The sequence below is a fragment of the Buttiauxella gaviniae ATCC 51604 genome (genome assembly GCF_001654835.1).
GTDB lineage: Bacteria > Pseudomonadota > Gammaproteobacteria > Enterobacterales > Enterobacteriaceae > Buttiauxella > Buttiauxella gaviniae.
Genome location: NZ_LXEP01000015.1, coordinates 1 through 57,671, shown reverse-complemented (window position 1 = coordinate 57,671; position 57,671 = coordinate 1). Strand labels below are relative to the sequence as shown.

Annotated in this window: 52 protein-coding genes, 1 tRNA gene and 1 other RNA gene (1 of these 54 running past the window's edge); 31 read left to right on the top strand and 23 right to left on the bottom strand. The window is 48.7% G+C overall.

Going from position 1 to position 57,671, the window contains the following annotated elements; genetic code table 11:
- Positions 1–46 carry the final stretch of a DUF2238 domain-containing protein gene (locus M977_RS07390; RefSeq protein WP_064513630.1) on the top strand. It extends 566 nt beyond the left edge of the window, so the window shows 46 of its 612 coding nt (coding positions 567–612); its start codon lies off the left edge, out of view; its stop codon occupies positions 44–46.
- Between the two features lie 2 nt (positions 47–48).
- Here the strand turns inward: M977_RS07390 and M977_RS07385 are convergent, their stop codons facing one another.
- The 3 genes from M977_RS07385 to zapA form a co-directional block, all read right to left on the bottom strand.
- Entirely contained in the window at positions 49–645 is a 597-nt protein-coding gene (locus M977_RS07385; RefSeq protein WP_064513628.1) for a 5-formyltetrahydrofolate cyclo-ligase, read from the bottom strand.
- Between the two features lie 26 nt (positions 646–671).
- Positions 672–855, bottom strand: a non-coding RNA gene (gene ssrS / locus M977_RS07380) — 6S RNA.
- Positions 856–896: 41 nt separating this feature from the next.
- Complete coding sequence (gene zapA / locus M977_RS07375; protein ID WP_034457736.1) at positions 897–1,226, bottom strand: cell division protein ZapA; 330 nt, start codon at positions 1,224–1,226, stop codon at positions 897–899.
- A gap of 168 nt (positions 1,227–1,394) precedes the next feature.
- On the opposite strand from zapA, the gene M977_RS07370 reads away from it, so the two are divergent.
- From M977_RS07370 to M977_RS07335, 8 genes are all read left to right on the top strand, one after another.
- Positions 1,395–1,973 (top strand): YecA/YgfB family protein, encoded by a 579-nt coding sequence (locus M977_RS07370; RefSeq protein WP_134184585.1) that lies wholly within the window; start codon positions 1,395–1,397, stop codon positions 1,971–1,973.
- 24 nt (positions 1,974–1,997) lie between these two features.
- Positions 1,998–3,314, top strand: coding sequence for a Xaa-Pro aminopeptidase (gene pepP, locus M977_RS07365; RefSeq protein ID WP_064513624.1), 1,317 nt, complete (start codon positions 1,998–2,000; stop codon positions 3,312–3,314).
- A complete protein-coding gene (gene ubiH, locus M977_RS07360) occupies positions 3,311–4,489 on the top strand; it encodes a 2-octaprenyl-6-methoxyphenyl hydroxylase (protein ID WP_064513622.1) in 1,179 nt (392 codons plus the stop codon). Before pepP ends, ubiH begins: the two co-directional genes overlap by 4 nt.
- Positions 4,490–4,513: 24 nt before the next feature.
- Positions 4,514–5,716 (top strand): FAD-dependent 2-octaprenylphenol hydroxylase, encoded by a 1,203-nt coding sequence (ubiI, locus tag M977_RS07355; protein ID WP_064513620.1) that lies wholly within the window; start codon positions 4,514–4,516, stop codon positions 5,714–5,716.
- 524 nt (positions 5,717–6,240) lie between these two features.
- The gene (gcvT, locus tag M977_RS07350) at positions 6,241–7,338 is read left to right on the top strand and encodes a glycine cleavage system aminomethyltransferase GcvT (RefSeq protein WP_064514197.1); all 1,098 of its coding nucleotides are present in this window, start codon (positions 6,241–6,243) and stop codon (positions 7,336–7,338) included.
- 22 nt (positions 7,339–7,360) lie between these two features.
- Complete coding sequence (gene gcvH / locus M977_RS07345) at positions 7,361–7,750, top strand: glycine cleavage system protein GcvH (RefSeq protein WP_064513618.1); 390 nt, start codon at positions 7,361–7,363, stop codon at positions 7,748–7,750.
- A 225-nt stretch (positions 7,751–7,975) separates the two neighbouring features.
- Positions 7,976–10,849 (top strand): aminomethyl-transferring glycine dehydrogenase, encoded by a 2,874-nt coding sequence (gene gcvP, locus M977_RS07340; RefSeq protein ID WP_064513616.1) that lies wholly within the window; start codon positions 7,976–7,978, stop codon positions 10,847–10,849.
- Between the two features lie 70 nt (positions 10,850–10,919).
- Complete coding sequence (locus M977_RS07335; protein ID WP_064513614.1) at positions 10,920–11,663, top strand: SDR family oxidoreductase; 744 nt, start codon at positions 10,920–10,922, stop codon at positions 11,661–11,663.
- Positions 11,664–11,714: 51 nt separating this feature from the next.
- Here the strand turns inward: M977_RS07335 and M977_RS07330 are convergent, their stop codons facing one another.
- The 3 genes from M977_RS07330 to M977_RS07320 form a co-directional block, all read right to left on the bottom strand.
- Positions 11,715–11,990: a pentapeptide MXKDX repeat protein gene (locus tag M977_RS07330; RefSeq protein WP_064513612.1), complete on the bottom strand. Its 276-nt coding sequence runs from the start codon at positions 11,988–11,990 to the stop codon at positions 11,715–11,717.
- 98 nt (positions 11,991–12,088) lie between these two features.
- The gene (locus tag M977_RS07325; RefSeq protein ID WP_064513610.1) at positions 12,089–12,877 is read right to left on the bottom strand and encodes a molybdopterin-dependent oxidoreductase; all 789 of its coding nucleotides are present in this window, start codon (positions 12,875–12,877) and stop codon (positions 12,089–12,091) included.
- 9 nt (positions 12,878–12,886) lie between these two features.
- Positions 12,887–13,498: a cytochrome b/b6 domain-containing protein gene (locus M977_RS07320; protein ID WP_064513608.1), complete on the bottom strand. Its 612-nt coding sequence runs from the start codon at positions 13,496–13,498 to the stop codon at positions 12,887–12,889.
- A gap of 140 nt (positions 13,499–13,638) precedes the next feature.
- Between M977_RS07320 and M977_RS07315 the strand changes: the two genes are divergently transcribed.
- Both M977_RS07315 and M977_RS07310 read left to right on the top strand, forming a co-directional pair.
- Complete coding sequence (locus M977_RS07315) at positions 13,639–14,352, top strand: response regulator transcription factor (protein WP_064513606.1); 714 nt, start codon at positions 13,639–13,641, stop codon at positions 14,350–14,352.
- A 3-nt stretch (positions 14,353–14,355) separates the two neighbouring features.
- On the top strand, positions 14,356–15,822 hold the full coding sequence (locus tag M977_RS07310) for a sensor histidine kinase (protein WP_064513604.1): 1,467 nt from the start codon (positions 14,356–14,358) through the stop codon (positions 15,820–15,822).
- Between the two features lie 43 nt (positions 15,823–15,865).
- Here M977_RS07310 and M977_RS07305 read toward each other — a convergent pair whose 3' ends face one another.
- The 4 genes from M977_RS07305 to M977_RS07290 all read right to left on the bottom strand — a co-directional run bounded on the left by M977_RS07305 (position 15,866) and on the right by M977_RS07290 (position 20,399).
- Positions 15,866–17,257 carry a cytochrome-c peroxidase gene (locus tag M977_RS07305; RefSeq protein ID WP_064513602.1) on the bottom strand — a complete coding sequence of 464 codons (1,392 nt, stop codon included), beginning with the start codon at positions 17,255–17,257 and terminating at the stop codon, positions 15,866–15,868.
- Positions 17,258–17,459: 202 nt separating this feature from the next.
- Positions 17,460–18,893, bottom strand: coding sequence for a 6-phospho-beta-glucosidase (locus tag M977_RS07300; RefSeq protein ID WP_064513600.1), 1,434 nt, complete (start codon positions 18,891–18,893; stop codon positions 17,460–17,462).
- Positions 18,894–19,058: 165 nt separating this feature from the next.
- The gene (locus M977_RS07295) at positions 19,059–19,787 is read right to left on the bottom strand and encodes a MurR/RpiR family transcriptional regulator (RefSeq protein ID WP_064513598.1); all 729 of its coding nucleotides are present in this window, start codon (positions 19,785–19,787) and stop codon (positions 19,059–19,061) included.
- Between the two features lie 15 nt (positions 19,788–19,802).
- Complete coding sequence (locus M977_RS07290; protein WP_064513596.1) at positions 19,803–20,399, bottom strand: HD domain-containing protein; 597 nt, start codon at positions 20,397–20,399, stop codon at positions 19,803–19,805.
- Positions 20,400–20,582: 183 nt separating this feature from the next.
- Here M977_RS07290 and trhA point away from each other — a divergent pair, with 183 nt between their 5' ends.
- Positions 20,583–21,236, top strand: a complete 654-nt coding sequence (gene trhA, locus M977_RS07285) for a PAQR family membrane homeostasis protein TrhA (RefSeq protein WP_064513594.1) — start codon at positions 20,583–20,585, stop codon at positions 21,234–21,236.
- A gap of 145 nt (positions 21,237–21,381) precedes the next feature.
- On the opposite strand, the gene ygfZ is transcribed toward trhA, so the two are convergent.
- Complete coding sequence (gene ygfZ / locus M977_RS07280; protein WP_064513592.1) at positions 21,382–22,368, bottom strand: tRNA-modifying protein YgfZ; 987 nt, start codon at positions 22,366–22,368, stop codon at positions 21,382–21,384.
- A gap of 247 nt (positions 22,369–22,615) precedes the next feature.
- On the opposite strand from ygfZ, the gene sdhE reads away from it, so the two are divergent.
- Complete coding sequence (sdhE, locus tag M977_RS07275; protein ID WP_064513590.1) at positions 22,616–22,882, top strand: FAD assembly factor SdhE; 267 nt, start codon at positions 22,616–22,618, stop codon at positions 22,880–22,882.
- Complete coding sequence (locus M977_RS07270) at positions 22,863–23,285, top strand: protein YgfX (protein ID WP_064513587.1); 423 nt, start codon at positions 22,863–22,865, stop codon at positions 23,283–23,285. The genes sdhE and M977_RS07270 overlap by 20 nt, the downstream gene beginning before the upstream one ends.
- A gap of 7 nt (positions 23,286–23,292) precedes the next feature.
- On the opposite strand, the gene fldB is transcribed toward M977_RS07270, so the two are convergent.
- The gene (gene fldB, locus M977_RS07265; protein WP_064514195.1) at positions 23,293–23,814 is read right to left on the bottom strand and encodes a flavodoxin FldB; all 522 of its coding nucleotides are present in this window, start codon (positions 23,812–23,814) and stop codon (positions 23,293–23,295) included.
- Between the two features lie 100 nt (positions 23,815–23,914).
- On the opposite strand from fldB, the gene xerD reads away from it, so the two are divergent.
- The 8 genes from xerD (at position 23,915) to M977_RS07225 (ending at position 33,537) form a co-directional block, all read left to right on the top strand.
- Complete coding sequence (xerD, locus tag M977_RS07260; protein WP_064513586.1) at positions 23,915–24,811, top strand: site-specific tyrosine recombinase XerD; 897 nt, start codon at positions 23,915–23,917, stop codon at positions 24,809–24,811.
- Between the two features lie 23 nt (positions 24,812–24,834).
- Positions 24,835–25,551 carry a bifunctional protein-disulfide isomerase/oxidoreductase DsbC gene (gene dsbC, locus M977_RS07255; protein WP_034457702.1) on the top strand — a complete coding sequence of 239 codons (717 nt, stop codon included), beginning with the start codon at positions 24,835–24,837 and terminating at the stop codon, positions 25,549–25,551.
- Between the two features lie 7 nt (positions 25,552–25,558).
- A complete protein-coding gene (gene recJ, locus M977_RS07250; RefSeq protein ID WP_064513585.1) occupies positions 25,559–27,292 on the top strand; it encodes a single-stranded-DNA-specific exonuclease RecJ in 1,734 nt (577 codons plus the stop codon).
- 117 nt (positions 27,293–27,409) lie between these two features.
- Positions 27,410–28,508, top strand: a protein-coding gene (gene prfB / locus M977_RS07245) for a peptide chain release factor 2 (protein ID WP_134184552.1) whose coding sequence is annotated in 2 segments (ribosomal slippage) — positions 27,410–27,484 and positions 27,486–28,508 — 1,098 coding nt in all. Because the reading frame shifts where the segments join, the coding sequence is not laid out codon by codon here.
- 9 nt (positions 28,509–28,517) lie between these two features.
- The gene (lysS, locus tag M977_RS07240) at positions 28,518–30,032 is read left to right on the top strand and encodes a lysine--tRNA ligase (protein ID WP_064513582.1); all 1,515 of its coding nucleotides are present in this window, start codon (positions 28,518–28,520) and stop codon (positions 30,030–30,032) included.
- 52 nt (positions 30,033–30,084) lie between these two features.
- A complete protein-coding gene (actS, locus tag M977_RS07235; RefSeq protein ID WP_064513580.1) occupies positions 30,085–30,870 on the top strand; it encodes an amidase activator ActS in 786 nt (261 codons plus the stop codon).
- 223 nt (positions 30,871–31,093) lie between these two features.
- Entirely contained in the window at positions 31,094–32,341 is a 1,248-nt protein-coding gene (gene pepT, locus M977_RS07230) for a peptidase T (RefSeq protein ID WP_064513578.1), read from the top strand.
- The gene (locus M977_RS07225; protein ID WP_064513577.1) at positions 32,338–33,537 is read left to right on the top strand and encodes an MFS transporter; all 1,200 of its coding nucleotides are present in this window, start codon (positions 32,338–32,340) and stop codon (positions 33,535–33,537) included. Before pepT ends, M977_RS07225 begins: the two co-directional genes overlap by 4 nt.
- A 38-nt stretch (positions 33,538–33,575) precedes the next feature.
- Here the strand turns inward: M977_RS07225 and M977_RS07220 are convergent, their stop codons facing one another.
- The 3 genes from M977_RS07220 to M977_RS07210 form a co-directional block, all read right to left on the bottom strand.
- Entirely contained in the window at positions 33,576–34,754 is a 1,179-nt protein-coding gene (locus tag M977_RS07220) for an MFS transporter (RefSeq protein WP_064513575.1), read from the bottom strand.
- A complete protein-coding gene (locus tag M977_RS07215; RefSeq protein ID WP_064513573.1) occupies positions 34,755–35,156 on the bottom strand; it encodes a GlcG/HbpS family heme-binding protein in 402 nt (133 codons plus the stop codon).
- A gap of 110 nt (positions 35,157–35,266) precedes the next feature.
- A complete protein-coding gene (locus M977_RS07210) occupies positions 35,267–35,959 on the bottom strand; it encodes an IclR family transcriptional regulator (protein WP_064514192.1) in 693 nt (230 codons plus the stop codon).
- 211 nt (positions 35,960–36,170) lie between these two features.
- On the opposite strand from M977_RS07210, the gene M977_RS07205 reads away from it, so the two are divergent.
- From M977_RS07205 to M977_RS24300, 5 genes are all read left to right on the top strand, one after another.
- Positions 36,171–36,244: transfer RNA gene (locus M977_RS07205), tRNA-Gly, on the top strand.
- 134 nt (positions 36,245–36,378) lie between these two features.
- Complete coding sequence (locus tag M977_RS07200) at positions 36,379–37,980, top strand: site-specific integrase (RefSeq protein ID WP_064513571.1); 1,602 nt, start codon at positions 36,379–36,381, stop codon at positions 37,978–37,980.
- Positions 37,973–38,617, top strand: coding sequence for a DUF4145 domain-containing protein (locus tag M977_RS07195; RefSeq protein WP_064513569.1), 645 nt, complete (start codon positions 37,973–37,975; stop codon positions 38,615–38,617). The genes M977_RS07200 and M977_RS07195 overlap by 8 nt, the downstream gene beginning before the upstream one ends.
- Before the next feature lie 784 nt (positions 38,618–39,401).
- Positions 39,402–39,887 carry a hypothetical protein gene (locus tag M977_RS07190; protein WP_064513567.1) on the top strand — a complete coding sequence of 162 codons (486 nt, stop codon included), beginning with the start codon at positions 39,402–39,404 and terminating at the stop codon, positions 39,885–39,887.
- 2 nt (positions 39,888–39,889) lie between these two features.
- The gene (locus M977_RS24300; protein WP_074143632.1) at positions 39,890–40,081 is read left to right on the top strand and encodes a hypothetical protein; all 192 of its coding nucleotides are present in this window, start codon (positions 39,890–39,892) and stop codon (positions 40,079–40,081) included.
- Here M977_RS24300 and M977_RS07185 read toward each other — a convergent pair.
- Positions 40,062–40,370, bottom strand: a complete 309-nt coding sequence (locus M977_RS07185; RefSeq protein ID WP_063216582.1) for a hypothetical protein — start codon at positions 40,368–40,370, stop codon at positions 40,062–40,064. The genes M977_RS24300 and M977_RS07185 overlap by 20 nt on opposite strands.
- 334 nt (positions 40,371–40,704) lie before the next feature.
- Here M977_RS07185 and M977_RS07180 point away from each other — a divergent pair, with 334 nt between their 5' ends.
- Positions 40,705–41,097: a hypothetical protein gene (locus M977_RS07180; RefSeq protein ID WP_157092054.1), complete on the top strand. Its 393-nt coding sequence runs from the start codon at positions 40,705–40,707 to the stop codon at positions 41,095–41,097.
- A gap of 86 nt (positions 41,098–41,183) precedes the next feature.
- Positions 41,184–42,248 (top strand): hypothetical protein, encoded by a 1,065-nt coding sequence (locus tag M977_RS07175; RefSeq protein ID WP_083962917.1) that lies wholly within the window; start codon positions 41,184–41,186, stop codon positions 42,246–42,248.
- A 547-nt stretch (positions 42,249–42,795) separates the two neighbouring features.
- On the opposite strand, the gene M977_RS07170 is transcribed toward M977_RS07175, so the two are convergent.
- The 4 genes from M977_RS07170 to M977_RS07155 form a co-directional block, all read right to left on the bottom strand.
- Positions 42,796–45,021: a sensor domain-containing phosphodiesterase gene (locus M977_RS07170; protein WP_167351088.1), complete on the bottom strand. Its 2,226-nt coding sequence runs from the start codon at positions 45,019–45,021 to the stop codon at positions 42,796–42,798.
- Between the two features lie 124 nt (positions 45,022–45,145).
- Positions 45,146–46,462 (bottom strand): sensor domain-containing diguanylate cyclase, encoded by a 1,317-nt coding sequence (locus tag M977_RS07165; protein WP_157092053.1) that lies wholly within the window; start codon positions 46,460–46,462, stop codon positions 45,146–45,148.
- Between the two features lie 206 nt (positions 46,463–46,668).
- The gene (locus M977_RS07160; protein WP_064513561.1) at positions 46,669–47,187 is read right to left on the bottom strand and encodes a hypothetical protein; all 519 of its coding nucleotides are present in this window, start codon (positions 47,185–47,187) and stop codon (positions 46,669–46,671) included.
- Complete coding sequence (locus M977_RS07155) at positions 47,184–47,966, bottom strand: winged helix-turn-helix domain-containing protein (protein ID WP_064513558.1); 783 nt, start codon at positions 47,964–47,966, stop codon at positions 47,184–47,186. The genes M977_RS07160 and M977_RS07155 overlap by 4 nt, the downstream gene beginning before the upstream one ends.
- A gap of 978 nt (positions 47,967–48,944) precedes the next feature.
- On the opposite strand from M977_RS07155, the gene M977_RS07150 reads away from it, so the two are divergent.
- Positions 48,945–49,550, top strand: coding sequence for a helix-turn-helix domain-containing protein (locus M977_RS07150; RefSeq protein ID WP_064513556.1), 606 nt, complete (start codon positions 48,945–48,947; stop codon positions 49,548–49,550).
- A gap of 96 nt (positions 49,551–49,646) precedes the next feature.
- Here M977_RS07150 and M977_RS07145 read toward each other — a convergent pair whose 3' ends face one another.
- From M977_RS07145 to M977_RS07135, 3 genes are all read right to left on the bottom strand, one after another.
- A complete protein-coding gene (locus M977_RS07145; RefSeq protein ID WP_064513554.1) occupies positions 49,647–51,020 on the bottom strand; it encodes an HlyD family type I secretion periplasmic adaptor subunit in 1,374 nt (457 codons plus the stop codon).
- Positions 51,007–53,178, bottom strand: a complete 2,172-nt coding sequence (locus M977_RS07140) for a type I secretion system permease/ATPase (RefSeq protein WP_064514186.1) — start codon at positions 53,176–53,178, stop codon at positions 51,007–51,009. Before M977_RS07140 ends, M977_RS07145 begins: the two co-directional genes overlap by 14 nt.
- 115 nt (positions 53,179–53,293) lie before the next feature.
- Positions 53,294–54,637, bottom strand: coding sequence for a TolC family outer membrane protein (locus tag M977_RS07135; RefSeq protein ID WP_064513552.1), 1,344 nt, complete (start codon positions 54,635–54,637; stop codon positions 53,294–53,296).
- Positions 54,638–55,042: 405 nt separating this feature from the next.
- Between M977_RS07135 and M977_RS07130 the strand changes: the two genes are divergently transcribed.
- Positions 55,043–57,671 (top strand): retention module-containing protein (locus M977_RS07130; RefSeq protein ID WP_157092052.1); only part of this gene is annotated, 2,629 nt, incomplete at its 3' end.

Here is a 57,671-nt window from a genome sequence, read left to right as displayed (position 1 = left end):
GCAATACTGGCACACAAAGCAGTTACTGAAACTGCGTGTAGCCTGAGTTTACCACTGCCAGATACACGATGGCGTGACCACCGCAGGCAGCGGGATATCCCACTCTTGCGCAGGTAACGCCGGAACGTGCTGGCAATCGTGTGCCAGCCCAACCGGCCACAAGCCATGGTGCTGCCAGTTCTGCAACGTACGGTCGTAAAAGCCGCCACCCATTCCCAGCCTCTGCCCTTGTTCGTCGAACGCGACCAGCGGCGTAATCAGCACATCCAGTTTATCTAGCGGCAGCACGTCACGCACATTAAGTTTAGGCTCAAGGATTTTCAGACGATTCATCACCAGATGGCTATCCTCGGCATAACGCAGGAACAGCAAATTGCCTTTACTAAAGGGATGCAGGACGGGCAGGTAAACGGTTTTTCCCGCGAGCCATAAGGCGCGTATCAGTGGCGTGGTATCCAGCTCACCGTCAAACGACAAAAACACCGCGACCGTCGCAGCTTTCGCAATGGGCTCATAAGCAAGCATGCGCACAGCGGCAAGTTCAGCAAAATGGTGTTGTTCAGTTGGCGTGAGTGCACGGCGTCGTTGCCGAATGTGTTGTCGGATTTCTGAGCGAAGCGATGGGATTAGCTGAATTTTCGTCATGGTGATGACTAATTTGGTAGAAAGAGGGAATCTCCGAGATGCCGCCGCAGGCTGTAACCCTTGAACCCTTGGTTCAAGGTGAGTGCAGCGTCAGAATCATCAGGCTTCTCGGACGGACCGAGCATGCTCACAGAATCTGGATCACCACACTCTTGTGGTATGAAATATCGGCTCAGGGGACTGGCCCGCATGCAAACATCTCAGAGAAATTTGGTCTTCAAAGTCACTCTACCATAGGTAACTGTGAAGTGTTATTCAAAATTTGGACCCTGTCTTTCTGTTATGCGACCTTGCTCAAGCAACGCTTGTTCGATGGTCTGCTGTAACATCCGAATACGTTCTTCCATATTGGAAGCGTAGTCGCGGGTTTTCGATTTTTCCTGAGCCAGTTCGTAGCAAATGTTCAGTGCTGCGATGAAAACTAACTGCTCAGTATTTGTGACTCTAGTGCGAACTTTTAAATCTTGCAACCGCTGATTAAGCTCTTCGGCTGCAAGATTCAGTGCATCCTGTTGTTCAGGCGGACAATTCACGCGCAATGAACGACCGAAAATTTGGATATCGACTGGTTGTGCAGACATGCCACCTTCCTGCTGTTAACTCGCCTGCCTCTCGCTAACCTGTGCCAGGCTACGAAAGGGGCGTCACTATAGCTATCCCGAAATGAAGATACAAGCCCTTTTCTGGTGCCTTGGGGTCCCTGGTGGTAGCATAACATGAACTATCCCTGCCAACGATGGCGAATGCGCATGTCTATACAGAACACTATGCCTGACTACGACTTAGTCGGCCAACTATTGAACCAACAAGGTGTGGGCCTGACGGCCTCTGAAATGCACGGCTTGATTAGCGGTATGCTGTGCGGTGGCAACAAAGATACCAGCTGGCAGCCACAGCTACACGACCTGACAAACGAAGGGCTGGCCTTTGGTCAAAACCTTGCCGACACATTGCGCCAGATGCACGGTGCAACGAGCGATTCGCTGGAAGATGACGGTTTCCTGTTCCAGCTTTACCTGCCCGATGGCGACGACGTTACCGTATTCCAGCGTGCCGACGAACTGGCGGGTTGGGTAAACCACTTCCTGCTGGGCCTTGGCGTAACGCAGCCTAAGCTCGATAAAGTCACCGGCGAAACCGGGGAAGCTATCGACGATCTGCGCAACATTGCGCAATTGGGCTACGACGAGGATGAAGATCAAGAAGAGTTGGAAATGTCACTCGAAGAGATTATCGAGTATGTGCGCGTTGCGGCATTGTTGTGCCACGACACCTTCACGCGCCAGGTTCCGACCGCGCCAGAAGTGCAAAAACCCACTCTGCATTAATCATTATTAGCTTCAGGAGGTGTGATGAATCAGCACGAATTTCTCCGGCGCCGTCAGGCGTTGTTAGCCAAAATGGTACCGGCAAGCGCCGCGCTCATCTTTGCCGCTCCCGAGGTAACACGCAGTGCCGACAGTGAGTACCCGTATCGCCAGAATAGCGATTTCTGGTACTTCACGGGTTTCAATGAACCGGAAGCGGTATTGGTGCTGATTAAAAGCGACGAAACCCATAATCACAGCGTGCTGTTCAATCGCCTGCGCGATAAAACCGCAGAAATTTGGTTTGGGCGTCGCCTTGGCCAGGAAGCGGCACCCGAGAAACTGGGCGTTGACCGTGCGCTGGCATTTTCCGAAATTGATGAGCAACTGCAGCAGTTGCTCAATGGTCTCGATGTTGTCTATCACGCGCAGGGCGAACACGCTTACGCTGACACCATCGTTTTTGCCGCCCTTGATATACTGCGCCGTGGCTCGCGCCAGAATCTTGCCGCCCCCGCGACATTGACCGACTGGCGTCCGTGGGTTCACGAGCAGCGCCTGTTTAAGTCGGAAGAAGAGATAGTCGCCATGCGCCGCGCCGGGGAAATCACGGCACTCGGGCACACCCGTGCGATGGAAAAATGCCGTCCGGGGATGTTTGAATACCAGCTCGAAGGCGAAATTCTTCACGAATTTAACCGCCACGGTGCGCGCTTCCCGTCTTACAACACCATTGTTGGCAGCGGCGAAAACGGCTGCATTTTGCATTACACCGAAAATGAAAGCCAAATGCGTGATGGCGATTTGGTGCTGATCGACGCCGGTTGCGAATACAAAGGTTATGCCGGTGACATTACCCGCACCTTCCCGGTGAACGGTAAATTTAGCGCACCTCAACGGGCGATTTACGACATCGTTCTTGAGTCACTGGAAACCGCTCTCCAGCTCTACCGCCCGGGCACCTCAATGCAAGAAGTCACCACGCAGGTGGTACGCATTATGGTTAACGGCCTGGTCAACCTTGGGATTCTCAAAGGCGATGTTGACCAGCTGATTACTGATAACGCCCATCGTCCATTCTTTATGCATGGCCTGAGCCATTGGCTGGGACTGGATGTGCATGACGTCGGTCATTACGGTAAAGACCGCTCACGCTTGCTTGAACCTGGCATGGTGATTACCGTTGAACCTGGTTTGTATATTGCGCCAGATGCCGATGTGCCCGCTGAGTACCGTGGTATCGGTATTCGTATCGAAGACGATATTCTCATCACCGCTGACGGTAACGAAAACCTGACGGCAAGCGTGGTGAAATCGGCGGATGACATTGAAGCGTTAATGGCGGCGGCACGGCACTCATGAGCGTGATTATTGTCGGTGGCGGTATGGCGGGTGCGACGCTCGCGCTAGCTATATCGCATTTGACCCACGGAAAGTTGCCGGTTCATCTGATTGAAGCGGCAGCACCTAACTGTGCGGCGCATCCTGGTTTTGATGCGCGAGCCATCGCCATTGCGCAAGGGACGTGCCAGCAATTAACACGCATCGGGGTGTGGCCTGCCATTCAGGACTGCGCGACGGCGATTACAACTGTTCATGTCAGCGATCGCGGGCATGCCGGTTTTGTTACGCTGGAAGCGCAGGATTATCAGATTCCTGCACTGGGGCAAGTGGTCGAACTGCATGATGTTGGGCTGCGGTTATTTGCGTTGTTACGCAAAGCGCCTGGCGTGACGTTGCATTGCCCGCAGCGTGTCGCGTCCTTTACTCGTGAAACCGATAAAGTGAGCGTTAAGCTCGATAATGGCGAATGCATTGAAGGCCAATTGTTGGTGGCTGCAGATGGTTCTCGCTCCCAGCTTGGTGCGCAGTGTGGCATGACCTGGCAGCAGCAGGCTTATCAGCAAGTGGCGGTTATTGCCAACATCACCACATCGCAGCCCCATAATGGTCGTGCTTTTGAGCGTTTTACCGAGCATGGGCCGCTGGCAATGTTACCGATGTCTGATGGGCGCTGTTCGCTGGTCTGGTGCCATCCTCTGGCGGCTCAGGCTGGCATTGCGCAGTGGGATGACGAGCGGTTCTGCAATGAACTGCAACGCGCATTTGGCTGGCGGCTTGGGCGCATCACCCATGCAGGTGCGCGTGCGCAATATCCTCTGGTATTAACCACGGCCACGCAGTCGGTTTCTCACCGTGTTGTGCTGGTGGGCAATGCTGCGCAAACGCTGCATCCGATTGCCGGGCAGGGCTTTAACCTGGGTTTGCGCGATGTGATGTCGCTGGCTGAAAACCTGGCGGTGGCACATGAAGCATCTCAGGATATTGGCGGCTATGGCGTTTTGGCTGAATATCAGCAGCGCCGCCATGAAGACAAAATTGCCACCATTGGTGTGACCGATGGCCTGGTGCAGCTGTTTGCTAACCATTGGGCTCCGCTTGTCGTGGGGCGCAATCTCGGGCTGATGGCGATGGAACATTTTACTCCGGCACGTGATTTGCTGGCTATGCGTACCCTCGGTTTGGTTGCACGTTAAAACAGGTTTTTAAGGAGAGTCAATTTGCAAAGCGTTGATGTGGCGATTGTTGGTGGTGGCATGGTTGGACTGGCGGTTGCCTGTGGTCTGCAAGGCAGTGGCTTGCGTGTTGCGGTGCTGGAGAACCATCTCCCACAGCCGCTGGTACCTGAATCTGCACCCGCTTTGCGCGTTTCGGCCATCAATGCCGCCAGCGAAAAACTGCTGACTCACCTTGGCGCCTGGCCGAAAATTATTTCCCAGCGTGCCAGTTGCTATCACGGCATGGAAGTGTGGGATCAAGACAGCTTCGGGCATATCGCGTTTGATGATAAATCCTTTGGTTTCAGCCATCTTGGCCACATTATCGAAAATGCGGTGATTCACCATGCATTGTGGCAACGCGCCGAACAGTGCAGTGATATCACTTTGATGTCCCCGGTTGAATTGCAGCAAGTTGCCTGGGGCGAAAACGAAGCATTCATTACCCTTAAAGATGGTGCCATGCTGACCGCACGGCTGGTCGTCGGGGCTGATGGTGCCAACTCCTGGCTGCGCAACCAGGCCGATATCCCGCTCACTTTTTGGGATTATAAACACCATGCGCTGGTGGCAACTATTCGCACCGCTGAACCCCATCAAGCGGTGGCTCGCCAGGTGTTTCATGGCGACGGGATCCTGGCTTTCTTGCCATTAAGCGACCCGCATTTGTGCTCCATTGTCTGGTCATTACCGCCGCTTGAAGCAGAGCGTTTGCAGCAGGCGACAGCCGAAGAATTTAACCAGGCGCTCAGCGTGGCCTTCAATATGCGCCTGGGTTTGTGCAGCGTTGCAAGTGAGCGTCAGGTTTTCCCGCTGACTGGCCGCTATGCCCGCAATTTTGCCGCCCACCGTCTGGCATTGGTTGGCGATGCGGCACACACTATCCATCCGCTTGCCGGACAGGGCGTGAACCTGGGCTTTATGGACGCCGCTGAACTGATTGATGAAGTGCGTCGTCTGCATCGCCAGGGCAAAGACATCGGGCAGCATATGTATTTACGCCGCTACGAGCGCAGCCGTAAGCACAGTGCGGCAATGATGCTTGCTAGCATGCAGGGCTTCCGTGATTTGTTTGCCGGAAGCAATCCGGCGAAGAAACTGCTGCGCGATATTGGCCTGAAACTGGCCGATACCCTTCCAGGCGTGAAACCGCAATTAGTTCGTCAGGCGATGGGTCTACACGATCTTCCAGACTGGTTAAGATAAATGTTCGTCATACTTCAAGCTGCAACGGCGTTGTCTGCACTCAGTTACCCCAGTCACTTACTTTAGTAAGCTTCCGGGGATAGCCAAGTTGGCCGCCTTGCTGCAGCTCGAATTATTTAGAGCATTCGGTGTGATAACGATCACCTTCTCTCATTTGAAAAATTCTAATCTCACCTGTTATTTCGGATTACTTTTTCTCATCCCACGTTTTTGGCGTTGTAGTGAATTTGTTTCTGAAATGGTCGTAAATGTTAGCTAACGCTAAATTCTGACTTAAACACTTCTTATTTATGCGTAGCGTCTCGCATTTTTCCAGTCGAATACTCTGCATGCTGCGCCTTCTATTTTGGTCATAAGCTAATGCTATAACGGTTTTAGCCTTATGGTTTACTCCCCCATTCAGTGGTAACTTCAGACAAAAGGTAACGTTTGCGTCGCCCTCGGGATCGAAGGCGGTGCTGGGTTTCGTCTGAAGAAAAGAAAAGCGAAATGCGCTTTTCAACCAGATGGTTAAAGAGGAAAAAATGACTCAAAAGACCCCTTTGTTTGAACAGCACAATCTCTGCGGTGCGCGCATGGTGGACTTCCACGGCTGGATGATGCCATTGCATTATGGCTCGCAGATTGATGAGCACCATGCAGTGCGCAACGATGCCGGTATGTTTGATGTCTCCCACATGACCATCGTTGACCTGAAAGGCAGCCGTACCCGCGAATTCTTGCGTTATCTCGTCGCCAATGACGTAGCCAAACTCACCCAACCGGGTAAAGCCCTCTACACCGCCATGCTTAATGCCTCCGGCGGTGTTATCGATGACCTGATTATCTATTTCCAGACCGAAGACTTCTTCCGCCTGGTGGTGAACTCTGCCACCCGTGAAAAAGATTTGGCCTGGATTAACCAACACGCCGAACCGTTCTCTGTCTCCGTTACCGTGCGTGATGACTTGTCGCTGATTGCCGTACAAGGCCCAAACGCTCAGGCAAAAGCCGCGCAGCTGTTTACCGAAGAGCAACGCCAAGCGGTTGCTGGTATGAAGCCATTCTTCGGTGTTCAAGCGGGTGATCTGTTTATTGCGACCACCGGTTATACCGGTGAAGCGGGCTACGAAATTGCGATGCCAAACGAAAAAGCTGCCGAATTTTGGGCGCAGCTGGTCGAGATTGGCGTGAAACCTTGCGGGCTTGGCGCGCGTGACACGCTGCGTCTGGAATCCGGTATGAACCTGTATAGCCAGGAAATGGACGAGAGTGTTTCTCCACTGGCTGCCAATATGGGTTGGACTATCGCCTGGCAACCGGAAGACCGTGATTTTATTGGTCGTGAAGCCCTGGAGAGCCAGCGTGAGAAAGGCACCGATCAGCTCGTGGGTTTGATCATGACCGAGAAAGGCGTATTACGTAATGAGCTGCCTGTTCGCTTTACTGATGAATTAGGCAACATCTGCGAAGGCGTCATCACCAGCGGGACCTTCTCGCCGACGTTAGGTTACAGCATTGCGCTGGCGCGTGTTCCGGCAGGTATCGGCGAAACCGCCATTGTGCAAATCCGTAACCGTGAAATGCCCGTTAAAGTGACGAAACCTATTTTTGTTCGCGGCGGTAAAGCTGTCGCGCAGTGAATTTGAAATCAGGAGAAAAACAATGAGCAATGTTCCTAACGAATTGAAATACAGCAAAGAACACGAATGGCTGCGTAAAGAAGCTGATGGTACTTACACCGTTGGTATCACTGAACACGCGCAAGAGCTGCTGGGCGATATGGTGTTTGTCGACCTGCCAGAAGTGGGCGCAACAGTGAGCACCGGTGATGATTGCGCCGTTGCCGAATCTGTCAAAGCGGCTTCTGATATTTACGCGCCAATCAGCGGTGAAATCATCGCTGTAAACGATGCACTCAGCGATGCGCCCGAGCTTATCAACAGCGAGCCATACGCGGCAGGTTGGATCTTTAAGATCAAAGCCAGCGACGAGTCCGAACTGGACGGTTTGCTGGATGCGACTGCGTACGAAGCGCTGCTAGAAGACGAGTAAATTCCCTTCATCCTTCGTGTTGCTGGGGTGTTGGCGTAGCTCAAACACCCCAGTCACGTACTTATGTACGCTCCTGGGGATGTTTTCACTTGCCGCCTGGCAGCAACACAAATGATTTTGGGAATCGGAATTATTCGGGTGAGCTGTACCAGCCCGGTTTTGTAGGGTGGATAAACGTAGTGCCATCCACCGCTAAAGCCCCACATGTTTCAGGAATCACCGCTCATGACCCAGTCTTTACGTCAGCTTGAAAATCACGAAGCGTTTATCGACCGTCACATTGGACCAGACGCACAGCAGCAACACGAAATGCTGGAGGCGGTGGGCGCTCGTTCGTTAAACGAGCTGATTGCTTCAATCGTTCCGGCTGATATCCAGCTTGCCGAGCCACCACAGGTGGGTGAGGCTGCAACCGAATTCGCGGCCCTGGCTGAATTAAAGACCATTGCCAGCCGCAACAAACGTTTTAAAACGTATATCGGCATGGGCTACACCGCGGTGCAAACTCCCCCGGTGATTCTACGTAACATGCTGGAAAATCCAGGCTGGTATACCGCGTACACGCCGTATCAGCCTGAAGTATCACAAGGCCGTCTTGAAGCACTGCTTAACTTCCAGCAAGTGACGCTGGACCTGACGGGTCTTGATATCGCCTCTGCTTCTTTGCTGGATGAAGCCACCGCCGCAGCCGAAGCCATGGCTATGGCTAAGCGCGTTAGCAAACTGAAAAACGCCAATCGCTTCTTTGTTGCCGCTGACGTACACCCGCAAACGCTGGATGTGGTGCGCACCCGTGCTGAAACCTTTGGCTTTGACGTGATTGTTGACGACGCTGCGAAAGTGCTGGATCACCAGGACGTGTTCGGTGTGCTGCTGCAACAAGTGGGTACTACTGGCGAAGTGCATGATTACAGCGCTTTGATTGTTGAGCTGAAACAACGCAAAGTCATCGTGAGTGTTGCCGCTGACTTTATGACGCTGGTTCTGCTGACTGCGCCTGGCAAACAAGGTGCCGACATCGTGTTTGGTTCCGCACAGCGTTTCGGTGTACCAATGGGCTACGGCGGCCCACATGCTGCATTCTTTGCAGCACGAGACGAATTCAAACGTTCTATGCCAGGTCGCATTATCGGCGTTTCCCGCGATGCGGCAGGCCGCACTGCGCTGCGCATGGCGATGCAAACTCGCGAGCAACATATCCGCCGCGAGAAAGCCAACTCCAACATTTGCACGTCTCAGGTTCTGCTGGCGAACATCGCGAGCCTGTATGCGGTGTTCCACGGCCCGGCTGGCCTGAAACGCATTGCTGGACGCATCCACCGCCTGGCCGATATTCTGGCGGCTGGTTTGCAACAAAAAGGCCTCGTGCTGCGCCATAAACACTGGTTCGATACCCTGTGTGTAGAAGTGGCCGATAAAGGCGCGATTCTGGCGCGTGCTGAAGCTAATGAAATCAACCTGCGTAGCGACATTCTCAATGCAGTTGGCATCACGCTTGATGAAGCTACCACTCGTGAAGATGTGCAGGCGTTGTTCACTGTATTGCTGGGTGACAACCACGGCCTGGATATCGACAAATTAGACCAAAACGTAGCGGGCGATAGCCTGTCGATCCCAACGGGTATGCTGCGTACTGACGAATTCCTGACGCATCCGGTGTTTAATCGCTATCACAGCGAAACCGAAATGATGCGTTATATGCATTCGCTTGAGCGCAAAGATCTGGCGCTCAACCAGGCGATGATCCCGCTAGGTTCGTGCACCATGAAGCTGAATGCTGCCGCTGAGATGATCCCAATTACCTGGCCTGAATTCTCAGAATTGCATCCGTTCTGCCCGGCAAACCAGGCAGAAGGTTATCACCAGATGATTTCCCAGCTGTCTGACTGGCTGGTGAAACTGACCGGTTACGACGCGCTTTGCATGCAGCCAAACTCAGGTGCGCAGGGCGAATATGCGGGCCTGCTGGCGATTCGTCGCTACCACGAAAGCCGCAATGAAGGCAGCCGTAATCTGTGCCTGATCCCAAGCTCTGCGCACGGGACTAACCCGGCGTCAGCGCAAATGGCGGGCATGGAAGTGGTGGTGGTGGCCTGTGATAAACAAGGCAACATCGATCTGCACGATCTGCGTCTGAAAGCAGAACAAGCGGGCGATGCGCTGTCTTGTATCATGGTCACTTACCCATCCACCCACGGCGTGTATGAAGAGACTATCCGCGAAGTGTGCCAGATCGTTCATCAGTTTGGCGGCCAGGTTTACCTGGATGGCGCAAACATGAACGCACAGGTGGGGATTACTTCTCCGGGATATATCGGCGCGGATGTTTCGCACCTTAACCTGCACAAAACCTTCTGCATTCCACACGGTGGTGGCGGCCCAGGTATGGGTCCAATTGGCGTGAAAGCGCACCTGGCTCCGTTCGTACCAGGCCACAGCGTGGTGCAAATTGAAGAGATGTTGACCCAGCAGGGTGCGGTTTCCGCAGCGCCGTTTGGTAGCGCATCAATTTTGCCAATCAGCTGGATGTACATCCGCATGATGGGTGCGCAGGGGCTGAAGAAGGCCAGTCAGGTCGCCATTCTGAATGCGAACTATATTGCGACTCGCCTGAAATCGGCATTCCCGATTCTGTACACCGGGCGCAGCGGCCATGTGGCGCATGAATGTATTCTCGACATTCGCCCACTGAAAGAAGAGACCGGCATTAGTGAGCTGGATATTGCCAAGCGCCTGATTGATTTCGGCTTCCATGCACCGACTATGTCGTTCCCGGTTGCGGGTACGCTGATGGTTGAGCCAACGGAATCTGAAAGCAAACTGGAACTGGATCGTTTTATCGATGCGATGCTGACAATCCGCACTGAAATCGACCGTGTTGCGCGTGGTGAATGGCCGCTGGAAGATAACCCGCTGGTTAACGCGCCGCACACGCAGGACGAAATTGTTGCTGACTGGACGCATGCATATACCCGCGAACTGGCGGTGTTCCCGGTAGGCCATAGCAATAAATATTGGCCAACTGTGAAACGTCTGGATGATGTATATGGCGACCGCAATCTGTTCTGTTCTTGTGTGCCAATGAGTGAATATCAGTAACATTTATCACGCGATACACTCTTAAGGGCGCTTCGGTGCCCTTTGTTTTATCTGTAGATCAGGAGGCAAAATGGGCGTGGTTTTGGTGACGGGCGCAAGTCGTGGCATAGGTAGGGCGACCGCTATCCTGTTGGCACAGGCTGGCTACAAAGTTGTGATTAATTATCAGCAAAGCAAACAAGCAGCTGATGAAGTGGTAAGTATTATTCGTGCGCACAGCGGCAAGGCACTTGCCATCAAAGCGGATATTGCCGATGAACTGCAAGTGATGGCGATGTTCGCCGAAATCGACAATGCTTTTGGGCCAGTGACCGCGCTGGTCAACAACGCCGGCATTTTGTTCCAGCAATCTACCATTGAAGAACTGACCGCTGAACGTATCAATCGGGTGCTGGCGACCAACGTCACTGGCTATTTCCTCTGTTGCCGGGAGGCCGTAAAACGCATGGCGTTTCGCCACGGTGGAAAGGGGGGCGCGATTGTTAATGTTTCGTCTGCCGCGGCACGTTTAGGTGCTCCGGGTGAGTACGTTGATTATGCGGCGTCGAAAGGTGCGGTAGACACATTAACCACCGGGCTTTCTGTGGAGGTTGCAGCGCAGGGTATTCGTGTAAATGGCGTACGGCCAGGTTTTATCTATACCGAAATGCATGCTTCTGGTGGTGAACCCGGTAGAGTCGATCGCGTAAAAGATCTCTTGCCGATGAAACGTGGTGGCCAGCCAGAAGAGGTCGCACAGGCCATCGCCTGGTTGCTTAGCGATAACGCCTCTTACGTAACGGGAAGTTTCCTGGATTTAGCGGGCGGCAAATAGGATCAATGGCAGTCACCTGAATGCTTCGGTGAGCTGCCATTATTCGGGTTATTACTTTTTACCCATCTCGTCTTTAGCCATATTATCTTTAGACATTTTGTCTTTGGACATATGATCCTTAGACATACCGTCTTTTGACATATGGTCTTTTGACATATGGTCTTTCGACATGCAGTCTTTTTTCATACTGTCTTTAGAGCAGTCATGGGACATTTTCCCCATGTTATCTTTGGCCATATTATCTTTAGCCATATTATCGGCAGCATTTGCAGCCGTTACGCCAAAGAATAATGCTGAGCACATCAGGGCAGTGTAGAGCTTTTTCATTTTTTATATCCTCGTCGTTTAATTAACTACTTAGGTTTGTGAAATTAGAGTAATTCGTGTGGCAGTCAACGTATCTGCCGCTTGAATTATGAAGGGTATTAACTTCCGCCGAACCAGTTATATCCCTGATCCTCCCAATAACCTCCGGGATAACGATTGGTGACTTCCATAATTAAAATATGCTTTGGGTTTTTATAACCTAACTTGGTTGGCATTCTTAATTTCATGGGGAAACCATATTTACGCGGCAATATTTCACCGTCGTAAGTCAATGCAATAATGGTTTGTGGGTGCAGCGCTGTCGCCATATCAATACTGGTGTAGTAATCGTCAGCGCATTTGAAGCTTACATAACGCGCATTTAAATCGGCACCAATGCTTTTCAGAAACAGCGAGAATGGCACACCTCCCCACTTGCCAATGGCGCTCCAGCCTTCAACGCAGATATGGCGTGTCACCTGACTGACCTGAGCCATCTGGTGCAGTTGGGCGAGTGTCCACGGGCGTTTATCAGCCACTAAACCGGTGACTTCCAGGCGGTATGCGTCGCCATTAACCACAGGTGCTTCCTCTTCACTGTAAAAAGCATTGAAGGGGAATGGCCGTGTCATCATGCTTTCTGGATAAACCGGAGCCAAGTCATTGGCATTAAATAACCAGCCCTGCACCCGATCATTAAAACGTGATATACGGCTTAATGTGTTTTCTACCGATTGATTATCACTAATATCGCAACCGGTTAGCATCATCAAACCACCCAGCGTTAAGCCTTTTTTTAAAAAACGGCGGCGGCCTTCCGATGATAACTGCTTATTAATTTCTTGTGTGGCATTGTGAATAATGACCGCTTTATCCGAGTCAGAGAAAAGCTTATTTTTATTGTTCATCTTTTTCCCTTATCGTCCGCGTAGCATGGCGAGTAAAGTTTTTGGCACCAGCGCCACCATAATCAGGTGAATGACGACAAACCCCACCATTCCAGACATGGCATAAAAATGAATAAAACGCGCGTTGTCATAACCACCCAATAATTCGCGTAATAGTGGAAACTGCACTGATTTCCACACCACCAGACCTGAACAAACTAGAATGATCCCGTCGAACATCACGAACAGATACGCCAGTTTTTGTACGGTGTTGTAGTGGTTGAGATCCGCATGGGCCAACTTCCCACGTAGAGCAGCAAGAAAGTCCTTTATCAACTCGCGTGGCGACAGCGGCCAAAATTTGCGTTTCAGGCGTCCGCTAAAAATATTAATCAGCAGATAAGCCCCGCCATTTATGCCAAACAGCCACATTCCTGCAAAATGCCACTGCAACGCACCGCCTAACCACCCACCGAGGGTTAACTCGCCTGGAAAAGTAAAATTAAAAAGTGGTGAGGCGTTATAAATTCGCCATCCGCTTGCCACCATGACAAGCATCGCCAGTGCATTCAGCCAGTGGCAAATCCTCAACCACATCGGATGTACGATAATGGGTTTAACCTGAAACGTTGGAGTATCCATCGTTTTATTTCCGGTTATTGCGTTGAAATAAGTGTGGCCTAAATCTGTTCGCCAAAGTCTCACGAAAAGTTAAATTAAATGTGATAACTCCACGCCCGTTTGTTGTATAGACTTCTTGTAATAGAGGCATAAAAGGCGAAGTGATGAAGCCCAAAAAGTTATTAATCGTCGAGGATGACGAAAATATTGCTGAACTTCTGCAACTCCATTTGCGGGAAGAAGGCTATGAGATTGTCCATGCAGCAGACGGCACTCTGGGGCTAGAACTACTGAAACAGGGCGGTTGGGATGCGCTGATTTTGGATCTCATGCTGCCTGGTGTTGATGGCCTGGAAATATGCCGCCACGCTCGCACCATGACGCGTTATACGCCGATTGTGATGATAAGCGCGCGATCCAGTGAAACACACCGGGTTTTAGGGTTGGAACTTGGCGCCGATGATTACCTGGCAAAGCCATTTTCGATGCTGGAACTTGTCGCACGCGTTAAAGCGCTTTTCCGCCGCCAGGAAGCGATGAGCCAGAACCTGATGCAGGATGCAGGAACACTGACTTTTGACCGACTTACGATTGACCCGCTGGCGCGAGATGTGCGCCTCAGAGAACAACCTGTTGAATTGACGCCGCGCGAGTTTGACTTGCTGTGGTTTTTTGCCAAACACCCTGGCAAAGTTTTCTCCCGGCTGAATTTGCTCAACCAGGTTTGGGGCTATCAACACGAAGGTTATGAACATACGGTAAACACGCACATCAATCGGCTACGCATCAAGATTGAAGATAACCCCGCAGAGCCTGAATTCATTCTGACTGTGTGGGGAAAAGGGTACAAATTCATCGCACCGCGACACGAGTAAACCATGCGAAAACTCACTCTTTCACAGCGCCTGACTCTGGTTTTTGCGTTGTTGCTCATCACCTCTTGCTCCCTGCTGGGGTGGTTGCAAATTCGCACCAGCACGCAGTATAGCCAGGCGGTCATTCAACAGCTTTCCGGCTCACTGGCTGAACACATCAACCAGAGCTACCCGCTGCTTGGGCAAGATGGCCTGAATAATGATTCTGTGCGCACGCTGTTTGATCATCTCATGACGGTAAACCCAAGCGTTGAAGTTTATCTGTTGGATGAGAAAGGCAATATCATTGGTGATGCCGCGCCACCGGATCATATTAAACGCCATCAAGTCGATCTGGATCCGATCCAGTCAGCACTTAACGATCGGCAGTATCCGATCTACGGTGACGATCCGCGCAGTATTGATGGTAAGAAAGTGTTTAGCGTGGCACCGATGCGGCAAAACGGGCAGGTAAAAGGCTATCTGTATGTCATTTTGCTCGGTGAAAATTACAATGCGCTCGCCAGTGACGCGCAGTCGAATACGCTATTTAAAGTGGTTCTGCTTTCCATCAGCCTGGTTGCGTTATTGGGGTTGATTGTTGGGGGGCTGGCATTTCGCTGGATTACCCGGCCACTGCGCTCGCTTTCACGCCAGGTTAATGCGCTGGAAACCGGCGGAATGGCAGAAATGCAGGCTATGGCCGCGCTGCCTTCCGAAAAAATACAGAGCAATGATGAAATTAGCCTGTTACGCCAGGGGGTTATCATGATGGCGCGGCGGATTTCGGAACAATGGCACCGCCTTTCGCAGCAAGACCAGTTGCGTCGTGAGTTTATCGCCAATATTTCTCATGACCTGCGCACTCCGTTAACCTCACTTCACGGTTATCTGGAAAGTTTATCGGTTATGTCTGCAACACTTTCAGAAGCCGAGAAAAAACGGTATCTGGAAATCGCTTTAGCGCAGAGCCAGAAAGTACGGACTCTTGCACAATCATTGTTTGAGCTGGCGCGTCTGGAATATGGCGTGGTGAAGCCGCAGAAAGAGCATTTCTGCCTGAGTGAACTGTTGCAGGATGTCTTCCAGAAATTCGAACTCATGACGCAAACTCGTCAGCTGCAACTGGTGGCCGATATTCAACCTGGTTTGCCGTTAATTGATGCGGATTTGGGGATGATTGAGCGGGTGCTGACTAACTTGCTCGACAATGCGATTCGCCACACTCCAGAGCAGGGAATTGTCGCGGTACGTTTGTGGAAAGAGGGCGAAAAAGTGATGGTGCAGATTAGCGATAGCGGACCTGGCATCCCACAGGAACTGAAAGAGGGATTGTTTGTGCGCCCGTCGATTGTTAATCAGTCACACGTCAGAGTCGGTGGATTAGGGCTGATGATTGTTCGCCAGATGCTGCAGCTACACGGTAGCGATATTGCGCTGGTGGAAAGACCAGAAACGGGTGCCTGCTTCCGCTTCGCCTTGCCTGTCTAAAAAAAGACCGCTTGCCCATGCAGGCAAGCGGTAACTGGCTGGTTTAGTTGAGCGGATAAGGGGTATATACACCGTTCAGTGTGTTCAGGAATGCCACAATGTCATCAACATCTTTCTGCGGCAATGTGGTTCCAACCTGGTACTTCAACATCTCTTTAACTGCTTCATCAAGCGTGTTGACATCCCCCCTGTGGAAGTAGGGTGCGGTGAGTGCAACATTACGCAGCGTCGGTACTTTCTGACGCAGACGGTCACGTACTTCGTTGGTGACATTCATGCGTCCGATATCGGCACTGGTGACTTCACCAAAGCTAAAATCTTTTTTCAGCCCAAGGGGTTCAAACGAGCGGCCACCCAGAATTTTCCCGCTGTGGCAGGTAGCGCATTTGTTGTCTTTGAAAAGCTGATAGCCATGCTTTTGCTGTGCGGTCAGTGCCTTATCATCACCTCTTAAATACAAATCGAAAGGGGCATTCGGTGTGATAAGGGTTTTCTCAAACTCTGCAATTGCATCGGTTATTGTGGCACCGGTTAAGCCCTGCGGATATACGGCGGTAAAATCGCGGAGCAGGATTGGATCCTGGTTGAGTTTGCCTGTGATTTCACCCCAGGATTTTGAGGCCATTTCAATTGGGTTCAGCGGCGGGCCACCAGCCTGTGCTTGAAGATCTGGCGCGCGCCCGTCCCAGAATTGCTCAATATTGAACACTGAGTTAAACACGGTTGGTGCATTAATCGGGCCGATAGCACCTTCTACGCCCTGCGAGGTTTTACGTCCGTCTACACCGCCAGCACCAAGCTGGTGGCAATGTGCGCATGAAATAGTGTTGTCGCCAGAAAGGCGAGGATCGTGATAAAGCCGCATCCCCAGAGCCACTTTTTGCGCATCAACAGGAAGGGATTCAGGGATAGGCTGAACAGGTTCATTACGGCGATTTTCAGCCATATCAGGCGTCGCGTAGTAATTCAGACGCTGGTGTTTAACCCACTCAAGCAGCGTACTCCGCTCTGCTTCATCCATCTCTCCTGCCCAATGAAGTGCAATGTATCGCGTGGGCGGCATGGTTTGATGCTCCATAACCCACTCTATTTTGGTGATATCGCTTTGTGGCGCGGCGGTATTGTTATTCAGACTTTCCCGGATTTGGGTCAGATTAAAGGATTTATAGCCGAGCTGGATGTCGTACTCCATTAGCTGTTTGGCTATTGGGAAGGAAGCATAAAAGGGCAGTTTTGCAGAAGGGGTATGGCAGTAATCACACCCTTTTTCCTGAAGAATATTCAGAACTTTAGTATTAAGTACCGAAGGCTCCTTTTGCGCGAACGAAGCATCAATACGCTGTTTATCATGATAGTGCACATAGCCGACCAGCCCGAGATAACACGCAGCGCCACTCACGAAAGCTATCCCCAATAGTTTTGTTATTTTTTTCATTGATTTTCCCTTTCTCAGAGGTAAAGCAGAATCCGCACTCCTTAAAATCCACAGATTCCATGTGGCTATGATGGTGATGAATTTAAGCGGATCGCTTGTTGCGCAGCATCAAGGGAAAAGGCAGGCCTGGGCTATCGTTTAAATAGCCTGTACCAATCAAGACAGGGGAATGAAGGGCACCAAAGTGCCCTTTTAGAGAGGATTAGATATTTTCGCCGTTGCTGGCAATCACTTCTTTGTACCAGTTAAAGCTCTTCTTGCGTGAGCGGGACATATCGCCAGTACCATCATCGTGCTTGTTCACATAGATAAAGCCGTAGCGTTTGCTGTACTGTCCGGTGGTGAAGGAAACACAGTCAATACAGCCCCAAGGGGTATATCCCATCAAATCTACGCCGTCATACGTGACCGCTTTCATCATTTCGGAAACATGAGCTTTCAGATAATCAATGCGGTAATCGTCGTTGATTGAGCCATCTTCTTCCACTTTGTCGTAAGCGCCAAAACCATTCTCAACGATGAACAGTGGTTTCTGGTAGCGTTCATACAACTCACACAGCGCATAACGCAGGCCAACCGGGTCAATCTGCCAGCCCCAGTCAGAGGCTTTAACGTGTGGGTTTGGCACGCTGCCCTGGAAACCAGACAACGCATCGCCACTGCCACCGTCTGCTTTCACAGCATTCGTCATGTAATAGCTAAAACCAAGGTAATCACACACGCCTTCACGCAGGATCTGCTCGTCGCCTGCTTCCATTTTGATGTTGAACTCGCGGCGTTCCCACTCGTTTAACACATAAGATGGGTAGTAACCGCGCAGTTGCACGTCGGTAAAGACATAACGTTCACGCATCGATTCTTGAGCGAACATTTGATCTTCTGGTTTGCAGGAGAACGGGTACAGAGGCACCATCGCCAGCATGCAGCCTATCTGCATCTCCGGATTGATGTGGTGACCAATCTTCACCGCCATAGCGCTTGCGACGAACTGGTGATGTAGAACTTGATACATCACTTCTTCTGGGTTGTCGTGCTCGGTGTAAACCACGCCGGAGCAGCAATAACCGAACAGCGGCGCACGCCAGTTGCGCTGGTTATTGATTTCGTTGAAGGTCATCCAGTATTTCACTTTGCTCTTGTAGCGTTCAAACACCACTTCGGCAAAACGAACAAAGAAATCGACCACTTTACGGTTGGTCCAGCCACCGTATTCGGTAACCAGATGGTGCGGCATTTCAAAGTGGGATAGGGTGATAACCGGCTCAATGTTGTATTTCAGCAACTCATCGAACATGTCGTCATAGAATTTGAGCCCTTCTTCATTAGGCTGAAGTTCGTCACCTTTCGGGAAAATACGCGTCCAGGCGATTGAAGTGCGGAAGCATTTGAAGCCCATCTCTGCAAACAGCGCGATGTCTTCTTTGTAACGCCCATGGAAATCAATGGCTTCATGGTTCGGGTAATATTTGCCAGGGATAACTTCCTGAGTGATTTCACGCGGCACGCCATGAGCGCCACCTGTCAATACATCACAAATACTTGGGCCTTTGCCTTCTTTGTTCCAGCCACCTTCAACCTGGTGTGCAGCAACTGCACCACCCCATAAAAAATCTTTTGGTAAAGTCAGTTTTTTCATATTTTGTAATCTCACTGTCAGTGCCAGAAATAATGTGGGATACATCACAAAATGGCAGTGCATTAATAAGCTCTGGTCTGGAGTCTAGCAAATGAGATTTAATTGTCACGATATAACAAATCACGATTCATGTGATTTGTTACACGGAAAAAACAGGCTGTTTTTTTATGCCATTTTCTTAGCCAATTTACGGCCAATGGTCTCTAAAATATAAATGACAGGGATTTGCGTGGTGATGTCATACACCCCGCCGACGCGTGTAAGTGGAATGTGCCAGGAGATATTAAAGTCTGCAAGCTTTGCCAGCGCTGAGTTCTCATGGCTGGTAATGGAGAGCACTTTACAGTTGTGCAGGCTGAACTGGCTGGCGAAGCGCAGGATCTCTTCTGTTTCACCGGAAACTGACAGTACAATTGCCAGGGCGTTTTTCGCCATGTCATTAGTGACTGGGAAATAAGGGTCATCAATATGGTTACTGAATTTACCAACGTTAGAAAAGAAGCGTGCGCCATATTTTGCTAAGGCGCCAGATGTTCCGGCACCGACAAATATAATACGTTCTGAAGAACAAATAATATCAACAGCACGGTCGATTAAATTATCGAACTCTTCATTATTGGTACTTTTAAAAAAGCTGATGATTTCACTTGGACCAAAATTCACCAGCTGTTCATCATTCTGTTCCAGATATAATTTAAAGCGCACACGAAATTCAGAATAGCCTTCGCAATTTAGCTTGCGGCAAAAACGCAGCACGGTAGTCGTGGAAACGCCCACCGCATCAGCCAACTCGCGGATAGTCATGTACATCACTTTGTCACGATTTTTGATGACAAAGTTATAGACCAGCATTTCCAGGCCATTGAGATTGGCAATTGCTGCATGAGTAAACATCTGGGTCTTCCCGAATTAAATTAACCAGCCTTTTTCTTGCGCTGAATATAAATGACCGACGACATGTTGCCATAATTCCGGCCAGCTTTCGCCCACCAGCGAATTGCGCTTCAACACTTGTTCGAGTGAAATTCCATTCTCGCGCCAGCTTTGCCCATCGTTATGCAAATTTTGCAGGATAGGCAGGATTCTATCGAGTGCACCTGCGAAGCGAGAATCGGCAGTGGCACCAGCTTCATATTCCTGCCAGAGCTGTAAAAACAGAGTGCTCTGTGGTTCAGGTAACAATCCAAACAACCTTTCAGCTGCGATGGCTTCTTTCTCGGCAATGGCTGCGCGAGCGGCAAGGTCATAAACCAGGACATCACCGACATCTATCTCGACGATATCATGGAGTAATGCCATCTGGACGACGCGGGAAATATCAACATTTTCTGGTGCGAAGGGAGCAAGACTCATGGCTGCTACGGCAAAATGCCAGCTGTGTTCCGCCGAGTTTTCGGGGCGGCCATGACCGATAATCTTAGTGCGCCGCTCAATAAGTTTTAGCTTGTCGATCTCCATCAGAAAGTTAATCACTTCACTCATTGCGCCAAAGGCTAGCTGCGTCATCCTGGTGCTCCATTGGTAAATTGTTAGTGTGAATATATTGTATCTATACCGTTATACGCTCTGACGGATTTATTTTAGCGTACAGGTGTTAGCTGGAATCATTCTCAGCTATGCTGTTCCGGTCATCCTTCAAGTTGAGTGTGCAATGCATTATCCATCTTTTGTCTCACCGGGAGTTGCCATATGGCTGACAAACCATTGATAGCGAAAGGATATTCAATGGTGGAGGAAATCGCCAATAGTATTAGCCACGGTATAGGGCTGGTTTTTGGGATTGTCGGGCTGGTTTTGTTACTGATACAAGCGGTTGATACCAACGCAAGTGTGACAGCAATAACCAGTTATAGCCTGTACGGCGGCAGCATGATTTTGCTGTTTCTCGCATCAACGTTGTATCACGCGATTCCCCATCAACCCGCCAAGCGCTGGCTGAAGAAATTTGACCACTGCGCAATTTATTTGTTGATAGCCGGGACGTATACGCCATTTTTACTCGTGGGCCTGGATTCGCCTCTGGCGCGCGGGCTGATGGTTGTGATTTGGGGGCTGGCTCTGGCCGGAATTATTTTTAAGCTGACCATCGCACATCGTTTTAAAGTTTTGTCGCTGGTGACTTATCTGCTGATGGGCTGGTTATCGCTGGTGGTGATTTACCAGATGGTAATTAAACTCGCGCCGGGCAGCGTAACGCTATTGGCAGTTGGCGGGGTGATTTACTCGCTGGGAGTGATTTTCTACGTCTGCAAGCGGATTCCATACAACCACGCAATCTGGCACGGTTTTGTGCTCGGCGGTAGTGTTTGCCACTTCCTCGCGATCTATCTCTATATTCATTAAATACCGATATTCATCAAGCAATGCCCCAAAATAATTCGAGTTGCAGAAAGGCGACCAGACCATAACTCCCCAGAGCATAGATAACAATGTCACTGGGGCGCATAGGCGTAGTCAACGCATCTGCAACTTGAAGTATGACGGGTATTTACTCATCTTCTAATGAATAAGGCAGACGCTCGATAACAAGCTCGCTGCCGTTATCGTCGCGAACGCGCAGCACGCTATTGGCTTCCAGATCGTTGTTCATCACAACCTGCACCAGTACTCGCCCATCATCAAGCTGGCTGGCTGCCAGTACCGTACCGGTACGACGCCAGTTATCACCCATTTTCAATTCCAGGTCTTCACCCGCTTCGGGTAAACGGCTGGCTTTCCCTGCAAGGAACCACAACGCACGCTTGTTAGCGCCACGGAATTTTGCCCGCGCCACCATTTCCTGGCCGGTGTAACACCCTTTTTTGAAGCTGATACCACCGAGCGCCTGAAGGTTGGTTGCCTGCGGAATAAATTGCGCGCTGTTTACCGGTTCAATGACGGGAATACCGGCTTCAATCTCCAGAGCTAACCATTGCTGGCTGTCGTTACGCTGTGCTTCGCCCTGTAATTTTTCAGCCAGTGATTGAGCGGTAGATTCATCCGTTACCAGCATGAAACGCTCGGCAGGCAAGTTGAACCATAGGAGCGTGGTCGCACCTTCTTGAACCACCGGATTCTCTGCATCTGGCAAGACTGCAAATAGATTAGCCAGCGCAGCACGAGCCTGGAAACCTGCAACGCCCATCAGCACGCTTTCATCATCTGGAGCGATGGTGACTTTAGAAAAAACGGCATATTTTTTTAGCTCAACAAGCTGCGCATCACGCAGATTGCGGCGCTCAATTAAGGCAAATCCCTCGCCACGATGGAACAGGCGCAAGTTGCTCCACATTTTCCCTTTCGCATCGCAGTGTGCACAAAGTGTGTGTTGGTTTGCCGCAAGCTGTGCGACGTCAGCAGTGACCTGGCCTTGCAGATACGATTCTGCATCTTTGCCCGTCACGGTTGCCAGAGCCCAATCATCAAGAGTCATGAGTGTTAGCGGCAGGCGAGCTGCGGCTGTAGGCTGACGTGGAGGAAATGGAGTGAAAGCCATAATTATGTCCCTGGTTTTTGAGCTGATGTATTGGCTCAATGGTAAAAGAGCCATTTGGCAATGCAAGTAGTTTGATAACGCGAGCTATGTGCTTACGAGTTTTCTCGTAAGGTTAATGCAACAGCAACGCATTACAGATTTTTCTCACGATAAAGCGCGCAAACGGTAACATTCATTTAATGCGTGCCATAAAAACACGTTACACTAACATTTGTACCTACTTTGTCAGAGAACCAGGAAAGAGCACATGGATATCAATAACAAAGCCCGAATTCATTGGGCGTGCCGCCGGGGAATGCGCGAGCTGGATATTTCGATTATGCCATTCTTCGAATATGAATATGACTCGTTAAGCACTGAGGATAAGCAGTTGTTTGTCCGTTTGCTGGAAAGCGATGATCCAGACCTGTTCAATTGGTTAATGAATCATGGCAAACCGGCAGATACAGAGCTGCAACGGATGGTGACACTGATTCAGACACGGAATAAAGAACGTGGTCCTGTGGCAATCTGATCTTCGCGTCTCCTGGCGTGCACAATGGCTGTCTCTTTTGGCTCACGGTCTAGTCGCCCTGTTAGTGCTGCTAATGCCGTGGCCGATGAGCTATACGCTAATCTGGATGCTGCTACTTTCGCTAGTTGTATTTGACAGTGTCCGCAGCCAGCGGCGCATCCATGCTTGCCAGGGCGAAATGAAACTCCTGACCGACTACCATCTGCGTTGGCAAAACCAGGAGTGGGAAATCGTTGGTTCCCCTTGGGTTTTACGCAGTGGCATGATGCTGCGCTTACGCCGGGTCGGGCGCAAACGCTGCCAGCATTTATGGCTGTCCGCTGACAGTATGGATACAGGTGAGTGGCGTGATTTACGTCGCCTGATGCTGCAACAACAGGCGAGTGGGAGTGGGGAAGCTTAAACAGCTTTCAGGCAAAATGTTCGGCCATTTCCGCAAGAATTTGCTCACACCAAGTTTCGATTCGCTCATCGCTTAAATCGTACTGATTGGTTTCATCTAGCGCCAGCCCAACGAACAGTTGCCCATCGGCAATAACCGGTTTCGGGCTAGTAAACTCGTAGCCTTCAGTTGGCCAATAGCCAATAAACTGAGCTCCGCGTGGAGCAAGTTTGTCGTGCAGCATGCCCAGAGCATCAAGGAACCATTCACCGTAGCCGAGCTGGTCGCCCATGCCATAAAGCGCAACGGGTTTTCCTTCAAGGTTTAGGTTATCTAGTTGATCCCATACGGATTCCCAGTCTTCCTGTAATTCGCCGAAATCCCAGGTAGGAATACCGAGAATTAACACATCGTATTGTTCCATCATGGCTGGTGAATCATCTTTCAGATTGTGCAGCGTCACCAGTTCCGGGCCAATGATGTCACGAATTTTTTCGGCAGCCATTTCGGTGTAACAAGTGCTGGAGCCATAAAAAAGGCCAATGTTCATCGCGTTAACAACTCTTTTAAAAACGTGCAGGATTGCAAGTGTATCAGATCCCATTGTGCATCATGCATAATGGACACAATTCGCCAAATGTGAGGCTGCAGTGGAACAGGATCTGGCCCGAATCGAACAATTTCTTGATGCGCTCTGGCTTGAGCGGAATCTCGCACAAAACACATTAGACTCCTACCGTCGGGATCTGAAGATGGTGGCGGAGTGGCTGGAACGTCACTCTTTGAACCTGCTGAATGTACAAACTGGCGATTTGCAGTCGCTGTTTGCTGAGCGCCTTGAAGGTGGATATAAAGCAACAAGTTCAGCGCGTATGCTGAGCGCTATTCGTCGGTTGTTTCAGTATCTCTACCGCGAAAAATTACGCGAAGATGACCCGAGTGTGATGCTTTCATCGCCAAAACTACCGCAGCGTTTGCCGAAAGATTTAAGCGAAGCGCAGGTAGAGCGTCTCCTGCAAGCTCCTTGTGTCGACCAGCCTATCGAGTTGCGTGACAAAGCGATGCTCGAATTATTGTATGCTACTGGGCTGCGTGTATCGGAGCTCGTTGGGCTGACGATGAGTGATGTCAGCCTACGCCAGGGAGTCGTACGGGTCATCGGTAAAGGTAATAAAGAACGTCTGGTTCCAATGGGTGAAGAAGCGGTTTATTGGTTGGAAAACTACCTGGAACATGGGCGGCCATGGCTGCTCAATGGCGTGTCGATTGATACCGTTTTCCCGAGCAATCGTGCCCAACAAATGACGCGCCAGACATTCTGGCATCGTATTAAACACTATGCGGTGCAGGCTGGAATCGATAGCGAAAAGCTGTCACCGCACGTTCTGCGACACGCATTTGCCACGCATTTACTGAACCATGGTGCGGATTTGCGAGTCGTACAGATGTTGCTTGGACACAGCGATTTGTCCACCACACAAATTTATACGCATGTAGCGACAGAGCGGTTACGCCAGCTACATCAACAGCACCACCCACGAGCGTGAGTGGTAGAAGATAAGGAATCATCATGAAAAAGCGTTTGTGGCTGCTCCCATTGTTAGCGGTCTCTGTGTCCGGTTTTGTTCATGCTGACGACGCAGCAATCAAGCAGTCTCTTGCTAAGTTAGGCGTACAAAATGCTGACATTCAGTCGGCACCTGTTGCGGGCATGAAAACGGTATTAACCGATAGCGGCGTTTTGTATGTGACCGAAGACGGTAAACACGTTATTCAGGGGCCGCTGTACGATGTGAGCGGCGCGCAGCCTGTTAACGTCACCAATCAGCTGCTGGTGGGTAAACTTAAAGCGCTTGAAAAAGAGATGATCGTTTACAAAGCGCCGCAAGAGAAACACGTCATTACGGTGTTTACCGACATTACCTGCGGCTATTGCCACAAGCTGCATGAAGAGATGAAAGACTACAACGCGCTAGGTATTACCGTGCGTTACCTGGCCTTCCCACGCCAGGGTCTGCAAAGCCAGACTGAAAACGATATGAAAGCCATCTGGTGTGCAAAAGACCCTAAAAAAGCCTTTGATGCAGCAATGAAAGGCGAAGCGGTAGCTGGCGGGACTTGCGATATGAATATCGCGAACCATTACAACCTGGGCGTGCAGTTCGGCATCCAGGGGACGCCTGCGATTGTGCTGAGTAACGGCACGGTTATTCCTGGCTACCAGGGGCCGAAAGAGATGAAGCAAATGCTGGATGCACACCAGCAACTGACCAATGTAGGTGGGTAGTTAACGGGTGAAACAGCAAACACAACTTCGCCGCCGTACGGTCGATGAATCCGTGGTGTTACCCCAGCAATTGCACCCACTTTTAAAACGCCTTTACGCCAGCCGTGGTGTGCGCGGCGAGCAAGACCTGGAACGCAGTGTGAAGGGAATGCTCTCGTGGCAACAACTTAATGGCATGGATAAAGCCGTTGAGATACTGCATAACGCTTTCCGAGAAGGCTTGCGCATTATCGTGGTCGGCGATTTTGATGCTGACGGCGCAACCAGCACTGCGTTAAGCGTGCTTGGACTGCGCAGCCTTGGGTGCCAAAACGTTAGCTATCTCGTACCTAACCGTTTCGACGACGGTTATGGTTTGAGCCCGGAAGTGGTGGATCAAGCTCATGCGCGTGGCGCGCAGCTGATTTTGACCGTCGATAACGGCATCTCATCCCATAGTGGTGTTGAGCGTGCCCATGCGCTGGGCATTCCGGTGGTGGTTACCGATCACCACCTGCCAGGGGCAGAATTGCCTGCGGCAGATGCCATCATCAACCCCAACCTGGTCGATTGCGAGTTTCCGTCTAAATCCCTCGCAGGCGTTGGCGTTGCCTTTTATCTGATGCTGGCGATGCGGGCGCATCTGCGTGATTGCGGCTGGTTTGAACAACAAGGCCTGGCCATTCCGAACATTGCAGAGTTGCTGGATCTGGTGGCGTTAGGCACCGTGGCCGATGTTGTGCCACTGGATATGAATAACCGCATTTTGACCTGGCAGGGCTTGAGCCGTATTCGTGCTGGCAAGTGTCGCCCGGGGATTAAAGCGCTGATTGAAATCGCCAACCGTGAGCCGCATAAACTGGCGGCAAGCGACTTAGGTTTTGCTTTAGGCCCGCGTCTGAATGCTGCCGGTCGCTTGGATGATATGTCCGTGGGTGTAGCGTTACTGCTCAGTGAAAATATTGGCGAAGCACGCATGCTGGCTAACGAACTTGACGCGCTAAACCAGACGCGAAAAGAGATTGAGCAGGGCATGCAGGTTGAAGCTCTCACGTTGTGCCAACAACTGGAACACAGCCACGATGAGCTGCCGTATGGCCTGGCGATGTACCACCCGGAATGGCATCAGGGCGTGGTTGGTATCCTGGCTTCACGTATTAAAGAGCGTTTTAACCGCCCGGTTATCGCTTTTGCACCCGCGGGTGATGGCACGCTGAAAGGCTCAGGCCGCTCGGTGCAAGGCTTGCATATGCGCGATGCTCTTGAGCGGCTTGATACGTTGTATCCCGGCATGATGCTGAAATTTGGCGGCCACGCGATGGCTGCAGGTTTGTCGTTGGAAGAAGCTAAATTCGAAGAGTTCCGCCAGCGTTTTGGCGATCTGATCGGCGAATGGCTTGATCCCGCATTGCTTCAGGGCGTGATTTGGTCAGACGGTGCTATTTCTGCGCAAGAGATGACACTGGAAACCGCCGAGATGCTGCGTGACGCCGGGCCGTGGGGGCAGATGTTCCCTGAGCCACTGTTTGACGGCAAATTCCGCTTATTACAGCAACGGCTGGTCGGGGAACGCCATCTTAAAGTCATGGTTGAACCCATCGGCGGCGGCCCGTTGATTGACGGCATCGCCTTTAACGTGGATACAGCATGCTGGCCGGATAACGGCGTGCGTGAAGTTGAATTGGCTTTCAAGCTGGACGTAAATGAGTTTCGCGGTAATCGCAGCGTTCAGTTGTTAATCGATCATATCTGGCCTCTATAGCCCTATTACTTGGCTATTAACGGGCAACAAAACTATAAAAAGCGGCGTAATTCCGGTAAACTTTCCGGTTTACGACCGCTTTTCGTCTTCTGTCATCAACATAAGATAATACAGACCATGTTTGAAATTAACCCGGTAAAAAACCGCATCCAGGACCTTACGGAGCGCAGCGACGTTCTTAGGGGGTATCTTTGACTATGATGCCAAGAAAGAGCGCCTGGAAGAAGTAAACGCAGAGCTGGAACAACCTGATGTGTGGAACGAACCTGAACGCGCACAAGCGTTAGGTAAAGAGCGTTCTTCACTGGAAGCGATTGTCGAAACATTCGATCAAATGACTCAGGGGCTGGAAGATGTTTCCGGTTTGCTGGAGCTGGCTATTGAAGCCGACGACGAAGACACTTTCAACGAAGCCGTTGTCGAGTTAGATCAACTGGAAGGCAAACTGGCGCAGCTTGAGTTCCGCCGCATGTTCTCCGGTGAGTACGACAGCGCCGATTGCTATATCGACATTCAGGCAGGTTCTGGCGGCACCGAAGCGCAAGACTGGGCCAGCATGCTAATGCGAATGTATCTGCGTTGGGCTGAATCACGCGGCTTCAAAACCGAAATCATTGAAGAGTCTGATGGCGACGTTGCGGGTATTAAATCTGTGACTATTCGTATTCAGGGCGAATATGCCTTTGGCTGGTTGCGTACTGAAACTGGCGTGCATCGCCTGGTACGTAAGAGCCCGTTCGACTCCGGTGGCCGTCGCCATACCTCGTTCAGCTCCGCCTTTGTCTACCCGGAAGTTGATGACGATATTGATATCGAAATCAACCCGGCCGATCTGCGTATCGACGTTTACCGCGCCTCGGGTGCGGGTGGTCAGCACGTTAACCGTACAGAATCTGCGGTGCGTATTACCCACCTTCCGACCAATACCGTGACTCAGTGCCAGAACGACCGTTCGCAACATAAGAACAAAGATCAGGCGATGAAGCAGATGAAGGCGAAGTTATACGAGCTGGAAATGCAGAAGAAGAATGCTGAGAAGCAGTCGCTGGAAGACAACAAATCGGATATCGGCTGGGGCAGCCAGATTCGTTCTTACGTACTGGACGACTCCCGTATCAAAGACTTGCGTACTGGTGTAGAAACCCGTAACACGCAGGCGGTACTGGATGGCGATCTGGACAAATTTATCGAAGCAAGTTTGAAAGCAGGGTTATGAGGAATCAACATGTCTGAACAACAAGAACAGGGCACCGAAGCGGTCGATCTTAACAATGAACTGAAATCCCGCCGTGAGAAGCTGGCTGGCCTGCGTGAGCACGGCATTGCTTTCCCAAATGACTTCCGTCGCGATCATACCTCAGACCAATTGCATGCTGACTTCGATGCGAAAGAGAACGAAGAGCTGGAAGAGCTGGGCATCGAAGTGGCTGTTGCTGGCCGAATGATGACACGCCGTATCATGGGTAAAGCGTCTTTCGTTACCCTGCAAGATGTTGGCGGCCGCATTCAGCTTTACGTTGCGCGTGACGATTTGCCAGAAGGCATCTACAACGAGCAGTTCAAGAAATGGGACCTCGGTGACATCCTGGGTGCACGCGGCAAGCTGTTCAAAACTAAAACCGGTGAGCTTTCTATTCACTGTACTGAACTGCGTTTGCTGACTAAAGCTCTGCGCCCGCTGCCGGACAAATTCCACGGTCTGCAGGATCAAGAAGCACGCTACCGCCAGCGTTACCTGGATCTGATCTCCAACGAAGAATCCCGCAACACCTTTAAAATCCGTTCGCAAATCATGGCTGGCGTGCGTCAGTTCATGGTGGAACGTGGGTTTATGGAAGTTGAAACGCCAATGATGCAAGTGATCCCGGGTGGTGCGTCTGCACGTCCGTTCATCACGCATCACAACGCGCTGGATATCGATATGTACCTGCGTATCGCGCCGGAACTGTATCTGAAGCGTCTGGTTGTGGGTGGCTTCGATCGCGTATTCGAGATCAACCGTAACTTCCGTAACGAAGGTATTTCTCCGCGTCACAACCCAGAGTTCACCATGATGGAACTCTACATGGCGTACGCGGATTACAAAGATCTGATTGAGCTGACCGAATCTCTGTTCCGTACTCTGGCACATGACGTGCTGGGTACTGCGCAAGTGAAGTATGGCGAAGAGATCTTTGATTTCGACCAGCCATTCGCCAAATTGACCATGCGTGAAGCCATCAAAAAATACCGCCCGGAAACTGATATTGCAGATCTGGACGATATGGGCAAAGCACTGGAAATCGCAGCAGCTATCGGCATCAAAGTCGAGAAAAGCTGGGGCCTGGGCCGTGTAGTCACCGAGATCTTCGAAGAAGTGGCTGAAAGCCATCTGATTCAGCCGACCTTCATTACTGAATACCCGGCAGAAGTTTCTCCACTGGCGCGTCGTAATGACGAAAATCCAGAAATCACCGACCGCTTCGAGTTCTTCATCGGTGGTCGTGAAATCGGTAACGGCTTCTCCGAGCTCAATGATGCAGAAGATCAGGCACAGCGCTTTGCTGACCAGGTTAATGCGAAAGACGCAGGCGACGACGAAGCGATGTTCTTCGACGAAGACTACGTGACTGCTCTGGAGCACGGCTTGCCACCAACGGCGGGTCTGGGCATTGGTATCGACCGTATGGTTATGCTGTTCACTAACAGCCACACTATCCGTGACGTTATCTTGTTCCCGGCTCTGCGCCCGGTTAAGTAAGTTGTACTCGTTCCTCCCTGCGCTGCAGGGAGGAACATCTTCTTCTCAGTTAATGTATTCGAGGATTGGTTTGCGCAAGGAAAGCACAGTCAGAAAGTGGGCACCGAATGCCGTCATCCTGGTGCTAAGCCTGTTACTCGTCGCTTGCTCATCAAATAAAGCGGGCACCACTCAAACCTCTTCAGGTAGCTACAGCGGTTCGGTTTATACCGTCAAACGTGGTGACACACTCTCGCGCATCTCGCGTATGACCGGCACAAGCGTCGGCCAATTGGCACGCCTCAATGGTATTCCTGCTCCTTATACGCTGGAGATAGGGCAAAAAATCCGTGTTAAAAGTAGCTCTGGCTCTTCATCTTCATCGAAGAAAACAGCCGTGGCGAAAACCTCTAAACCGCGTTCATCGTCCACAAGTAGCGTTGCGAAAGTCGCCGCTCCTCCGGTTGGTTCAAAATGCTGGCTCTGGCCAACATCCGGTAAAGTTGTTGCGCCGTTCTCCGACAGCGATGGTGGGAATAAAGGTATAGATATTGCCGGCAAGCGTGGGCAACCTATTTATGCTTCTGCCGCTGGTACAGTGGTTTACGTGGGTAACCAGCTTCGCGGTTACGGCAATTTAGTGATGATTAAACATAACGAAGAGTACATCACTGCTTATGCTCACAACGAAACGACATTGGTAAACACCAGTCAGAAAGTTAGCGCCGGGCAGAAAATTGCCACAATGGGCAGCAGCGGTTCAGATTCGGTGAATTTGCATTTCCAGATTCGTTATCGTGCAAATGCTATCGACCCTCAGCGCTACTTACCACCTCCAGGTAGTAAGCCATCTTGCTAATTAACAGAAGCCAGATATTTTCTGGCTTCTAATAAATACCATCCCTATTGATCTTTATCAGACACCGTCATCCTTTCCTGGCTAATAATGCTGATCACTTTAATTCATAATATGAATGGTAAATATGTTGCAGAATAATAACTAAGTTATAAAAAAATATAACCCGGTTAATTAACGTTGTAATATTTATCAACCATTTCATGTTAATGGTGAGTAGCAAACAATGACAATACGTATTAATGCAGACCAAATAATAGATACCTTTATCCGGTATACAAAAATCAACACCACTTCCGTTCCCGATAATAACCTACTTCCCAGTTGCGAAAATCAGTACAAATTAGCTCAGCTTGTTGTGAGTGAATTTTCCAACGTGAATACCGTCGAGACTTCCATTAACGCTAATGCCATTACCGTTCTGAGTCTTGCGGCAAACAGCCCGGAAATGCCATCCATTGCCTTCTTCGCACATCTTGATACTGCGCCAGATAACGCCAATGACACCCATGCCGTGCGCGTGAAAAACTACGATGGTAAAAATATCGTACTGCCTGCGACTGGGGAAAAGATAACCGTTGAGGCGTTCCCTGAACTGTTGAACTATGTCGGCCAGGACATCATTACCACAGATGGTACCAGCCTGTTGGGTGCTGACGATAAAGCGGCCATTGCGGCGGCAGTGGAAGCCATTCGTTATATGGTTGCGAACCCTGAGTTTAAACATGGCGATATCAAACTGGTGTTATTGCCAGACGAAGAAATTGGTATTCGTGGTGCTAAAGCGTTAGACGTGGCGCAGCTAAATGCTGATTTCGGTATTTGCCTGGACTGCTGTGGTATCGGCGAATACGTTATTGAAAATTGGTACGCCGGTAGTGCCAAAATGACCTTCAAAGGCGTGACGGCTCACCCTATGAGCGCGAAAGGCAAGTTGGTCAATGCTGTATTAATCGCTAACGAAGTGATCAACGCATTGCCAGCAAGTGAACGCCCGGAATTAACGGAAGGCCGTGAAGGGTATTTCTGGGTGAATAAAATCACCGGTAATACCGTGAATGCCACACTCGAAATTGCCCTGCGTGATTTTGAAATTGAAGGTTACCAGAGCCGAAAAGCGTTATTGCAGTCCATCACTGAGCAACTGCAACGCCGTTATGGCCAGGAAAATATCACCCTGGAATTATCGGATACCTACGACAACGTGAAAGCCGGGCTTGATAAAAAGCCGGAAATTATTGCCAGCGTTCAGCAGGCAATGCGTAACCTGAGCATTGAGCCGAAACCGTTAATTATGCGCGGCGGTTATGACGGTAGCGTGATTACGCCAGCCGGCTTACCGACGGTTAATATCTTTACTGGTGCCCATAATTTCCATTCCACCAAAGAGTTCTTGCCCGCAGATTCTCTGCGCCTGGCAAGTGAAATGCTGCTGGAAATCGTTGCTCTGAGTGCTCAAGAGGTGCCTGCGTGAATAAGTGGATAACTGAATTTGTTTTGTATGCCGTCTACATGGTCTTTGGCGCAGCCTGGGCCACTACCGGTGCCGTTATGCCGCAAATCATGGCCGATTTTAATATCGACGTGTCCCATGCGGCGTTAATGTCGAACGTCATTCTGTGGGCGAAAATTTTAGGTGCTTTCTGCACCTCGATTTTGACCGCGCAACTCGGCGCGAAAAAGTCCTATCTTCTGGGCTGCGTGTTAACCGGGTTATCGATATTCATTCCATGGACCAATAACTTCGACCTGCTGTTAGTTATTCGCTTTATGGGTGGCCTGGGTGGGGCAATCTGCCTGGTTTCTCTGGTGCCGACCGTGGCACGTTTGTTCGATAACAAAACCGCATCTGCGCTTAACAGCCTGAACTGCACCTCCAACATCATCGGCACGATTATCGCGCTGACGCTGGCGGGTAGCCTGTCGATTTACTTTGGTGGCTGGAGAAACCTGTTGGCAGTTTATGGTGTGATAACGCTGGTTCTGGGTGCTGTGTGGCTTATTGTCTTTACTGATGAAGAGGTCGCCGTTACCACTGCAAGCAACGACGGCAGCACGGATAAACTGCGCATCATGAAAGATGCGATTTTTAACCGCGTAGTGTGGGGGATGATTGCCCAGTACGTCGGCGCGATGATCATGATGATTTTCATGTTCACCTTCCTGCCGCTTTACTACGCCAAATACGCGCACCTGCCGCCAGAATCGCATGCTCACCTGAGCGGCACGGTAAACCAGGTGGGGATTATGCTCGGCGCAATCGCTGGACCATTCTGCAAAGCTCGCGGCTACCATTACAAAAACTGGTTGTTTAGCACCAGCATCGCGATGGCAATTACGACCTTTATTATGCTGTTTGCGACCAATGACATTCTGATTCTGGTCTGCTCATTCCTGACGGGTTTTGTGTTTGCGACCTGGTTTGCTTTTATCTTCTCAATTCCAAAAGAGACATTAAAAGGTGCCAATACCCAAACGGTGACCTACACGATGTCGACTTTCTGGGTTTGTACCTTTGTTATCGCCACCGCGAACAGCCAACTGATTGGCTGGTCGATTGATGCAACTGGTAGCTTCACAATGGGCTTTATCTGGGTGTTTGCGCTGATGGTTGTTTCACCTATCGTCGCACTGATGGTATTCCCGAAAAAAGCGGCAGCTCACGCTTAACAAATGAAAGGGAAACCGCGAGGTTTCCCTTTTATCTATCAGGTGCGTTGATTGTGTTTACGCGTAAGCCAGAAGAGGGGAATTTGAGCAACCAGCACCAACAACACTCCTACCCACGGCGTTAGCGCCATCTTGTTTTGTGCCACTAATCCACTCCCCAGGATCTCACCCAAAGTAATACCCAGGTTAAATGCCGAGATATTCAACGCTGAAGCAAAATCCACTGCGCGAGGAGTCCAGCGCGATGCTGTTTCCAGCATTCCTGCCTGAAAACCTGGCGACATCCCGAATGCCAGCGCACCCCAAATAAATAGCAGCGGTACAACAGCCAGTTTGCTGGAGAGGGTGAGCGCCAGGAGCACAAATATCGCGAGCAGACCCAGCAGCATACGACGTAGCGCAGTGGGCCAGCCGAGACTTGCAGCCCAGCGTCCTCCGGCCATGTTTCCAACTAAAGTGGCTATGCCAAATACCACCAATAACATGCTGGCAGTATGGGTCGAAAACCCACTGATGCCAGTCAAAATAGGGGTGATAAAGGTGAAGGCAGCAAAACTTGCGCCAAAACCTAGTACGGTAATACTCATCATAGCCAGAATCATGGGCTGTTTTAACGCAGACAATTGTATAAACGCCGGGCCTGCCTTCTGCGCGGGTAGTACCGGAACCCAGCGTGCCGTTGCCAGCAGAGCAATTGCGGCTAATACTGCGACCCCAAAAAAGGGTAAACGCCAGCCCAGCCCATTACCAATCACACTTCCTAATGGCACACCGATAACCATCGCAAGCGTCAGGCCTGCAAACATAACGGAAATTGCCCGGCTTGCAGCACCAGGTGCTGCTAATCGGGCTGCGACAGTGGCACCGATAGCGAAGAAACTGCCGTGTGCAATTGCTGTGATGATGCGACCCAGCAATAGCATGTGATAGTCGGTTGAAAATGCTGATAGCAGGTTACCAAAAAGAAAGGTTGTCACTAATGCCAGCAGCAATGGTTTACGCGGCAATCGCGCAAACCCAAGAACGACAATCGGTGTTCCAATGGCGAGCGCGAGCGCGTAGGTTCCGACCAGGCTTCCGGCCTGAGCCAGAGACACATTTAAATCCTGAGCTATGGCGGGCAACACGCCGACGACGATAAACTCCGCCACACCTATAGCAAATGCAGTAACTGCCAGGGCCCAGACACCCGCATGAATACGATGTGGCGTGCTCATTTATGCTCTCCCGGCTGCGGCCAGCGCAATGATTTGGTCGGCTTCTACCGTTGCACCGGCAATACCTACTGCTCCAGTTGCGTAGTTATGTTCATCGTAGAACACAACGCCGCCGCCAAAACTAATCAGCCCACCGTTAGTGGACTCTAGAGTATAAATTGCGCCACCTGGCTGAGCATCTGCACCAAGAGTCAGGCTGTCCGTACGAAAAAGTGCTGCGGTGCGTGCTTTCTTGATTGAGACATCAATAGCCCCCGGGACTGCGTTGTCCATGCGCAAAAAACCGCGCAGTAGACCTGCGTCATCTACTACGCTGATATTAATAGAAAAGTTCATCTCTTGAGCGAGTTTTCGGGCGCGTTCAATCACTTGCCCAACGGTGGATTCACTTAAAGCAGACATTGGAAAACTCCTTGATGTGATAAAGAGTCACCAATGATTGCTGTGAGCTAACAATTTGTGAAGATGGGTAAGATGGTTGGAGGCTAAAGTTTGATAATGCCGAATTAATCCTAGTTGAATGCTATCGCCAGCGCGGTTAAGGCCGGTTCTCTTAAACGTTTTGCAGGAGCTGCGACACCTAATGCTGCAATAACGCATCCTTGCCGACGAAGTGGTATAGCCAGACAATTTAGACCCACTTCAGCTTCCTCAAGGTCGAGAGCATAACCTTGCTTGCGGATGATATGTAATTCCTGCTCAAGCTTTGCAGGTAGGAGATTTGCTCGTCGCAAACTACGCACTAATTCAGGTTCGTTAGCTAAAAATATCTTGCCAATAGCGGAGGTCGTTAATCCTTCACGGCGGCCTCGGGGACTGGCTACACGTAGATTATTACACCCTTCGATAGCATCAATATAAAGATACTCACGTGTGCCACAAGGCACTGCCAGATAGCTGGTTTCCCCGCTTATTCTCGCCATTTTCAATAAAGCCGGGGTAAATACTTCCCGCAATTGTTCATCCGCGTCCGCCAGAGGTTGCGAGATATCCCGCAAACGTAAACCTAGTGCGTAATGCGTCCCTTTGCGGGTTACGTAGCCCAGAGCCGAGAGGGTGTTGAGCAGGCCATGTAATGTGCTTTTGTTCAAATCAAGCCGTGCTGACAAATCGGCTAAACGAGCCACACCACCTGCAGCGGCAATATCTTCAAGTATTGCCATTGCGCGTTCAACAGACTGTATGCGGCGGTTCTCATCAATCATATTTTGGCCCGGAGGGTTTGAAAAGTTCACCATTGTAGAACTTATTTTGTCGAGGGGAAAATGGGAGGGAAGCATCAGGGAAATGATTTGCCAACAAGGGCTAGATATTCGTATGCCTCTAATAAAAACAATCGCTTAATAATCCACCACATAAACTTAAAAGGCGCTTGCCAGTGAAAGCTGAACGTCTATAATGCCTACGCACTTCAAAGCGGGTGTAGTTCAATGGTAGAACGGCAGCTTCCCAAGCTGCATACGAGGGTTCGATTCCCTTCACCCGCTCCATCACACTTCTTAAAGTTCAATAACTTACTGAATCCTAAGGGATACGGCTTAAAGCCTTCCGATAGTTTTACTCACTGTAACCAACACTGTGACTAACTTTGTTGAAGTAGTGAGCAGACCTAAGGTCTCAGTACATGCTCAATTCAAGAACCTACCTTTATCAGCGTAACGGTGTCTTTTATATTCGTCTTAGGATGAAGACCACTGGTTGCCTGACCGCTTCGCTTCCTTCTCATAACCGTTATAAACTAGCGTCATTGTCACTACGGACTAAGGACAGACGCACCGCTATGGCTCACTCCCGGCACATCAAGTCAGCACTTAAAGCAATCCACGCAGATAACCCTAACGCTTCTTATGAGGAGCTACGGGAGCAACTCAAGACCATTGTCGAGTGGGAACTTAGTGTCAGCCGTGATGACCTGAACGACCCTGAGTCCTACCAGCTTTACGTTGACCAGTACGATGACATTAAGTCCAACCTTCGGGAAGCTGTAGCGACTGAGCGTCTGACTGTAGACCAGCACCGCTATATCAATGACGTTATTGGTGTGCTTAAAGCCTGTCAGGATAGACTCAAGGGTGATAGCTCTGGCCTGTTGTCTTACCTTGAGCCTAGCAGCCTAAGACCGTCCGTCTCCCTATCTGTATCATCGGAACCTGAAGTCCCTGACCATAAGGCTCTGACCCTCGCGTCTCTCATTGAGCAGTACGAGCAGGAGAGCGCTCAGAACTGGAAGCCTGCGACCCTAAGCGAGAACCGAGCGTCTCACTCAACGTTAATCGAGATATTCGACTATCTGAATATTCAGGATATCAGCAAGGCGACCCGTTCCGATATGCTGAGGGTTCGTGAAGTCCTCCAGCAGCTACCGAAGAACCGCAAGCAACGCTTTAAGGACATACCGCTGTCTGACCTGTTGAACCGAGAGTCTAAGACTGACTGTATGGATGTAGTAACCATCAACAATAAATATCTTATCAAGATGGCTGCTGTGTTTAAGTGGGCGGTACGCAACGACCTGATAGCTAAGAACCTGACAGAAGGTCTTGAGCTAAAAGTCCCGCAGCGTAAAGCCTCCGACGCTCGTGATGCGTTCAGTCCTGAGCAGGTAGGGCAACTACTGGTCGCCGCTAAAGCGTACTCACAGAAAACCTCAGGTAAGCCGTACCATTATTACGTCACTGCTCTGGCTGCTATTACAGGTGCGAGACTTAACGAGGTGGCCCAGCTTCAGGTCAAAGACATTAGGACCACTGAGGCCGGGAGCGTCTACATCCATATCAATGAAGACGATAGCAGCCTACCGGGTAAGAGCATCAAGAACGCCCATAGTGACCGCTGTGTCCCGCTAGTCGATGGTGCTTATGGTTTTGTATTGGCTGACTTTATGTCACTCTTGGAAGACCGTAGAAAGACTGGGGGTGATAATGCTATGGTATTCGATGGCCTCAAGCTAATGAAGAACGGCTACGGTGAGCAGGTTAGCAAATGGTTTAACCGAACGTTGCTACCTAAAGTCCTCGCTGACCGTAGCGGCTTAGCGTTTCACTCGTTTAGACATACAGTTGCGACCCAGTTAAAACAACATGGGGTCGAGTTAGCGTATGCTCAGGCGATTATGGGTCATAGCTCAGGGTCTATAACTTACGACCGTTACGCTAAAGAGGTCGAGGTAGATAGATTGGTTAATGTGATGGCTGATATTTATAAGGAGACTAGAGTAAATGGCTGAGTATTATCCAGCAAAATTTGATGCTGAGGCTTTTAGCTGCCCGTATTGTAATGTTTTTGCCCGTCAAAACTGGTATCGCTTTGGGCTACACCATAGAACCACAGAAATAAAAGCATCTGAATGTTATCACTGCAACCAATTAGCCTATTGGCATAACAAGTCTTTGATTATTCCTGCATCTGCCAATGTTGAGATGCCTAACCCAGACATGCCCGATGACTGCAAGTCCGACTATATGGAAGCTAGAAGCATCATTAATCTGTCTCCTAAAGGCGCAGCAGCACTCCTTCGTCTTTGCCTCCAAAAGCTAATGGTCCACTTAGGCGAACCGGGGAACAACATTAATGCTGACATTCGGTCACTCGTCCAGAAAGGACTACCTGTACGCATCCAGCAGGCAGCAGATATCTGTCGTATTGTCGGCAATCAGGCAGTCCATCCGGGAGAGATTAGCCTTGATGATGACCCGCAGTTGGCACATGGTCTATTTAAGCTGCTGAACATTATTGTCACCGAGCAGATTACTAGACCGAAAGAAGTTGAGGCGATGTTTAACAGTATGCCTGAAGGACAACTTAAGGGCATTGAAGACCGCGATAAGAAGGCCAAGGAAGCGCAGAAAGCAGCTACCGAGTAAGTGCTGGGGGGATATTTAATGAGACCCACACTATAGGGAGAGACACCAAGTCATCCCTTCTTATTTATTTTGATTGAGATTATCGGGCAGCAGACCGGATTGGAAACCATCTGCAAAGACCCTAGGCTTTTAATAGCCAACAGTCTCAACCATATCCTTTTAATGTAGTCATCCTTCTCCTGTGACGGGCGGAGAACTGTTATCACACCCGAGGTCTTTCCTTGGTTCTTTAGTGAGCAATAACGGTGCGGGATGGTGATTTGAAGACGACTGTAGATACTTACAGTTAGACGGGCGGAAACTCAAAGTGGTCGACCAGTTGATATGCTTAGAGTTTGTACTTTGAGACGAGACCAGCCTGTTGTCGTTAAGTCTTAAATGATAATGGTTTTGATAAGACAATTATGAATTATAGACTTAAAGTAAGCCTTCCTGTCATACCTGAAGTTATAGCTTGAAGTCTGCCTCTTCAGGTCTGGACCGGATGTTCACCCTTGAGTTATTCATCATAGCTACCACCTATCAAATGCAGTCTATTCATCGTCAGCTAATCAAACCCACACTATAGGACCCCACACCAGCTTCTTGTCCATCCTGATGTCTATTCAGCTTGGCTCGCTACCGTGAGTCCCCCAAAGACCAATCACAGGGTCATCGCAGACCATATTAATTACCTCAAGTCATTCTGTTTGTGTCCTGTTGCTTGCTGGTCTCCCTTTACGTGGGGGCTTGAGTAGGTCAGTAGGGTGCGACTTCAGGGTGCAAACAAAAGGAGTACACGTAAATGTCTCAACAAGAATACACCATCCATATCTTCGGTCAGGACCTCACCAGTCAGGACGGATTGTTTCGACTGGATGAGATACGACGGGTCGGCATTCAGATTGGCACAGTTGCAGATGGCAATAGTACAGAAGTCAGACGCTTTGCTCGTACCAACGTCGGGCGCTATCTTATGGGACCGAAAAGTGGTCGCATAAAGAAAGTCGATATGGGGCGCCTCGGTACGTCATGGCTTGCTGACCCCACGTCCGCTGTCAAGTTTGGCGAGTGGCTGGACTTTGAGTATGGAATAGCTGTAGCGGATGCCTTCGTGTCTATGACATCCAGTGCCACCGTACAGGCCGCTGTAGCATCTTCGGATGATATCTCGCCGGACTCTAAGTCATTCATTAAGAAGCACACTGTATCGCACTACAGGGCTGGACAACTCGTCTCGAAAGAGGAGTTTGAGGAGCTACGGGTCGGTCGCTGTGAGTGGAGACTTTAACAATGGCTATGATTGACCCGCGCACTCCAGAAGGCCGTTTGACCCTGCGTTACCGTGGTCTTCCCACTTCTATTTTGTTGTCGATGCTTGGAGTAGACAAAGCGGCTACGAATAACCGACCATTTTATTCTCGCAATGAGCTAATAGAACAGTTGGTCATTCGCACTATGTCAGTTAACCGAGAAAGTAAGTAAGAAATTCTCTGGTCACTGCGTCAGTAAACCCCACAAGTAATGCGATAGCCGAAGGGATGATATTAATTGCTGCGACAGAAAGTGATTTTATTATTCTCTGTTCTTTGGATGCCTTTATTAAAACCGCAAAGATAAACACTGGAATGAATGCAAGTAGGGCTACGGTGATTATACGTTCAAGCATATACAGTGTGTGCCAAGTTATTCCACCTGTTATATATCCAGCGCCGTATCCAACTGCATAAAAGCAGGCCAAGTAAAGCAATAAGCTAATAGCTAATTTGGGCATAAATCATTCCTGAGTGTCTTGGTGAAAGATGGTCGTAGCTTAACAAATATCCATATACATATTGATCGTTTATCCCAATCGTAAATTCCGTATTGATCGTCACTAGCGATCAAATCATTCGGTTCAAACACCTATTTTAAACCTCTGAGATGACCGATGCGGGGAGACCGTAGGCACCTTTGTGTCTGCGAGACCGATAGTCTCAACCTCAGAAGGAGATTTAAACACAATGACTACCAAGAACATTTTAACGTGGCGTATCGCTGTATCTGATGTAGACACCAAGACCAACACCATCAAGATTGACGGACAGGAGCATGACTTAGGGTTTGCCTTGAAGTTCCTACTACCTGCCTATTTCTCAACGTTTGATTCAAAGACCATCCAGTCTAACAACACGTTCAATGCTGTAGAGCCACTGGTCGCTGCTGGTATTAAGGTCTCCAACTTCCTGCCTATGGCTGCTGAGGCTCACCGTGATTTGACCTACCGTCGACAAGCTGAAGCTCGTGAGGCCATTCGTCAGGCTGAACAACAAGCTATCCGCTTCGCTGAGTTGAATAAGAGCAAGGAACAAGTAGAGCGTGAGCAACTGGAAGCCGAAGCACGTAAGAAACGTTTACGTGAACAGTCCGAGCTTGTCCGAAGTGCAGGGTCGACTCTGGGTAAATCCCGTGCGGCACAGATGCTGGAAGGCATTGGAGACATCAACCTGCTGGCTGACTAGTAGTCCTCGAACACACAACAAACTTCAGGCCTTGACCAATGGTGGTCGAGGTCTATCCGAACTATTGAGAATAGGAGATATACACCATGTCCAATAACATTCAAATTAACGCTGCCCCTGACTTAAACAAGCCTGTAGGTGAACAGTTCCGAGCACCTAACGACAAGATTGTTCACTCTGAGTCTATGACCTTCCGTGAAGAGACCAGTAGCTTCGCTTGGGCGTCTGACAGCCCTGAGTTCAATAGCATTGAGGCCGCTAAGTCCCCTGCTGTTTATGCTAAGACCCTTGAGTCCAGCCTGCGTATTGGTCTGAATGGCATCAAGTCAGACGTTGAGTCTGTGAACTCTGTGTTCCCTGTTGAGTTCCTGCCTAACCGTACCGACACTCCTACACCTATCGTCCGTCACCTGTTCAACGACCGAGGTGCTGTGGTGGCGACCAATGGCGACTGGTCTAAGCCTAAGAAAGCTGTAGCTATGGCTGGTAGTGAAATCTTTGTAGAGCCAGCAAACAAGGCTATCCTGCTGTCCTATAGCATCCCGCTGTATGACTTCAAGGTCGAGTCCGGTTTCACCCATGCGACTCTGGTTGGTGATATGAATAACATCGTCGATAACATCCTAAAAGACATCAACGCTAAGGTCGCTTCTCAACTGGCAGACTCTAAGTTGGTGCGTAAGGTTGACGGCGGTAAGCTGGCAGGTAAGTTGTTTGATAAAGGTCAGGACATTCTTGATGCTATCACTGAGGCTACCGATTCCGCTCTGGGTGCTAACGTAGAAGACTATGGCTTGGTTATTCATGAAGACTTAGTGAAGGCTCTGGCGTCAGTAGCTCGTCGCTCAGGTTTTGGTGGTGAGGACGGTATAGAAGAGATGCTAGGCACTGACTTCTGCTCCTACAACGGTGAGGACAAAGGTGTCTTCCTGATGCCTAAAGCATTCACGGGTCTGAGCTTTGCTCCACCTAAAGTAGACGGTGAGTGGTTCACTACAATCTTGACACGAGATACCGACCGCCAAGCTTTCGTACTGGAAGTCATCGGTAAGCTGTACATCCTGAATGAGGCGACCACTGAGATTAAAGATGGTATCCGCAAGGATGCTGCTGTACTGCCAGTAGTCACTAACATTACATTCACTAAGTAAGACTTTGAGTCTAGGCCTTCGGGTCTGGACTTTATTTTGTACTAGTAATCTAGTTCGTAAGTGCAATGGGGAAGGTAGACTCTATGGATTTACACAAAGTCTATCTTCTGGTCTTCCTCTTGAAGTTGGTACTTGTGGTCTGCCTTGGTTTATACCAGAAAAATTCGTCTGACCATCCAATATAAAGAGGAAGCAAAAAGTCCCCCATAGCCCCAACTTATAGCCAGACCAAAGGGTGAGGGTAGACCTTGTGTTCTATTCCTCTTGTGGGAATATTACTTGCCTCAAGTCTTGACCGTCTGTCGCTAAATGTGTGACTATCGCTGTAACTGCTGGATTCATCAGTCTTTAAGAAACAAGAAGTTAGCTGGCTGTCCTCGGCTCCCTTCACCCGCTCCAGCTCATCTCTTCCAAATTACCTGTAATCTAACGAACCCAGTGAATATGTGCTTTACGCCACTTTTGCGTCCTGAATTTGCTTGATTATTATCCATCACGACAGCAGAAAACCCCTCATAACATGCTTTCTGCTGCCTGATTTTATGGCTTAAACAGTTGCCGGTAAGGTTTCGATAGGCGCAGGCTTACCGATGAAGTAGCCCTGAACATAGTCAATTCCCATGCGGAATAGAGCATTCTGAATCGCTTCTGTTTCGACAAACTCAGCCACTAACGTCATGTTTTTCATTCTTGCTAACTCACAAATAGATTCCACGATTTTGTAGTCCATCTCGCTGGAAATAATATTGTGGATAAAACTGCCATCGATTTTGAGTATGTCCGCCTGCATATTTTTGAGTCGCGCATAGCTCGCATAACCCGTTCCAAAATCATCGATAGCAATTTTACAACCTAAACGCTGTAGTGCATCCAGTGTCTTATCGGCTTGTAAGTTGTTGGTAAGCTCATCGGTTTCGGTCACTTCCAGAACGAGCTGCTCAGGCGCAATACCGTACTTAATCAGCATATTTTCAATGAGATGTGCCATATCTGTGCGGCAGATTGATACTGGAGTCAGATTAATGGCGAAGCATTGGTTTGACCGTGAATGACGGGTTTCGTCCATATATTTCATGGTGTTATTTAGCACCCATAAATCAATGCTCGATGACATGCCAAATTCATTTGCTAGCGGTAAAAAAGTATCCGGGAAAATAAGCTCATCATTGTTACCAAGCATCCTCAACAGGACTTCATGGTAGCGATGACCATTTTTGCTTTCTATTGGTTGAGCCATCAAAACAAACCGATCTAACTCAAGCGCACGTTGAAGTTGATTCATCATGTCGACTTTAGTTTTAACCTGATTTTGTACCTGGCGGCTGCTTTGCTTTCTCATATCCACGGGCAAGTTTGTAGTCAGGGAGATCTCTGCCAGTGCTCGGAGTTCACCAATTAATAGATAAAGATGACCCACAGGGTAGTTAATGATGCAGTAGCTACAACCAATTTGTGGGTAAAGCTTTACCCCATCACGGGTGTAACGGAAATCTTTTGCTTTGTTGTGCAGCTCAGAAATCCTTTTTTCCGCATTTAAAGGGGACATCCTGACAATTAAATCGTGACCTGAACTTATATAAATAAGCTCATCGCTTTCCAGTACCGGTTTCAAAAAATGAGCCAGTTGTTGCTTATATTGAACTTGCATCAGCAAACCATAGTGGCGGCCTAGTAATTCAAGGTCAGGGACATATAACTGGCATAAAACAGAAACTGTGCTTTTGTTTAAATCTGCATCAAGTGCCAGCAAATTTGGTAGGTGAACTACCGGGTCGATGCTCATTAGACGCTTAGTCTTAATATTCAAGGCTCTTTGCCGTGAAATATTTATAGCCATAAGGATAATGGTTATTGAAAACGCTGCGAAGCAGGACGTTGCAACAGCCAGATGTAACTTGTAATCGACTGTATGAGGAATATAACTTTGATAGTTATTGCACAGAACGACCAATAACACCCACCAAATGAGAGAAATGGCAGCATGGCCCAGACGTAGCGTTCCCCAGATCATGACTGGTAACAGTAACGTCAGGGTATACACGGAGTTTATCAGTGTTGGCTTATGATTAATTGGTGAGATCATGAGCGCCGTAAGCAATGTCATTGCACTAAATAGACAAATGAGCTCGAGTGCTCGCAGGTCTTCTGCAACTTGATTACGGATTTTTTCAACATATTTCTTCATGTATGATGGCGTTCTGAACGAACGAATTACCAAATAACACATTGGCAAGCCAATCATATTCCCAACCAGCATTCCCTGATAATTTATCAATGTTCGCGTGGTGAATGGGGTTATGTACATCATTTTTTGATGTACACCATACATGCCTAAGTAGAGTACGGTCTGGAAATAATTAAGGAACAATGTGGCATTAATGAATACTAACCAGAAAATACGTTGCCAGGTTAGGTTATAGCGCCCGAAACTAGCTCGACCACGTTTCCCAGTGAAATAGTAATAACCAGCACAACTTATTCCTGTCGATGTAAAATAATGCAATACGGACATCAATGCTGGTTCCAGGCCACGATCAGGAGCCACACGGAAAAATACACACAGTATGATACCAGGAAGCGCCTTAAAACCATAAATCATGGTAAGGGCTGTCATAAGTGCCATGTTGAGATAAAAGAAAGGTATCTCGAAACCATCAACGTAGCCGTAGGAACTCATATACTGAGTTATAGGGTACAGGATGAAGGGGAGAACAAGTGGTAAAGCCCACCATTTGTCTTTGTACTTGTTATACAACGCAGTAAATTTCATCATCAATGTCTGCTTTTTTACTAATTCCAGTGTCTGGAATGATTTACAAGCATCCATTGCTTAAAAATAAGTGTTACTAACACTCGGCTATCGTGCTCTATTAATACACTCTTGTATTAACCTGGCATCATGTGGGTAATGTCATGGCTATCTCATCGTAAAAGATGACATTGTTTTTCCCTTTGTCTTTTATGTAATACATCGCCACATCAGCTTTTTTCAATAGTGTGGCAACATCTTGCCCATGGTCAGGGTAAATTGAAATGCCAATGCTGGCAGATAAAAAATCGACTGTTGTTGCTGAGAGTTCGTAGTTATCTGAGATTCTTGAAAGCAATGTTTTAGCAAGTTGGATCACCGCATCTTCTGTTTGTTCGCAAACGACGATGATGAATTCATCACCACCAATTCTTGCAACAAAGCCTCCCTTGCCAACAACGTTCCTGAGCATTTTAGATATCTTTACCAGCAGCTCATCACCAATGGCATGCCCCCAGACATCGTTAACACGTTTAAAACCATCGAGGTCAATAAACATAATGAACAGTGGCTGTATCTGTTTCTCAAACAGTGTATTTAAATGACTTTGTAAATAAACGCGGTTAGGTAATTGAGTTAACGAGTCATGTTGCGTCATTTGTTGTAATTGCAAATTCTTCGAGATTAACTCTCTTTTTAGAAGCTCATTGCTTAAATGCTCTTTGAAATTAATAAACCAGATGAAGATTGCTAACATAAATACCAGCGCGATGAGTATTATCATCGTCATCGCAATCGTATTTTCGATGTTGTCATCATGGTTTATAGCAAGAGATGATGCGGCTACTGGAGCCATATTCATTTTGCTGGTACCTAAAAAGTGCATGATTGCTACACCGGTACAAAGAGTAATTGTGGCACCCAATCGACAGAAGTTGGCATAGCTGTCGTTTTTACTCGTCATAACCAACATCAGATGGGTTAAATGCAACATGCCTAATGAAGTAATAAAAATAACGATTAGCGAAAGAGTGATATGAGCATTGCTGACAGACCAATCTCCCGCATTGATGATTGCTGCCATTCCCAGGTAGTGCATGGATGCCGCGGTTGCAGAAAATATCAATGCAGGCAGCAGATAATGATTTTTGCGTAATTGTTTGAATAAAAAGCAGCCAAAACCAAGTGAGCAGCCAATAATAGCAACAAGTAAGGAGGCCAGCGTTATCTTAATGTTATAATTTATAATGTGACTATGATGATGTGCCTGCATCACCATGTAGTGTAAAACCCATATCCCACAGCCCATAGTTGGGCCGCTAAATAAAGGCCAGCAGTTATGTTTTTTTCGAGCGCCAGCCTTACATAGCCAAAAAGAGACATAAAAAGCCAGGCATGCAATAATTACTGCGAGTAGGACTAATGAAATATCATAATTAAATAACATATTTAACTTAAAGTTCACTCTTAAAGGCGTGCATGTTTATTATAATCTTAATGTGCAGTGGGATAATAACGATGTACTTAATATGTTCAAGATTTTTTTATTCTTTTTCATAAATTAAAGACAACCAAAGACTTGATTGTCTTTTTAGGTGCTGAAAATTTTGTAGTTATGGCCAGACCTTGTTAAATCCATCCATGCACAGTGGCGATGTTTACAGCTAAACGTCACGCATCATCAGGTAGCATGTACTTCTGGCAGTACAAGTAAGGTACACCTTCACGAGTGATGAGGTCAGCGTCCTTGTTCAGCGTAAAAATATCGATATCGGTCACTCCTGAGCTTTTCAAATAAAAGTCAGGAAGAAATTGCTGAACAATGCCTGCTGGGGTTGTTTCACGGTTTGAAATGACAATCTGACGAGAGACCCAAACAGGGCTACGCCCATAGTCTGCGAGTGTAAACAGGACGGTTCGCTGGACGGTATACTCTTCTTGCGGGGTAACGTTAATGATGCCGTTAATGTGCGCAATGCCTTTGCCATCCGCGGATTTGAAATCGACAATTCCACGAAATGATGCGTTGTCTCTGACTATCTGCAAAGTCGCCCTGCAGGCGAGGCTATGCGGGTTTTCGTAAGACGGGTGGTGAAGATACAGCACCACGCCAGAAAGTATCGCGAGACATACTAAAAAAACGATGCGCGTTTGTGTTCGAAGAGAGGCAATCGCGGTGAGTATCTTCATTTACTATCATACCGAGGGTAATAGACTGACTGACAGGAATTATCATGTGACAAATCCATACCGGTAGTGCACAGAATGATTGAGATATTTTTCGTCTCAGGATATGCCGTTATATAGAGAAATTTATTATCACTACACATCTCAGGATGTTCCTTGATAAACCCCTCATGGCGGAGATAGTTGCTGGCATCATCATTAAAAAAATAGTGGCATTGGCCATCATATTTTTTTGAAGCAACATAACCCGAGAAATAATTTTCGCTGGTTACTTTTGGGTAGAGAAGCACACCAGCTATTAGCACGGTAAACATAATAATGAGCGTTTCTACCAGATTTAGTTTCGGCAGTTTTTTATTTTCGACTCTATTGGTTTCCGTTACAGAGGGCGTCTCTGTAAGTTCGATATCAACCTCAGATACAGCATAATCCCACTTTTTTTCAATGGTTATTTCTTGTTGAATAAGTAGACCTTTGCGCGGAACCGTGGTGATTATTTGCTTCTCTACATTCATTTGTAAAAATGACTTTCGTAGAGAGAGAATACTTTGATAAAAGGCGTTAAAGCTAACTTGCCTGTGGCTTTCACCCCATGCGAAAGCGAGTAACTCATTCTGAGTCACAATTTCAGCGTGATTTCTGAGCAACAACAGCAGGCATAAGGAGGCTGTCGGCTTGAGCTTTATCTGTTCATGGCTGTCTGTATGCACCAGACACTGTTTCTCAGGTAGGAATATTATTTTATTTTCAATGAGATAACATAGATTATCTGCTTCGGACATATTGCCAGTACTCTCGTTGACTCAGGCTGGTTTTCCACCTGCCATTATAAGCACAATGTGGCATGGAATAATCCAGCCTTTTAGCGACTTTACCCTGAAGACACTTCCCGGATTTTTAGTATACTTATAATTAACAAGGTTTTAACTGTTTTTATACATAAAAGGTTATTTAAAATCAATACCTTATGGTTTTTTATTGTTTCTTTTTTAACTGAAAAGAAAAAGTTATCAACGCAAAGATTAAAAAAATTACGTATCTGCCTTCAGATAAATATACTCACTGACAGAGCAGCACGAGGGGGCAGGCGTGGTATCTCAGGGTTAGATTCTCAATAATGTAAATTTGAAAATGAAATTTAATAACTGAGTATTTTAGTCGCCTTTACTCATCGTTGACGATGTCTCACCATAACAATGGGGCTATGGCCATTGAATAAACTATTTCAATTAATAGTATGTATTTATGGGGTTTCAACCCTGGTGTTTATGTTATTCAGAGTGGTATGGCTTTTAAAGCAGGTAAGAAAATATCAGCAGAATGATACTGCCTGGTTTAAAGATAAAATTGATACCGTAATTGTGATATCAATTGTTTGGCCATTGTATTTATTATATATTATTTTTCAAGCTATTTTTAATCCCTGCTGTATATGGAATGACAGTTGTGACTGTTTAAAAAATGACATGCGGTGATATTATTTTCCCGAGTGATTGTTTCATTGTTAGATAATTAAATTATCATAAAGTATGTGGTTGTTCATGAGCGTAGAATATTGTCTGGCAGGGAATTCATAAGGCTATTCTTTTCAAATCGCCATCCTACAATCCTCAGTATCTGGCTTATCAATCGCAGGTTTACCGTAATGTTCTATATTGATATACGTGCCGAGTAGCGGGTTATCAATTTACATTAGGGTGATCTCCTTTGCTTTTCGCCAGGAGATAATCTCAATCCCATAACTAGAGTAAGAGAAGCTGATGTCCATTCTTAATTTTGATGAATCTGTAATGCTCATTGGAGATGAGATTAAAAAATCTGAAAACGCTTATTTCTCTCTGAGAAAAAAACGTCAGCGCATTGAAATGAAAAGAGATGGAAACATCTTTTATCTTGAGAAAGGCTCCGTCTCTGTTTACCGAGTTGAAAATGACCTTGTTACGGTGAGCTTTACCGCACCCGCTATCCTTGGCCTGGCACAGATGCGTAATGATGTGATGTCTCATTACCTGCGGTGTGACACGGACTGTGAGATGTGGGTGATGAATTCGACTAATGCTAATGAGATGCTCAGTAAGAAAAACCTATGGATACATGCATTTGATATTTTGACTAATCATCTGCAGCGTTATTTCCAGCGTGAAAATCTACGTTCACATAAAACGATTCGCGAAATTGTGACGGAACATGTGAAGCACATTTGGTCCCTTGAGCCTGAAATTCGTGAAAAAACATCAGTTTACACATTCATACTCAGTAGGAACCACATTTCACGTAGCGCTATCCATAAAGTGCTTCAGGAGTTGGTTAACGAGGGTAAATTGACATTGAATCGTGGGAAGTTGTCTTCGTTTAATGGCCAGTAAGACAAACCTGAGTGTGATGTTTTTAACGCCAAACAGCTACTGAATCTCACCATAAAAAAAGCCGCAACATCATCTGTTGCGGCTTTTTTATCGTTTCTATCTTTCGCGTAACGCTTCTGCTTTGGCGCGAATAATCGGCTTCAGCAGATAACTCAGAATAGATTTCTTACCAGTTATGATATCGACTGAGGCGACCATACCCGGAATGATGACCATGGGATGCTCTTTGGTCCCCAGGTAGTTCTTATCTGTGCGCAGGCGTGCAATGTAGTAACTGTGGCCTTCTTTATCGGTTATGGTGTCCGGGCTTAGCTGTACCAACTCGCCATTCAGACCACCGTAGGTGGTGTAGTCGTAAGCGGTAAACTTCACCACCGCATGTTGCCCTGGGTGCAGGAAGGCAATGTCACGCGGCTGAATTTTCACTTCGATAAGCAATTTGTCATCAAGTGGCACGATTTCTACTAAGTCACTGCCGGGCTGAATAACTCCACCAATGGTGTTAACCATAATCTGCTGGACGACACCGCGAACAGGCGAAACTACCATGGTTCGATTGACGCGGTCTTCAAGAGCCTTGCCAGTGGCTTCTGCTTTGCTCAGATTCGTGCGTGCTTCGTTAAGCTGTGAAAGCGCATCGCTCTGGAAGCGGTTACGACTTTCGCCAATCTTATTTTCAATCTCTTTCGTTTCTGATGCAGATTTAGGAATAGAAAGAGTGATGGAGTCCAGCAGCCCTTTAGTTTCCACTTCAGTGCGGCGTAAGCGCAGGATTTCAACTTTAGAAATTGCACCTGATGCCAACAGTGGCTCAGACATTTTGATCTCTTGCTGCAGTAAACCCAGGCTGTTCTTGTACTGTGCCTGTTTGGACTGGAAGTCACGCAACTCCTGTTTTTTCTGCACTAACTGTTCCTGAAGACCTTCGATTTCATTCTGGAACTGGCGACGGCGACTATTAAATAAATCGACTTCCCCGCGTGCTACTTCTGGAGCCTTCTTAGCAATCTCATCAGAAATAACAAACTCTTTGTCTTCGGCTTCCGCTGTCAGACGGTCGATTTTAGCCTGCAAGCCGAGTTTGTCTGCTTCAGTCTCACCAACATTTGATGCAAAACGAGTGTCATCCAAATGAATCAACGGCGCGCCAGCTTCAACGATTTGCCCTTCATGCACATACAGCTCGGTGACAATACCGCCTTCCAGGTTCTGTATTTTTTGCAAGCGTGATGACGGGATGGCTTTACCTTCGCCACGTGTAACTTCATCAAGTTTGGCAAATCCTGCCCAAACGAACGCCAGTAAGACTAATACCAGGATAGTCCAAAGAGTCAGACGAATAACGCGCGGGGAGTCATCAATCAGAGCATGACTCACCTCGTTAATGTTATCGGCCTGGTTCTCATCGCGACCTTTAAAGTAGTGGCGAATTTGCGGGCGTAAACGTGCAAATAACTCAGCGAGACGCATTGATTTGACCCTTCTTCAGCGCATCCATAACAATGGCTTTCGGGCCATCAGCAATAATGCGTCCTTTATCAACAATAATCAGTCGATCAACCAGTGTCAGCATCGACGCTTTGTGCGTCACGAGTAACAGTGTTTTATCAGCGACAAATGGCACCAGCGCTTGTTTAATCTTGTCTTCACTGGTGTTGTCCATCGCACTGGTTGGTTCATCAAGCAACAGGACTGGTGGCTCCAGCAGGAGTGCACGAGCCAGTGCAACAGCCTGGCGCTGCCCGCCGGACAACTGCATACCACGCTCACCAACTTGCAAGTTGTAACCGTCAGGGTGAACACGAGCAAATTCGTTAACGCCAGCAAGTTTCGCGGCGCGCAGCATCGTTTCATCGTCGACATAACGGGCACCACAAATCAGGTTATCGCGCAGTGAACCATTAAACAGCTGAATGTCCTGAGGAACATAACCAATGCTGTGGCGCAAATCGTTGACGTCCAACTGACGAGCATCTACATCGTCGATCAAAATATTACCGCCGGTAGGCTGGTAAAGATTGATTATCAACTTGCTAATCGAGCTCTTGCCCGAGCCACTACGACCGATAATACCTACGCGTTCGCCGGGCTTAATGGTCAGATTAATCTTTTGCAGTGAAGGGTTTTTCTGCTCGGGATAACTGAAATCGACATCTTTGAATTCAATGCTGCCACGGAAGGTTTCACGCTTCAGAGGATGCTCATGATCGCGTCTCTCCTGCGGCATCGACATCATTTGTTCGGTGTTTTTGATAGTCAAACGCGCCTGGTGATAACGGGCAATCAACCCGGTCAGTTGGCCCATCGGCATCAGCGCACGGCCATTAAGCATGTAGCAGGCAATCAGGCCACCCATGCTCAGCTTGCCGCCAATAATCATATACACGCCGACGATAATCATGATGACGCCAGACATTTGCTGGAACCATCCGGTCAAGTTGCTGGCGAAGCTGGATAATGTTTTAACGCGTAATTCCAGGCGGCTTAAACTGCCCAGAGTTTGCTCCCATTGATACTGGCGTTCGCTTTGCGCGTTGTTGACTTTGATAGCATCCAGGCCACTGAGTGTTTCAATCAGCAATGCCTGACGCTCACTTGCCAAACTCATTGTTTTGGCAACGGCAGCATTTACCGGTTTCTGCAACGCCCAGCTAATCACCAGTGCGATAGGGAAGGTGAGTAACGGAATCCACGCCAGCGTCCCGCCGATAATGCCAATCACCAGCAGCAGCACCAGCGTAAACGGCAAATCGATAAGCGTGGTCAACGTGAGTGAGGAAAGGAAATCACGCAGCGACTGAAATTCATGAATGTTTTGTGCAAAGCTACCTACGCGAGCAGGGCGCGCTTTCATCTCCATGCCGGTAATACGCTCAAAGAGCGTGGCTGAGATAATCAGGTCACTCTTTTTACCGGCAATGTCGAGGCAGACACCGCGCAGCATTTTTAAGATCAAATCGAAAACAAACGCCATGCAAATACCGACGGCCAAAACCCACAACGTCACCGTGGCATGATTGGGTACAACCCTGTCATACACGTTCATGGTGAACAGCGGAGTTCCTAGCGCAATCAGGTTAATCAGCAAACTTGCTAATATCGCATCCATGTAGAGATAGCGAGACAGCATCAGCGTGTCTTTGAACCAGGATTTTGTACGCGGCAGGAAAGATTCAGACTGTAAGTCAAACTCATGGCGAGGATGTGCAAAAATCACCTGGCCTGCGTAGTTTTTCTCAAGTTCAGCTGCATCAATATTGATTTCACCGCCTTCGCTCTCGCTTGGCATAATGCGAGCAGTACCATCGGCGTTCCAACCAAGCAGTACGGCGGCACCACCATCACGTAGCATAAGAATCGCAGGCAGAGACATAGCGGCGATTTTATTGAGCGAACGTTTGATGACACGCGCTTTTAACCCTGCACGAGCGGCAGCACGAGGCAAAATAGCCAGCGTCAGGCGATCGTTCTCCAGCGGCAGCCCACTACTCAAAGTCGAGCGGCTCGCTGATTTACCATGCACAGAACAAAGAACCAGCAGGCAATCAAGCAATGGATCGTCATTGCGACTGCGCGGGTCATGATAATGCGACTCCTCAATAGGAGGAGCCTCTGACATTGTATTCATGTGTTCAACTTGTGAATTCATTGATGAGAATGTTCCTGACGCAATTATTCAGCAAAAATAAAAATTAGCTAACACTGAAATAGTTTATTGAGAAACTATTTCAGTTAAGCAAATGCTAATTAAGCTCAGGTAATGAGTTATTTTCTGGAGAGTCTATTGGTTGACCTGCAGGCACTGGATTAATTTTAAGTGCTTTTAATAATTCACCCGTACGCGCGCAAATACGATAACCCGTCGTAATTTCCAGATAACGTAATTCAACAAGGCGGCGTTTAGATGAGAATACTTCATTTTCACTATCCAATAAATCCAGCAGAGTTCGTTCACCCAGGCTGAACTGATCCTGATAAGCGGTACGAACTTTCACGCTGCGGTCGGCATAATCGGTGGCTGCGGGAATTTGGTCTCTGGCGCTTTTTAATGCTGACCATGCAAGGCCAATTTCCTGATTCATCTGGCGCAGAGTGTTATTGCGCACGTCCTGAGATTGTTTTTCCAGATACGCGCGGGACTGCATTGCTGCTTTATCGCTGCCACCCTGGTACAGGTTGTAATGCAGTTTCACCATCGCCTGCCACTCTTCTGAATGGGCGCGAGTCGTGTCGGTGTCATTACTGATGCTGCGAGATACCGCTACATCAACACGTGGATAAAACGTTGATTTTGAAGCTTCATATTGCTGGCGAGCAGCCTGAATATCAGCATTGGCAGATTTCAGCAGCGGGCTGTTGTCTTCCATTATGCGTTTGGCATCTTCAAGCGATTTTGGAAGGAAGGCATCAATACTTTCAGGCAGACTCAGGTTTTCAGGCGCTTCACCGGTCACACTCATGAATGTAGTATTGGCATCTTCGAGGTTGGTTTGCTCAGTCAACAAGTTGTTGCGAGCCTGCGCCAGACGCGCTTCTGCCTGCATTAAATCGCCTGAACGGCCAACACCCTGATCGGTACGTAAACGAATCTGGTCGTAGATACGTTCATGGTTCGCGAGGTCATCTTCTGCCAGATGCACATATTCCTGGCGTTGCAATACATCAAGGTAGGCCTGAACCACCTGGAAGGCGGTATTTTCGCTGATGTTGAGCACGTTAAAAGCGCGGGAATCAACGGTTGCCTTTTGACGGCCAACTTCACTAGACGTGGCAAAACCGTCGAATACATTCTGGTTGAGGCTAAGCGTGGCGTCGTTTGGAGACAAATTCATGCCATTATTACTGCCACCCGCTCGCGTGGTAGCATCATTGATGTTTTTCTTGCCTGCTTCGGCATCTACATTCAAAGAAGGAAGATATCCCCCACGAGCTGCGCGCAAATCCTGCTCTGCAGAATAACGACTATTTACTGAAGCATTGACTTCCGGATGGCTGGATAAAGCTTGATTTACGGTATTTTGTAAAGTTGCTGCGTTAACTGATGGTATTGATAAACAACCAAGTATAAAAAGGGAAACCTTCTGCATTTTATGAAGCCTTTATATTGCGCGCGTTAACGATATCCCTATATCACGCCTTATATCCATTTCAGTTTTAACACGAAACATCATATTAATTAACAAGTGCAGAGGTCTTTATCTGATTACATTAAACGCAAGTTTCATTCGCAATGAAATTTAATGTTCTGTAATGTGATGTTTCACTTTTCGTCATTTTTGATTATATTTAACGCTCAGTCAAGTCTCCGCTAATAGAGTTCTAATAACTGTGTTTTTTTCTACATTTATAAATACTCCCCAGCAAGGATATGTCCATTAATGGGCATTTTTCTATTTTTTGGTTATGTATTACAAATGAAATAACAATGTTATTAATTATTTAATTTATTGCGACTTTTATAAAAATAACGATGATTTTCAAGAGAGGGTTCTGTGAGTAATTTACTCGGTGTTATTAAAGCGGTCATTGGTCAGGTTTATGTAGTAGAAGCAGATGGCTCGCAGCGTCTCTTGAAAGAAGGTGACAGAATCTACAGTGGTGAAGAGATTGTCACGGGAGCCAGCGGTGCGGTGAGCGTATCACTGCCTGACGGCAAAACCATGGATCTCGGACGTAATAGCCACTGGAGTGAGCATGGCTTGAATGCAGTAAGCACTGCAGAGCATGACACTCAGGATGTCGCATCGTTACAGAAATCTATTGCTGACGGCGCTGACCCGACACAAGCATTAGAAGCAACCGCTGCAGGCAATGAAGCACCGGTGCAAATTGAAGGCGGCGGCGGTGGCCACACTCTGGTGCAGTTAGATTTAACCGGGCAGATAATTGATCCAACCGCCGGTTTTAAAACAGTAGGACTGGGTTCGCCGACATGGGAACTTAACTTACCTGAGAACGGCTTAGCCGATGCTGGAGCACCTCCAGTTTTACCACCGTTAGTTAACATTGATGATTTTGCTGGTAACGATGGTTTTATTAACAAAAATGAAATCAATCACACCAATATCAGCGGTACCAGTAATCAAAATCACATCACGCTGACCTTCACAGATAGCCAAAAAAACACAATCACCATCGACGTACCTGTCAATAATGGCCATTGGACATTACAACCAGATTTAAGTGGACTGGTGGAAGGTGAGATAAACGTTACCGCCACAGCTACAGATGTATCTGGCCGCAGTGCATATAGCACGAATGATGCCGTGATCGATGTTACTGATTTGCACGACAACATCACCATCGACAACGTCACATCTGATAACGTTATTAACATCAACGAATCTCACGAAGCGCAGACCTCCGTTCACGGAACAGTTAGCGGCGATGCAAAAATCGGTGATGCCATCACATTAACCGTCGATGGCAAGGAATATCACGATGTCGTTATCGATCTCGGTAATGGCAACCTGGGCTATCGGATTAATGTCTCAACTCAGGGGTTGCTGGCCAATCCGAATATTCATGCCACGGTGACGTCAACCGATGAGGCTGGGAACACGACTCAGGCATCCAGCGATCATACTGTAGCTATCGATCTCGACGTTCACAACACCGTCACCATTGGTACGGTAGCGGGCGATGACGTGGTGAATGCCAGTGAATCGCGTATGCCAACGATGATTGGTGGCGTAGCGGGTGGCGATGCTCAGGCTGGTGACCCGGTAACCGTCACGGTTCAGGGCCAGAATTTCCATGGTGTGGTGGTTAACGACAACGGTCAGTTGCGCTATGAAGTCGCGGTGCCAACCAACCTTCTGAACGAAGGGGCGAATGATGTTCAGGTGCAAATCGTCAGCCATGATAACGCGGGCAACGAAGCGATAGCCGTAGAGCATCACAACGTCACTCTCGATACCCATGCACAAAATGCGCTGACGATTGAGACGGTTGCTGGTGATGACACAGTGAACCGTAGCGAATCCCGTATGCCAACGTTTATCAGCGGTGAAGTTACCGGTGATGCGCAGGTTGGCGATCATGTGGTTGTCAGTGTTAACGGTCAGAATTTTAATGGCGAAGTGGTTGCTGATGAAAACGGCAAACTGCGTTATACCGTGCCAGTGCCAACTTCAGCACTTAATGAAGGCAGCAACGATGTGCAGGTGATGGTCACGGGTGTCGACAATGTTGGCAACACGGCTATTGCTGTTGAACACAAGACAGTAGTACTGGATACACAGTCACATAACGCCCTGACCATCGAAACGGTGGCGGGTGACAACACCGTTAACGCCAGCGAATCTCGTATGCCAACGCTCATCAGCGGAGAGGTATCCGGCGATGCACATGCAGGCGACCATGTGGTGGTCAGCGTTAACGGCCAGAACTTCTACGGCACCGTGACCGATGAAAATGGCCAGCTGCGCTATACCGTGCCGGTCCCGACTCATGCGCTGAACGAAGGCAGCAACGATGTGCAGGTGATGATCACCGGCACTGACAATGCTGGTAACGCCACCACGGCAGTCGAGCACAAAAACGTGGTGCTCGACACCCATGCCGAGAACCATGTGCTCATCCAGACAGTGGCCGGTGACAATGTGGTGAATGCCGCCGAATCCCGTATGCCGACGATGATCTCGGGTGTGGTGAGCGGTGATGCGCAGGCGGGCGATCACGTGGTGGTCAGCGTGAACGGTCATGAATACCGTGGCGACGTGGTGGCGGATGCCAATGGTCAGTTGCGTTATGAAGTGCCGGTGCCGACGGCGGCGCTGAATGAAGGCAGCAATGACGTACAGGTGATGGTCACCAGTTTGGATGCATCCGGTAACACCGCGATTGCGGTTGAGCACCAGAACGTGGTGCTCGATACCCAGGCACATAATGCCCTGACCATCGAAACGGTGGCGGGTGACAACACCGTCAACGCCAGCGAATCCCGTATGCCAACGCTCGTCAGCGGAGAGGTGTCCGGTGATGCGCAGGCGGGCGATAACGTCGTCGTCAGCGTGAACGGCCATGAATATCACGGCAATGTTGTGGCGGATGCCAACGGTCAGCTGCGTTACGAAGTCCCGGTGCCAACCGCGGCGCTGAATGAAGGCAACAATGACG

Bases quoted from the DNA above. Each gene is read 5' to 3' on its own strand.
- M977_RS07385 (WP_064513628.1), bottom strand. From the start codon at position 645: ATGACGAAAATTCAGCTAATCCCATCGCTTCGCTCAGAAATCCGACAA.
- zapA (WP_034457736.1), bottom strand. From the start codon at position 1,226: ATGTCTGCACAACCAGTCGATATCCAAATTTTCGGTCGTTCATTGCGC.
- M977_RS07370 (WP_134184585.1), top strand. From the start codon at position 1,395: ATGTCTATACAGAACACTATGCCTGACTACGACTTAGTCGGCCAACTA.
- pepP (WP_064513624.1), top strand. From the start codon at position 1,998: ATGAATCAGCACGAATTTCTCCGGCGCCGTCAGGCGTTGTTAGCCAAA.
- ubiH (WP_064513622.1), top strand. From the start codon at position 3,311: ATGAGCGTGATTATTGTCGGTGGCGGTATGGCGGGTGCGACGCTCGCG.
- gcvT (WP_064514197.1), top strand. From the start codon at position 6,241: ATGACTCAAAAGACCCCTTTGTTTGAACAGCACAATCTCTGCGGTGCG.
- gcvH (WP_064513618.1), top strand. From the start codon at position 7,361: ATGAGCAATGTTCCTAACGAATTGAAATACAGCAAAGAACACGAATGG.
- gcvP (WP_064513616.1), top strand. From the start codon at position 7,976: ATGACCCAGTCTTTACGTCAGCTTGAAAATCACGAAGCGTTTATCGAC.
- M977_RS07335 (WP_064513614.1), top strand. From the start codon at position 10,920: ATGGGCGTGGTTTTGGTGACGGGCGCAAGTCGTGGCATAGGTAGGGCG.
- M977_RS07330 (WP_064513612.1), bottom strand. From the start codon at position 11,990: ATGAAAAAGCTCTACACTGCCCTGATGTGCTCAGCATTATTCTTTGGC.
- M977_RS07325 (WP_064513610.1), bottom strand. From the start codon at position 12,877: ATGAACAATAAAAATAAGCTTTTCTCTGACTCGGATAAAGCGGTCATT.
- M977_RS07320 (WP_064513608.1), bottom strand. From the start codon at position 13,498: ATGGATACTCCAACGTTTCAGGTTAAACCCATTATCGTACATCCGATG.
- M977_RS07310 (WP_064513604.1), top strand. From the start codon at position 14,356: ATGCGAAAACTCACTCTTTCACAGCGCCTGACTCTGGTTTTTGCGTTG.
- M977_RS07305 (WP_064513602.1), bottom strand. From the start codon at position 17,257: ATGAAAAAAATAACAAAACTATTGGGGATAGCTTTCGTGAGTGGCGCT.
- M977_RS07300 (WP_064513600.1), bottom strand. From the start codon at position 18,893: ATGAAAAAACTGACTTTACCAAAAGATTTTTTATGGGGTGGTGCAGTT.
- M977_RS07295 (WP_064513598.1), bottom strand. From the start codon at position 19,787: ATGTTTACTCATGCAGCAATTGCCAATCTCAATGGCCTGGAAATGCTG.
- M977_RS07290 (WP_064513596.1), bottom strand. From the start codon at position 20,399: ATGACGCAGCTAGCCTTTGGCGCAATGAGTGAAGTGATTAACTTTCTG.
- trhA (WP_064513594.1), top strand. From the start codon at position 20,583: ATGGCTGACAAACCATTGATAGCGAAAGGATATTCAATGGTGGAGGAA.
- ygfZ (WP_064513592.1), bottom strand. From the start codon at position 22,368: ATGGCTTTCACTCCATTTCCTCCACGTCAGCCTACAGCCGCAGCTCGC.
- sdhE (WP_064513590.1), top strand. From the start codon at position 22,616: ATGGATATCAATAACAAAGCCCGAATTCATTGGGCGTGCCGCCGGGGA.
- fldB (WP_064514195.1), bottom strand. From the start codon at position 23,814: ATGAACATTGGCCTTTTTTATGGCTCCAGCACTTGTTACACCGAAATG.
- dsbC (WP_034457702.1), top strand. From the start codon at position 24,835: ATGAAAAAGCGTTTGTGGCTGCTCCCATTGTTAGCGGTCTCTGTGTCC.
- lysS (WP_064513582.1), top strand. From the start codon at position 28,518: ATGTCTGAACAACAAGAACAGGGCACCGAAGCGGTCGATCTTAACAAT.
- actS (WP_064513580.1), top strand. From the start codon at position 30,085: ATGTATTCGAGGATTGGTTTGCGCAAGGAAAGCACAGTCAGAAAGTGG.
- pepT (WP_064513578.1), top strand. From the start codon at position 31,094: ATGACAATACGTATTAATGCAGACCAAATAATAGATACCTTTATCCGG.
- M977_RS07220 (WP_064513575.1), bottom strand. From the start codon at position 34,754: ATGAGCACGCCACATCGTATTCATGCGGGTGTCTGGGCCCTGGCAGTT.
- M977_RS07215 (WP_064513573.1), bottom strand. From the start codon at position 35,156: ATGTCTGCTTTAAGTGAATCCACCGTTGGGCAAGTGATTGAACGCGCC.
- M977_RS07210 (WP_064514192.1), bottom strand. From the start codon at position 35,959: ATGATTGATGAGAACCGCCGCATACAGTCTGTTGAACGCGCAATGGCA.
- M977_RS07200 (WP_064513571.1), top strand. From the start codon at position 36,379: ATGCTCAATTCAAGAACCTACCTTTATCAGCGTAACGGTGTCTTTTAT.
- M977_RS07195 (WP_064513569.1), top strand. From the start codon at position 37,973: ATGGCTGAGTATTATCCAGCAAAATTTGATGCTGAGGCTTTTAGCTGC.
- M977_RS07190 (WP_064513567.1), top strand. From the start codon at position 39,402: ATGTCTCAACAAGAATACACCATCCATATCTTCGGTCAGGACCTCACC.
- M977_RS24300 (WP_074143632.1), top strand. From the start codon at position 39,890: ATGGCTATGATTGACCCGCGCACTCCAGAAGGCCGTTTGACCCTGCGT.
- M977_RS07185 (WP_063216582.1), bottom strand. From the start codon at position 40,370: ATGCCCAAATTAGCTATTAGCTTATTGCTTTACTTGGCCTGCTTTTAT.
- M977_RS07175 (WP_083962917.1), top strand. From the start codon at position 41,184: ATGTCCAATAACATTCAAATTAACGCTGCCCCTGACTTAAACAAGCCT.
- M977_RS07170 (WP_167351088.1), bottom strand. From the start codon at position 45,021: ATGATGAAATTTACTGCGTTGTATAACAAGTACAAAGACAAATGGTGG.
- M977_RS07160 (WP_064513561.1), bottom strand. From the start codon at position 47,187: ATGAAGATACTCACCGCGATTGCCTCTCTTCGAACACAAACGCGCATC.
- M977_RS07155 (WP_064513558.1), bottom strand. From the start codon at position 47,966: ATGTCCGAAGCAGATAATCTATGTTATCTCATTGAAAATAAAATAATA.
- M977_RS07150 (WP_064513556.1), top strand. From the start codon at position 48,945: ATGTCCATTCTTAATTTTGATGAATCTGTAATGCTCATTGGAGATGAG.
- M977_RS07145 (WP_064513554.1), bottom strand. From the start codon at position 51,020: ATGCGTCTCGCTGAGTTATTTGCACGTTTACGCCCGCAAATTCGCCAC.
- M977_RS07140 (WP_064514186.1), bottom strand. From the start codon at position 53,178: ATGAATACAATGTCAGAGGCTCCTCCTATTGAGGAGTCGCATTATCAT.
- M977_RS07135 (WP_064513552.1), bottom strand. From the start codon at position 54,637: ATGCAGAAGGTTTCCCTTTTTATACTTGGTTGTTTATCAATACCATCA.